Origin of the sequence: Mesorhizobium delmotii, from assembly GCF_900149755.1 — a bacterium.
Lineage (GTDB): Bacteria > Pseudomonadota > Alphaproteobacteria > Rhizobiales > Rhizobiaceae > Mesorhizobium > Mesorhizobium delmotii.
In genome coordinates, this window is sequence record NZ_FUIG01000048.1 from 1 (window position 1) to 44,303 (window position 44,303).

Annotated in this window: 40 protein-coding genes and 5 pseudogenes; 27 read left to right on the forward strand and 18 right to left on the reverse strand. The window is 63.0% G+C overall.

The window, feature by feature from the left end:
* Nucleotides 1–481, forward strand: a 481-nt coding sequence (gene pmtA / locus BQ8482_RS29360) for a phospholipid N-methyltransferase PmtA (protein WP_123150798.1), incomplete at its 5' end; no start/stop codon positions are given.
* Nucleotides 482–1,216: 735 nt separating this feature from the next.
* Here the strand turns inward: pmtA and BQ8482_RS29370 are convergent.
* Complete coding sequence (locus tag BQ8482_RS29370) at nucleotides 1,217–1,633, reverse strand: hypothetical protein (protein WP_123150800.1); 417 nt, start codon at nucleotides 1,631–1,633, stop codon at nucleotides 1,217–1,219.
* Nucleotides 1,634–1,736: 103 nt separating this feature from the next.
* On the opposite strand from BQ8482_RS29370, the gene BQ8482_RS29375 reads away from it, so the two are divergent.
* Entirely contained in the window at nucleotides 1,737–2,027 is a 291-nt protein-coding gene (locus tag BQ8482_RS29375) for a hypothetical protein (RefSeq protein ID WP_123150801.1), read from the forward strand.
* 430 nt (nucleotides 2,028–2,457) lie between these two features.
* Here the strand turns inward: BQ8482_RS29375 and groL are convergent, their stop codons facing one another.
* Both groL and groES read right to left on the reverse strand, forming a co-directional pair.
* Nucleotides 2,458–4,110 (reverse strand): chaperonin GroEL, encoded by a 1,653-nt coding sequence (groL, locus tag BQ8482_RS29380; protein ID WP_123150802.1) that lies wholly within the window; start codon nucleotides 4,108–4,110, stop codon nucleotides 2,458–2,460.
* Between the two features lie 66 nt (nucleotides 4,111–4,176).
* Nucleotides 4,177–4,473: a co-chaperone GroES gene (gene groES / locus BQ8482_RS29385; protein WP_123150803.1), complete on the reverse strand. Its 297-nt coding sequence runs from the start codon at nucleotides 4,471–4,473 to the stop codon at nucleotides 4,177–4,179.
* Between the two features lie 458 nt (nucleotides 4,474–4,931).
* On the opposite strand from groES, the gene BQ8482_RS29390 reads away from it, so the two are divergent.
* The 3 genes from BQ8482_RS29390 to BQ8482_RS29400 all read left to right on the forward strand — a co-directional run bounded on the left by BQ8482_RS29390 (nucleotide 4,932) and on the right by BQ8482_RS29400 (nucleotide 7,265).
* The gene (locus BQ8482_RS29390; protein ID WP_123150804.1) at nucleotides 4,932–6,017 is read left to right on the forward strand and encodes an HPP family protein; all 1,086 of its coding nucleotides are present in this window, start codon (nucleotides 4,932–4,934) and stop codon (nucleotides 6,015–6,017) included.
* 142 nt (nucleotides 6,018–6,159) lie between these two features.
* Nucleotides 6,160–6,357, forward strand: a complete 198-nt coding sequence (locus BQ8482_RS40740) for a hypothetical protein (protein WP_165848757.1) — start codon at nucleotides 6,160–6,162, stop codon at nucleotides 6,355–6,357.
* Between the two features lie 212 nt (nucleotides 6,358–6,569).
* On the forward strand, nucleotides 6,570–7,265 hold the full coding sequence (locus BQ8482_RS29400; protein WP_123150805.1) for a class I SAM-dependent methyltransferase: 696 nt from the start codon (nucleotides 6,570–6,572) through the stop codon (nucleotides 7,263–7,265).
* Between the two features lie 246 nt (nucleotides 7,266–7,511).
* Here the strand turns inward: BQ8482_RS29400 and ald are convergent, their stop codons facing one another.
* The 3 genes from ald to BQ8482_RS29420 form a co-directional block, all read right to left on the reverse strand.
* Nucleotides 7,512–8,627, reverse strand: a complete 1,116-nt coding sequence (gene ald / locus BQ8482_RS29405) for an alanine dehydrogenase (RefSeq protein ID WP_123150806.1) — start codon at nucleotides 8,625–8,627, stop codon at nucleotides 7,512–7,514.
* Nucleotides 8,628–9,099: 472 nt separating this feature from the next.
* Entirely contained in the window at nucleotides 9,100–10,992 is a 1,893-nt protein-coding gene (locus BQ8482_RS29415) for an ABC transporter ATP-binding protein (RefSeq protein WP_123150808.1), read from the reverse strand.
* Nucleotides 10,992–12,878, reverse strand: a complete 1,887-nt coding sequence (locus BQ8482_RS29420) for an ABC transporter ATP-binding protein (protein WP_425294147.1) — start codon at nucleotides 12,876–12,878, stop codon at nucleotides 10,992–10,994. The genes BQ8482_RS29415 and BQ8482_RS29420 overlap by 1 nt, the downstream gene beginning before the upstream one ends.
* Before the next feature lie 32 nt (nucleotides 12,879–12,910).
* Between BQ8482_RS29420 and BQ8482_RS29425 the strand changes: the two genes are divergently transcribed.
* Entirely contained in the window at nucleotides 12,911–13,183 is a 273-nt protein-coding gene (locus BQ8482_RS29425) for a hypothetical protein (protein WP_133254860.1), read from the forward strand.
* Nucleotides 13,184–13,227: 44 nt separating this feature from the next.
* Here BQ8482_RS29425 and BQ8482_RS29430 read toward each other — a convergent pair whose 3' ends face one another.
* The 3 genes from BQ8482_RS29430 to BQ8482_RS39670 all read right to left on the reverse strand — a co-directional run bounded on the left by BQ8482_RS29430 (nucleotide 13,228) and on the right by BQ8482_RS39670 (nucleotide 15,314).
* Nucleotides 13,228–13,488 carry a DUF982 domain-containing protein gene (locus tag BQ8482_RS29430; protein WP_165848758.1) on the reverse strand — a complete coding sequence of 87 codons (261 nt, stop codon included), beginning with the start codon at nucleotides 13,486–13,488 and terminating at the stop codon, nucleotides 13,228–13,230.
* 245 nt (nucleotides 13,489–13,733) lie between these two features.
* Nucleotides 13,734–14,915 carry an extracellular catalytic domain type 1 short-chain-length polyhydroxyalkanoate depolymerase gene (locus tag BQ8482_RS29435; protein WP_123150837.1) on the reverse strand — a complete coding sequence of 394 codons (1,182 nt, stop codon included), beginning with the start codon at nucleotides 14,913–14,915 and terminating at the stop codon, nucleotides 13,734–13,736.
* 183 nt (nucleotides 14,916–15,098) lie between these two features.
* Nucleotides 15,099–15,314, reverse strand: a complete 216-nt coding sequence (locus BQ8482_RS39670; protein WP_123150812.1) for a hypothetical protein — start codon at nucleotides 15,312–15,314, stop codon at nucleotides 15,099–15,101.
* 81 nt (nucleotides 15,315–15,395) lie between these two features.
* On the opposite strand from BQ8482_RS39670, the gene queC reads away from it, so the two are divergent.
* The 5 genes from queC to BQ8482_RS29460 all read left to right on the forward strand — a co-directional run bounded on the left by queC (nucleotide 15,396) and on the right by BQ8482_RS29460 (nucleotide 18,150).
* Nucleotides 15,396–16,094 carry a 7-cyano-7-deazaguanine synthase QueC gene (gene queC, locus BQ8482_RS29445; protein ID WP_123150813.1) on the forward strand — a complete coding sequence of 233 codons (699 nt, stop codon included), beginning with the start codon at nucleotides 15,396–15,398 and terminating at the stop codon, nucleotides 16,092–16,094.
* Nucleotides 16,094–16,450: a 6-carboxytetrahydropterin synthase QueD gene (gene queD / locus BQ8482_RS29450; protein ID WP_123150814.1), complete on the forward strand. Its 357-nt coding sequence runs from the start codon at nucleotides 16,094–16,096 to the stop codon at nucleotides 16,448–16,450. The genes queC and queD overlap by 1 nt, the downstream gene beginning before the upstream one ends.
* On the forward strand, nucleotides 16,447–17,181 hold the full coding sequence (gene queE / locus BQ8482_RS29455; protein ID WP_123150815.1) for a 7-carboxy-7-deazaguanine synthase QueE: 735 nt from the start codon (nucleotides 16,447–16,449) through the stop codon (nucleotides 17,179–17,181). Before queD ends, queE begins: the two co-directional genes overlap by 4 nt.
* 41 nt (nucleotides 17,182–17,222) lie before the next feature.
* A complete protein-coding gene (locus tag BQ8482_RS38405; protein WP_165848759.1) occupies nucleotides 17,223–17,381 on the forward strand; it encodes a hypothetical protein in 159 nt (52 codons plus the stop codon).
* A 289-nt stretch (nucleotides 17,382–17,670) separates the two neighbouring features.
* The gene (locus tag BQ8482_RS29460; protein WP_123150838.1) at nucleotides 17,671–18,150 is read left to right on the forward strand and encodes a ProQ/FINO family protein; all 480 of its coding nucleotides are present in this window, start codon (nucleotides 17,671–17,673) and stop codon (nucleotides 18,148–18,150) included.
* 248 nt (nucleotides 18,151–18,398) lie between these two features.
* Here the strand turns inward: BQ8482_RS29460 and BQ8482_RS38410 are convergent, their stop codons facing one another.
* Nucleotides 18,399–21,098 (reverse strand): endonuclease, encoded by a 2,700-nt coding sequence (locus BQ8482_RS38410; RefSeq protein ID WP_165848760.1) that lies wholly within the window; start codon nucleotides 21,096–21,098, stop codon nucleotides 18,399–18,401.
* A 237-nt stretch (nucleotides 21,099–21,335) separates the two neighbouring features.
* Between BQ8482_RS38410 and BQ8482_RS29480 the strand changes: the two genes are divergently transcribed.
* Genes BQ8482_RS29480 through BQ8482_RS29495 form a run of 4 tightly spaced genes read left to right on the forward strand, consistent with a single transcriptional unit; the run spans nucleotide 21,336 to nucleotide 24,497 of the window.
* On the forward strand, nucleotides 21,336–22,211 hold the full coding sequence (locus BQ8482_RS29480; protein ID WP_123150817.1) for a PhnD/SsuA/transferrin family substrate-binding protein: 876 nt from the start codon (nucleotides 21,336–21,338) through the stop codon (nucleotides 22,209–22,211).
* Nucleotides 22,208–22,999 (forward strand): phosphonate ABC transporter ATP-binding protein, encoded by a 792-nt coding sequence (locus BQ8482_RS29485; RefSeq protein ID WP_123150818.1) that lies wholly within the window; start codon nucleotides 22,208–22,210, stop codon nucleotides 22,997–22,999. The genes BQ8482_RS29480 and BQ8482_RS29485 overlap by 4 nt, the downstream gene beginning before the upstream one ends.
* Nucleotides 22,983–23,801, forward strand: coding sequence for a phosphonate ABC transporter, permease protein PhnE (gene phnE, locus BQ8482_RS29490; RefSeq protein WP_244603029.1), 819 nt, complete (start codon nucleotides 22,983–22,985; stop codon nucleotides 23,799–23,801). Before BQ8482_RS29485 ends, phnE begins: the two co-directional genes overlap by 17 nt.
* A 33-nt stretch (nucleotides 23,802–23,834) precedes the next feature.
* On the forward strand, nucleotides 23,835–24,497 hold the full coding sequence (locus BQ8482_RS29495) for a class I SAM-dependent methyltransferase (protein ID WP_123150820.1): 663 nt from the start codon (nucleotides 23,835–23,837) through the stop codon (nucleotides 24,495–24,497).
* 58 nt (nucleotides 24,498–24,555) lie between these two features.
* On the opposite strand, the pseudogene BQ8482_RS29500 reads toward BQ8482_RS29495, so the two are convergent.
* Nucleotides 24,556–24,771, reverse strand: a pseudogene (locus BQ8482_RS29500) (3-oxoacyl-[acyl-carrier-protein] synthase III C-terminal domain-containing protein); the annotation flags it as partial.
* A gap of 309 nt (nucleotides 24,772–25,080) precedes the next feature.
* On the opposite strand from BQ8482_RS29500, the gene BQ8482_RS29505 reads away from it, so the two are divergent.
* Nucleotides 25,081–25,404, forward strand: a complete 324-nt coding sequence (locus tag BQ8482_RS29505) for a Dabb family protein (protein WP_123150839.1) — start codon at nucleotides 25,081–25,083, stop codon at nucleotides 25,402–25,404.
* Between the two features lie 853 nt (nucleotides 25,405–26,257).
* On the opposite strand, the gene BQ8482_RS29515 is transcribed toward BQ8482_RS29505, so the two are convergent.
* The 3 genes and pseudogenes from BQ8482_RS29515 to BQ8482_RS29525 all read right to left on the reverse strand — a co-directional run bounded on the left by BQ8482_RS29515 (nucleotide 26,258) and on the right by BQ8482_RS29525 (nucleotide 27,356).
* Nucleotides 26,258–26,467, reverse strand: a complete 210-nt coding sequence (locus BQ8482_RS29515) for a cold-shock protein (protein WP_123150822.1) — start codon at nucleotides 26,465–26,467, stop codon at nucleotides 26,258–26,260.
* 4 nt (nucleotides 26,468–26,471) lie between these two features.
* Nucleotides 26,472–26,678, reverse strand: a pseudogene (locus tag BQ8482_RS39675) (hypothetical protein); the annotation flags it as partial.
* A 222-nt stretch (nucleotides 26,679–26,900) separates the two neighbouring features.
* Nucleotides 26,901–27,356: a hypothetical protein gene (locus BQ8482_RS29525; RefSeq protein WP_244603030.1), complete on the reverse strand. Its 456-nt coding sequence runs from the start codon at nucleotides 27,354–27,356 to the stop codon at nucleotides 26,901–26,903.
* 295 nt (nucleotides 27,357–27,651) lie between these two features.
* Here BQ8482_RS29525 and BQ8482_RS29530 point away from each other — a divergent pair.
* From BQ8482_RS29530 to BQ8482_RS29545, 4 genes and pseudogenes are all read left to right on the forward strand, one after another.
* Nucleotides 27,652–28,760, forward strand: a pseudogene (locus BQ8482_RS29530) (DUF3991 and toprim domain-containing protein); the annotation flags it as partial.
* Nucleotides 28,761–28,900: 140 nt separating this feature from the next.
* Entirely contained in the window at nucleotides 28,901–29,503 is a 603-nt protein-coding gene (locus BQ8482_RS29535; RefSeq protein WP_123150825.1) for a DUF1419 domain-containing protein, read from the forward strand.
* A gap of 10 nt (nucleotides 29,504–29,513) precedes the next feature.
* Nucleotides 29,514–29,912 carry a DUF3085 domain-containing protein gene (locus tag BQ8482_RS29540; protein ID WP_123150826.1) on the forward strand — a complete coding sequence of 133 codons (399 nt, stop codon included), beginning with the start codon at nucleotides 29,514–29,516 and terminating at the stop codon, nucleotides 29,910–29,912.
* Between the two features lie 83 nt (nucleotides 29,913–29,995).
* Nucleotides 29,996–35,095, forward strand: coding sequence for an N-6 DNA methylase (locus BQ8482_RS29545; RefSeq protein ID WP_123150827.1), 5,100 nt, complete (start codon nucleotides 29,996–29,998; stop codon nucleotides 35,093–35,095).
* A gap of 5 nt (nucleotides 35,096–35,100) precedes the next feature.
* Here the strand turns inward: BQ8482_RS29545 and BQ8482_RS29550 are convergent, their stop codons facing one another.
* Nucleotides 35,101–35,598: an RES family NAD+ phosphorylase gene (locus BQ8482_RS29550; protein ID WP_123150828.1), complete on the reverse strand. Its 498-nt coding sequence runs from the start codon at nucleotides 35,596–35,598 to the stop codon at nucleotides 35,101–35,103.
* Between the two features lie 8 nt (nucleotides 35,599–35,606).
* Nucleotides 35,607–35,957 carry an MbcA/ParS/Xre antitoxin family protein gene (locus BQ8482_RS29555; RefSeq protein ID WP_123150829.1) on the reverse strand — a complete coding sequence of 117 codons (351 nt, stop codon included), beginning with the start codon at nucleotides 35,955–35,957 and terminating at the stop codon, nucleotides 35,607–35,609.
* 325 nt (nucleotides 35,958–36,282) lie between these two features.
* Here BQ8482_RS29555 and BQ8482_RS29560 point away from each other — a divergent pair, with 325 nt between their 5' ends.
* From BQ8482_RS29560 to BQ8482_RS29580, 5 genes and pseudogenes are all read left to right on the forward strand, one after another.
* On the forward strand, nucleotides 36,283–37,968 hold the full coding sequence (locus BQ8482_RS29560) for a ParB/RepB/Spo0J family partition protein (RefSeq protein WP_123150830.1): 1,686 nt from the start codon (nucleotides 36,283–36,285) through the stop codon (nucleotides 37,966–37,968).
* 91 nt (nucleotides 37,969–38,059) lie between these two features.
* Nucleotides 38,060–38,530 carry a ribonuclease H family protein gene (locus tag BQ8482_RS29565; RefSeq protein WP_123150831.1) on the forward strand — a complete coding sequence of 157 codons (471 nt, stop codon included), beginning with the start codon at nucleotides 38,060–38,062 and terminating at the stop codon, nucleotides 38,528–38,530.
* A pseudogene (locus BQ8482_RS29570) lies at nucleotides 38,530–39,417 on the forward strand (DUF7007 domain-containing protein). Before BQ8482_RS29565 ends, BQ8482_RS29570 begins: the two are co-directional and overlap by 1 nt.
* Nucleotides 39,414–39,746 carry a hypothetical protein gene (locus tag BQ8482_RS29575; protein WP_123150832.1) on the forward strand — a complete coding sequence of 111 codons (333 nt, stop codon included), beginning with the start codon at nucleotides 39,414–39,416 and terminating at the stop codon, nucleotides 39,744–39,746. The pseudogene BQ8482_RS29570 and the gene BQ8482_RS29575 overlap by 4 nt, the downstream one beginning before the upstream one ends.
* A 470-nt stretch (nucleotides 39,747–40,216) precedes the next feature.
* Nucleotides 40,217–40,804 carry a hypothetical protein gene (locus BQ8482_RS29580; RefSeq protein WP_123150833.1) on the forward strand — a complete coding sequence of 196 codons (588 nt, stop codon included), beginning with the start codon at nucleotides 40,217–40,219 and terminating at the stop codon, nucleotides 40,802–40,804.
* A 122-nt stretch (nucleotides 40,805–40,926) separates the two neighbouring features.
* Here BQ8482_RS29580 and BQ8482_RS29585 read toward each other — a convergent pair.
* Nucleotides 40,927–41,442: pseudogene (locus BQ8482_RS29585) on the reverse strand (Tn3 family transposase); the annotation flags it as partial.
* Nucleotides 41,443–41,500: 58 nt separating this feature from the next.
* Here BQ8482_RS29585 and BQ8482_RS29590 point away from each other — a divergent pair.
* The gene (locus BQ8482_RS29590) at nucleotides 41,501–42,100 is read left to right on the forward strand and encodes a recombinase family protein (protein ID WP_425294148.1); all 600 of its coding nucleotides are present in this window, start codon (nucleotides 41,501–41,503) and stop codon (nucleotides 42,098–42,100) included.
* Nucleotides 42,101–42,138: 38 nt separating this feature from the next.
* Complete coding sequence (locus BQ8482_RS29595; protein WP_123150835.1) at nucleotides 42,139–42,834, forward strand: class I SAM-dependent methyltransferase; 696 nt, start codon at nucleotides 42,139–42,141, stop codon at nucleotides 42,832–42,834.
* Between the two features lie 133 nt (nucleotides 42,835–42,967).
* Here the strand turns inward: BQ8482_RS29595 and BQ8482_RS29600 are convergent, their stop codons facing one another.
* A complete protein-coding gene (locus BQ8482_RS29600) occupies nucleotides 42,968–43,846 on the reverse strand; it encodes an inositol monophosphatase family protein (RefSeq protein WP_165848762.1) in 879 nt (292 codons plus the stop codon).
* Between the last annotated feature and the right edge of the window lie 457 nt (nucleotides 43,847–44,303).

Sequence of the window (44,303 nt, forward strand, 5' to 3'; positions counted from 1 at the left end):
CCATGCGGCGCGCCGCATGGCTAGTGTGGTCAACCCGCTTTCTGGATTGCCGGTTTTGGAGCTTGGTGCCGGGACTGGTGTCATCACCAGGGCCATCCTGGAAAGAGGCATCCAACCGCATCGGGTGACTTCGGTCGAATATTCCAAGGATTTTTATGATGGCCTGGTGCGACGCTTTCCGGGAGTGGATTTCCGCTTGGGCAATGCGTTTGCCCTGGAACAAACCCTGGGGGAGCGCCGGGAAAAATTCGATTGTGTCATAAGCGCAGTGCCGATGTTGAGCTTTCCGATGCAACAGCGCCTCACACTGCTCGAGGATTTGCTTGCACGAATCCCTGCCGGGCGACCTGTGATCCAAATCACCTACGGTCTTCTGTCACCGGTGCTCAAAATGCCCGACCGTTACATCGTCTCTCACTATGATTTCGTCGTTCGCAATGTTCCCCCCGCACAACTCTGGACCTATCAACGAGCAGTGTGACCACAGGCGACGCGGGCAACAGGTGGGCTTTCGGAATGCTTGTACAGGACTACAAAGCCGCCTGAACTTGGTGCTGGGGCCAGCCATTCGCGCCCTAGCCGGACCGCCTTCCATTCCGCATGTGAGGATCGATTTGATCGCAGCAGCGAGATGATGTTCGGCTAAAAGCATTGAGAGCGGCGAAGCTTCCGCTAACGCCTATATTTCTCCGGTATTTCGGAGATGCATTCCTCGAGACGCGCCAGGCGGAACTTCGCATTGCGAAGTTCATGTCCGGCTTCGAAACGTCGATGGCGTCCTTGAGGTGTGGCAGCTATGAGGTCGCGCTCCAGTTCCGCAACGCGCGCACGCGCCTGCCGAGCCTCGTCCTGACGCAACGCCTTGATCCATCCACGCCCGCGCATCGGTCTTCCTGCAGCACCCCAAAAGCCATGCGGGTTTATCCACCGAGACCCTAATTTCCGGCAAGCCGAAACGCTCGAAATTTAACTTCGGCTATTTAGCGAAGACAAAGAGGGCTCTTTGGAAAAAAGGCGCCGCTTGGAAGGTGTGCAACTACTCAATTCACCGGCTACGAAAACGTTCTAAGCAGATGGCATGCTCGCCAGCGGCAGCCTCTCCGCAGTCAAACCCGGCTTCGTGCCCGTCCTCAAACGGGAGAGCGGCTGATCAAATGCGCTGCCGGCCTGTCATGAACAGTTCGACAAGGGCAGCTTCAATCCTGGCGCAGTTGACCTACGGCGCAGCTCGGTTATGGCGGAGCACCCATGGCAGGCGCCGCTTCCATCGTTCACCTAGCCGCAGAGAAACATCTTTCTGCCAGCGCTTCTTCTTGCGAGTCCGTCTGCCTTCAGTCGGTGCGTTCGATGCCTCCGGAATCGGCGCATCTTCAACCCTCGGCGGCTTAGGAAGCGATACGTCGGGCATGACCATGTCCTTGACATCGGGTACTGCTTCACCAATGGCGGCCATGGGCTGAGAACGGCTATCTTCACAAGGAAAAATCGGCGCGCCAGCGTTAACTTCAATCTTGGCTTCCGCGACATCGTTCGTGATGGCGGCCAGGTCGATGCCGGCCCAGATTGACTGTGGCCGGTTCACGAGCCCACGCTTCTGTTTGATCTCGACGACAAAGGGTCGTTGCTGCTTCATAGTGCTCTCGGCGGACTTGGGGAGGTGCGAATGTCGTCTAGGCCGATCGCACGCGTCCGTCCACCCGCCCCCACGTCTTCTCCAACGGTTTTCGAAGACGTTGATGTCTTCGAAGCCACGACGCCAGCGGCTCACCGCCGACGTCCCGGCCCGCGCTCTCGATCTCCTGTCCTGCTTTCAGTGCGATCGCCACGACGATCATATGGCCCGCACAGCCGCCTTTGTTGTGCCCATCGCGCAGCCGCAGAAGATTCACAATGCAATGAAGATGGTGGCCGCCCCTGTTCATACCCCACGTTCCCTGAGTATATCAGGCGTGTCCAACGCGTTTTCTGAATCGATCACAGGTGACCGATTCATGCTGTTGATGGACCTGGATTTCACCTCCCGTTAGAAGTGCCGATCGAGGCTACGCTTCGGGCTGGTGCTTCGATCGTATTGTTCGCATGCGGTGGGCCCGTGGTGCCGGGTCGGCCCATCGCAATGTCTGACCTTTTCACTACTCTTTGCTTCGCGGCCGCTGAACGCCCAACGGCAGGTGCCAAGAATGGAGTTCGGCGATGGCTCCGAGAGAAGTCAGCACAGGAATTTGCCCTCAGCCTCTTGCACAGAGTTCATGCGCTGCACCCGGAGGGTGTCCTTGACTGGAGAATTCCTTGTGGACGTTCTGGACACCGCCGTCGGCAACCATGCGGCGAAGACAGCTTTGAAATTGCGCACCGATGGGCGGGCGTTCGCGCCGATCGATTTTGAACCAAGGTCGTGCCAAAGGAAAGGGCGGCGTTGCCGCCGCCCTTTCCGTATCTGAAGACTGATAGGTTGGATTAGAAACCCATGCCGCCCATGCCGCCCATGCCGCCGCCGGGCATGCCGCCCGGCATGCCGCCAGCGGACTCCTTCTTCGGAGCCTCCGCGATCATGGCTTCGGTGGTGACCAGCAGGCCGGCGACCGATGCCGCGTCCTGGAGAGCCGTGCGCACGACCTTCATCGGATCGACGATACCCATGGCGATCATGTCGCCATATTCGCCGGTCTGGGCGTTGAAGCCGTAGGTCGCGTCCTTGTTGTCGAGGATCTTGCCGGCGACGATCGAGGCTTCGGCGCCCGCGTTCGCTGCGATCTGACGGGCCGGAGCCTGCAGGGCGCGACGGACGATAGCGATGCCAGCGGTCTGGTCGGAGTTGACGCCTTCGGCCTTGATGGCCAGCGAAGCGCGCAGCAGCGCGACGCCGCCGCCGGCCACGATGCCTTCTTCAACGGCTGCACGCGTGGCGTTCAGCGCGTCGTCAACGCGGTCCTTCTTCTCCTTGACTTCGACTTCGGTCGCACCGCCGACGCGGATGACGGCAACGCCGCCGGCCAGCTTGGCGAGACGCTCCTGCAGCTTCTCCTTGTCGTAGTCCGAGGTGGTCTCCTCGATCTGCTGCTTGATCTGGGCGACGCGGCCCTGGATCTCAGCCTTCTTGCCAGCGCCGTCGACGATGGTGGTGTTCTCCTTGGAGATCGACACCTTCTTGGCGCGGCCGAGCATGTTGATGCCGACATTCTCGAGCTTGATGCCGAGGTCTTCGGAGATGACCTGACCGCCGGTCAGGATCGCGATGTCCTCAAGCATTGCCTTGCGGCGATCGCCGAAACCCGGAGCCTTGACGGCAGCGATCTTCAGGCCGCCACGCAGCTTGTTGACGACCAGCGTGGCCAGAGCCTCGCCCTCGACGTCTTCCGAGATGATGACCAGCGGCTTCGAGGTCTGCACGACAGCCTCGAGGATCGGCAGCATGGCCTGCAGGTTCGAGAGCTTCTTCTCGTGCAGGAGGATGTAGACATCCTCGAGCTCGGCCACCATCTTGTCCGGGTTGGTGACGAAGTAGGGCGAGAGATAGCCGCGATCGAACTGCATGCCTTCGACGACCTCGAGCTCGGTCTCGGCGGTCTTGGCTTCCTCGACCGTGATGACGCCTTCATTGCCGACCTTCTGCATGGCTTCCGCGATCATCGAGCCGACCGAAGCATCGCCATTGCCGGCGATGGTGCCGACCTGGGCAACTTCTTCCGAGGTCTTGATCTTCTTGGCGTTCTTGACGAGGTGGGCGACGACTTCGGTGACGGCCAGGTCGATGCCGCGCTTCAGGTCCATCGGGTTCATGCCGGCGGCAACGGCCTTGTGGCCTTCCTGCACGATCGACTGCGCCAGAACGGTCGCGGTGGTGGTGCCGTCGCCGGCGATGTCGTTGGTCTTCGAAGCGACTTCGCGGACCATCTGCGCGCCCATGTTCTCGAACTTGTCCTCGAGCTCGATTTCCTTGGCGACGGTGACGCCGTCCTTGGTGATGCGCGGGGCGCCGAACGACTTGTCAATGACGACGTTGCGGCCCTTGGGGCCAAGCGTCACCTTCACCGCATCGGCGAGGATGTTGACGCCGCGCAGCATGCGCTCGCGGGCGTCACGGGAGAATTTTACGTCTTTAGCAGCCATTATTTTGCTCCAGGGCATTTCGCCCGAAATTCAGATTGGATGGTGCGGATGAAAGGCGGCTGCGTGTCAGCCGATGATGCCCATAATGTCGGCTTCCTTCATGATCAGAAGGTCTTCGCCATTGAGCTTCACTTCGGTGCCGGACCACTTGCCGAACAGGATGCGGTCGCCAGCCTTGACGTCGAGCGGAACAAGCTTGCCCGCCTCGTCGCGCGCGCCGGAGCCGATGGCGATGATCTCGCCTTCCTGCGGCTTTTCCTTTGCGGTGTCGGGAATAATGATCCCGCCGGCGGTCTTTGCTTCGGACTCGACGCGGCGAACGACCACGCGGTCATGCAGCGGCCGGAAATTCGACTTTGCCATTTTTGGATGTCCCTGGTGCGGATGTTGAACGGTTCTCCGTTGCCGGAGTGCGGTTAGCACTCGCCAGTGGCGAGTGCTAGCGTGGCGGTGCAATAGGCCGTAGGCTCGTACAAGTCAAGGCGGACCAGGGGGCCGGCGAAGAGCAAAAGAGTTTTGGAATCGGCGCGGAAGCACCGACCCCTTTACGTGAGGAGGAAGCCCTGTTGCATCTCTCCTGCCAGTCGCTCGTCCTCCGGAAGGTCGAGAAGTCGATACTATCCATTCCAGTAGAAGTATCTCCGTGCCCAGGCTCTGACGCGATTTGAAAAAGCACCAGCCGTTGGCGGCGACCGCACAAACCGGTGCGCGCAATAATATTCCCACTGGCCGCGAATATTCGGATTGGTTTGACTTTCAAATCCATGGCTTCGGCGGCATTTCGAACAGCGCAGAATTCCACCTCGCCCCAGGGCTTACAAATGGCCTTTCGCCTCTTTGTTCCGATCCTTGCCGGTGCGACGCTACGCGAGCGGCTGCTCGCCTGCATCGGCGCCACCATTGGCATTGCGCTCACCGGCGTGATCAGCGGGCTCGCCATGGGCGGCGGCCCGCATGTGGCGCTGCTGGTGGCCCCGATGGGCGCCTCCGCCGTGCTGCTCTTTGCTGTGCCGTCGAGCCCGCTTGCGCAACCCTGGTCGATTATCGGCGGGAATTCGATCTCTGCATTGGTCGGCGTGACAGTGGCGCATTTCGTGCACGATCCGGTGATCGCGTCGGGCCTCGCTGTGGCGCTGGCGATCGCCACCATGTCGTTCACGCGCTGCTTGCACCCGCCGGGCGGTGCTGCGGCGCTGACTGCCGTGCTCGGCGGACCGGCCGTGGTCAGCGCCGGCTTCCTGTTCCCGTTCGTGCCGGTGGCGCTGAATTCGGCCGTACTGGTGGCGCTCGGCTTTATTTTCCACCTTCTGTCGCGGCGCAACTATCCGCAGGTCCACCTGGCCGCCGCAAACAATCACCGCACCGCGGACAGGCCGCCGGTAGAGCGTGTCGGCTTCCGGCCCGAGGACGTCGATGCGGCGCTCGCCGCTTTGGATGAAACCTTCGACATTGGCCGCGACGACCTCGAAAGGCTGCTGCACCAGGTCGAGTTGCAGGCGATGGTGCGCTCGCACCGAACGCTGCTTTGCCGGGACATCATGTCCTGCGACGTGATCTCGCTGCCGGAAACTGCCACCGCCGCCGAGGCGCGAAAGCAGCTTCTCGACCACAACATCCGCGCCTTGCCGGTGGTCGATGCGGACGGCCGGCTGGCCGGTGCCGTGGGGTTGCGCGAGCTGACGCAGACGACCGAAACGGTGAAGGGCGTGATCTCGAAGGCGGGCACCGCCTCGCCCGAGACGCCGGCGATGAGCCTGCTTCCCGTGCTCACCGACGGCCGCAGCCATGCGGTTGTCATCGTCGATGCCGAGCGGCGCATCCTCGGCCTGATCACCCAGACCGACCTGCTGGCGGCGGCGGCGCGCGTGCAGGTGGCAGACAAGTCGCCGCTCAAAGCATTGGCATAGCGGCCCTCCGAACATCGCAGGTTCGGGAACTTTTGCCGACAGGCGCATCCAATCCAGGGGCGAACCCTGTTTGAGTAGAGATCGGGTCGCGATGAGAAAGCCCGCAATTCCCACCGTCGCGCTTACAACGGCCGATGATGCCATGGCCGTTGAAATGGCGCTGGTGCGCGGCGCTTTTGAGGGTTTGCGCAAGATCGTCATCCCGGAAGAAGAAGAACCGGCAGCGAACGTGCCGGGCCGGTTTGCAAGCGGCGGAAGAGCGGGGCCGGAGTGGTGGTCGCCAAGCGGTTGTAATCGGAGAAGCTCGCAAAGGCCCGCCAGCATCTGGCGGCCGGTCTGAATGTCCGCGAAGCTGCCGATCGCGTGAAGATTGGCAAGACCGCACTCTACGAAGCGCTCAAAGCCGAGAAAATCAGCCGCCTCTACTGTCAAACCAGCATAATTCCGCGTCCGCTCTCAAAAGTCGGCCAGAATGGGCGTTTGCGGGAGCGGGAATTCTATAAAGCCAACCTAAGTTGGTAGGAAGCAGTTATGTACATAAGGAAAGCATGAATGGTTGAGAATAATTACGATGCATTTGCAACCGCCTATCAAGCAGACAATGAGGACAACGCTTGGAATGCCTATTACGAGCGGCCAGCAATTCTGTCGATGGTTGGCGATGTCAACGGACACCGGGTGCTCGATGCGGGATGCGGTGGTGGAGCGCATGCCGCAGCTCTCCTTGATCGAGGGGCAATACTGACGGGTATCGATTCGAGTGCGGGCTTATTGGAGATCGCGCAACGTCGCCTTGGAGGGCGCGCGCGATTGTTGTTAGCTGACCTCAACGAGGTGTTGCCCTTTGAAGATGGCGCTTTCGATCTGATCCTAGCTTCGCTTGTCATGCATTATTTGCCCGACTGGTCTCTGCCTCTCGTAGAGTTCAACCGTCTGCTGTCCGACGGCGGCCGTCTGGTGTTCTCCACACACCACCCTTTCATGGATCACCAGTCAGCCGGTCGCGACAATTACTTCGAAACTTATAGTTTCAACGAGACGTGGAAGCGCGACCGAAGGGATATCGAAATGCGCTTCTGGCATCGGCCACTCCACGCCACGTTTGACGCTCTCAAGTCGACCGGTTTTCAGATCGATGTGCTGAGCGAACCGCAACCCGATCCGCGCGCCCAGTCTCTCTTCCCAGATGCATACAATAGCCTGAGAACCAAGCCACGATTCATCTTTTTCTCAGCCGTGAAATTATGAACCCCGTACGATTGGTCGAGATACAGTGATTCCCGCAGCAGATTTCATCTTGTCCCGCAAACGGCGCACTCAAGGTGGAAAATCAGCCTTTTACGCCGTCAAGCGCAGTGTTCCATATCCGTTCTCAAATGTCGGACAGATTCACCACTTTCGTGTCGGGACCCCCTCTTGCCAATCATCGCCAAGAAAAAAACCCGCCGGACGGACCGGCGGGCGAGGCAGGAGGAAACTTCGGGCCTGGAAATATCAGGCGGCTAGGGCAGCCTTCGGCTCGGCCATTTCGTAGCCGAGCGCTTCGGCCACGGCGCGGTTGGTGATCCTGCCCTTGTGGACGTTGAGGCCGTTGCGCAGATGGTGGTCGTCGAGGATCGCCTTGATGCCCTTGTTGGCGAGCTGCAGGCCGTAGTGAAGCGTCGCATTGTTGAGCGCATGCGCCGAGGTGACCGGCACGGCGCCCGGCATGTTGGCGACGCAGTAGTGGATGATGCCGTCGACCTCATAGGTCGGGTCGGCGTGGGTGGTGGCGTGCGAGGTCTCGAAGCAGCCACCCTGGTCGATGGCGACGTCGACCAGCACCGCGCCCTTCTCCATGCCCGACAGCATTTCGCGCGTCACCAGCTTGGGAGCGGCCGCACCCGGAATCAGCACCGCGCCGACGATGATGTCGGCCAAGAAGCATTCGTCCTCGAGCGCTTCCACCGTCGAATAGCGGGTGTGGACGCGGCCGTTGAAGATGTCGTCGAGCTGACGCAGGCGTGGGATCGAGCGGTCGAGGATGGTCACGTCGGCGCCGAGGCCGACGGCCATTTTGGCCGCATTGAGGCCGACCACGCCGCCGCCGATAACCGCGACCTTGCCGGGCAGCACGCCGGGCACGCCGCCGAGCAGCACGCCGCGGCCGCCATTGGCCCTCTGCAGCGCGGTCGCGCCGGCCTGGATCGACCGGCGGCCTGCGACTTCCGACATCGGGGCGAGCAGCGGCAGTCCGCCGCGGTCGTCGGTCACGGTCTCGTAGGCGATTGCCGTGACGCCCGAGGCGAGCAGACCCTTGGTCTGCTCCGGATCCGGCGCGAGGTGGAGATAGGTGTAGAGGATCTGGCCTTCGCGCAGCTGCACCCATTCGCTGGGCTGCGGCTCCTTGACCTTGACGATCATGTCCGACTTCGCGAACACGTCGGCCGCGGTCCCGGCGATCGTTGCACCAGCGGCACGATATGCGTTGTCGTCGGCGCCGATGCCCGCGCCCGCGCCCGTCTCGACCAGAACTTCGTGGCCATGCGCGGAATATTCGCGCACCGCGCCCGGCGTCAGGCCGACGCGGTACTCGTGGTTCTTGATTTCCCGAGGGCAGCCGACGCGCATTTTGTTTCTCCTGATCCGGCCCTGTGGGCTCGTTCCCTGAATTGGTGGAGTGAACCACACATCGTTGCGGACGTGTTTGCGAATTCGCCTGCGCGAAAGGGCAAGTTTCGACATTTGTTGCGCGGAATAGCTGCATTTTCGCAGGATACACGAACAATGCCGCTCGACAGGATCGATATCGCCATTCTCGAGGCATTGCAGAAGGATGGGCGGATGCGCGCACCCAGATGGAGTCTGGCTTGAATCGCCATTGCTATGAAAGACGGCTTGGCGAAATATTCCTACTCGGCGTCGCCGCTCATGCTGGCGAAGTGCAGGACGGCGATTTACGGCTTCGGCGGCGGTGGGGTTTCTCTCACCACTACCTCGCCTCCCAAAGCCAACGCCAGACAGTCAGAATCTCTGTGCACGGTCGTTACTTCCACTTAGCAGCAGGCGGCAGTTGCTATCTGTCCGGCTCCGCGAGTCCTGCTCACGTCGCTTTGCCGACGGCTGCGTCCATTCCCATCTCTTCCTCGGAAGTGTCGTCGAACGAAGCGTAGTTCATGTTGTAGAGGCGGGCGTAGAGGCCCTTTCTTTCCATCAATTGCTCGTGGTTGCCGCTTTCGACGATCTCGCCGTTCTGCAGGACGATAATGCGGTCGGCGCCGCGGATGGTGGCCAGCCGATGGGCGATGACCAGCCCGGTGCGGCCTTCGAGCAGCTTCACCAGCGCCTTCTGGATCAGCATCTCGGTGTAGGAATCGATACTGGCCGTGGCTTCGTCAAGCACCAGGATCTTGGCGTCCGCCACCAGCGCGCGCGCGAAGCTGATCAACTGGCGCTGGCCGAGCGAGAGGTTGCCGCCGCGCTGCTCGAGTTCGGTGTCGTAGCCATCAGGCAAGTTCTCGATGAAGTCGTGCGCGCCGACGGCCAGTGCGGCGCGGACCACGTCCTCGCGGCTGGCCCCGGTTTTATGATAGCGGATGTTCTCCAGCACCGTTCCTGAGAACAGGAACGGCTCCTGCAGCACCATCGCCACCTGCTCGCCGAGCGAATCCTGCGTCAGGTCGCGGACATCATGCCCGCCCACCAGGACCTGACCCGACCAGACATCGTAGAAGCGATGCACCAGCGCCATGGAGCTGGATTTGCCCGATCCGGTCGGGCCGACCAGTGCTACGGTCTCGCCCGGATTGACGTGGAAGGAGACGTTCTTCAGCACCGGCAGGTTCTGCCGGTATCCGAAGGTGACGTTCCTGAACTCGACCGAGCCGTCCATGTCGCGCGACAGTCTAACCGCTCCGTCCTTGTCGCTGACGTCCACCGGCACGTCGAGCACTTCGGAGATGCGCTGGCCTGAGGCCATGGCGCGTTGCATGACGCTGTACTGCATGGTGAGCGAGCGGATCGGGTCGAAGAAGCGCTGGATGTAGAACAGGAACGCCACCATGACGCCGATGTCGAGGCTGTGCGACAGCACCATCGAGCCGCCCACGACGATGACTGTCGCCATGGCGAACCCGGTCAGCGTGTCGACGATCGGCACCATCACCTGCGCATACCTGGCCGACCTCAGATGGGCATTGAGATTGGCCAGCACCTTCTCGTCATAAAGATCGAAATTGACATGCTGGCGTTCCAGGCTCTGTACCGTGCGCACGCCATGGATGCCTTCAGCCAGCGCACCGTTGGCGATCGAGTTGGTTTCATGCGCCGCCATGAAGGCGACCTTGGCGCGCGGCAGCCAGAACAGGCGCACGATGAACAGCACCGGCATGGTCGACAGCGTCAGCAGCCCGAGCCGGAAATCGAGCCAGAGCAGGACACTGACGATGCCGAACAACAGCAAGATGTCGCCCACCGACATCACCGATGTTTCAAGGAATTCCTGCATCGAATTCACGTCGCCCTGCAGGCGCGACATCAGCCGGCCGACCTCGGTCTTGTCCATGAAGCTCAGCGAGACCCGCTGCAGGTGGCTGAACATGGCGCGGCGCAGGTCGGAGAGCACGTTTTCGGCCACCTTGCCGACGACGCTCTCCTGCACATAGCTGGCGCCGTAGTTGATAAGGATGATCGTCGCGAAGGCGCCCGTCGCCCAGATCATCACCCACCGGTCGAGCCTGCCCGCCGCCATGCCGTGGTCGATGGCATAGCGGATGACCAGCGGGATCGCCAGCTGCGTCAGCGTGAACACCAGGACCGCGGCGACCGAGATGAAAATCCGGCCCCGATAGGGTTTCACGAAGCTCCAGATGCGCCGCAGGATGCGCGGATCATAGGCCTTGCCGAAGACTTCTTCCTCGTCGCGGTGCGAGCCGACGACCGCCTTTGTCGGCCGCCCGCTGGTGTCTTCCTTCTCGTTGCCGCTATGTGTCGACATCACGCGGCTCCCGTTACGACGGGTCGGTCATCGTCCGGCCGCAGCTGCAGGTCGTAAAGGGCGCGGTAGCGTCCGCCGAGCGCCAGCAGTTCCTCATGCGTGCCGCGCTCGACGATCCGGCCGCCCTCCACGAACAGGATCTGGTCGGCATGCATCAGTGAACTCAGCCGGTGCGAGATGATGAGCGTCACGCGGTCCTTGGCGAAGCGTTTCATCGCTGCCCGGATCCGCTGCTCGGTGCCGGCGTCGATGGCAGCAGTGGAATCGTCGAAGACCAGCACCGATGGCCGCAGCATCAGGCTGCGGGCGATGGTCAGGCGCTGGCGCTGGCCGCCGGAAAGCGACGCGCCGCGTTCGCCAACGACTGTGGTGTAGCCCGCCGGGAGCCCGATGATGTAGTTGTGCAATTGGGCATACTCGGCGGCTTGCCCGATGCGGGTCTCGCGCGCCCATGGATTGCCGTAGGCGATGTTGTTCTCGATCGAGGTGGTGAACAGGAATGCGTCCTGCTGCACCACGCCGACCGCCTTGCGCAGCGATTGCAGCGTGACCTTGCTGATGTCCTGGCCATCGATGGTGATGGCACCTGACGTCACATCGTAGAAGCGCGGGATCAGGTGCGCGATGGTCGACTTGCCGCTGCCGGGCGGACCGACAATGCCGATGGTTTGGCCGGATCTTGCCTCGAAGGAGATCCCGGATAGCGTCGGGCGGCCAGCGCCCGCGTAGCGGAAGCCGACATCGTCGAAGCGCAGCACACCGTCGGTGACGACAAGATCCCTGGCGTCGGGCGCGTCCTCGATATCGAGTTCGGTGTCCAGCAGTTCGAACAGACGCGTGCCGCAGGTCGAAGCGCGGGCGAATGAATTGACCATCAGGCCGAGCTGGCGCACTGGCATCTGCAAGATGGTCATGAATGTGAGGAATTGGGCCAGCGTGCCGACGCTGATCTGGCCCGCAATCACCTTCTGGCCGCCGAACCAGAGCACCAAGCCCATGGCGGCGAGGAACGAGAAGTTCATGGCGCTCGTGTTGCTGACGCGGATGCCGACGCGCTGGTTGGCGAGGTCCAGCGCATCCTGCTTGGCGCGGTCGAACTTTTCCAGCTCATGCCGCTGCGCCGCAAAAGCACGCACGACACGGATGCCACCGAGGTTCTCATCCATCACCCGGCTCAGCACCGACAGCCGCTCTTGCAACGTCAGCCAGGTGCTGCGCAGCGCCAGCTGCGTGACCGAGGACCGCCAGGCGACGAACGGCACAAAGCTCAGGCTGAGCAGCCCGAGCACGAGATCGGTGCTGATCAGCAGATAAGCGCCGACGCCGATCAGCACGCCGAGCAGCACGACGCGCAGGATGCCAGTGGAGAAGAACATGCGCACGCCGTCGAGATCGAGCAGGCCGAGCGTGATGAGATCGCCGGTATGGACCCGGTCATGGAAGGAGAAGCTCAGGCGCTGGATCTTCTCATAGAAAGCCAGCCGCAGTTCATAGCCGGTCCGGTGGCCGACGGCCTCGCCATAGTAGTTCTGCGCCATAGTGAAGAGGCCGCGCAGGATGCTGACGACGAGCAGCGTGAGCGCCGTGGTCCACAGCGCGTGCTCTGCCGCAGGACCAGCACCAGCAGTCAAGACGCCCTGCGCCTGGTCGATGGCGCGTCCCAGCAAGCGTGGAATGAAAAGCTGCAGCGTCGCGGCAATGAAGGTCGAAACGATGGTGATGGCGACTTGCCAGGGATGGCGCAGCGTCATTCGCACGATACGCAGCAGGGTGCTGAGGCCTTTGCCCCAGGAGGCTTCCGCCACATGGACAAACGATTTGCCGCGCTTCGCCGCGCCGCTGGTTGCATCCGTACGCAAGGGAAATACCCAAACCAATCCGGACATTAGCCCGGACGAATGAAGCCGCGATGTTACGCGTGTCCGAGTTGACCGTTCAAGGGGCCAATGGCGGCATCGCACTATGCCTGAAAGGCGTGCAGCCATTGGTCGTCGCGATCGTCCGCGAAAGGCACCCCGGCGCGGCGAGCGCCTCACATCTCGGCCACGAAATTCGTCCGCAGATAGCGTCGAGACCTTCGATGCCGCTCTCCGAGCCATGGGAGCTCGGGCCGACATGCGGCAACGCCTATTTCGAGTTCGGATATTTCAAGCTCAGCCACTACTCTTACGCGGACTCCAAGACGGTTTAGCTCTCGCTATTGACGTGCGATTTGCCTCGCTTCCCTAAGACGTGTCAGCCGGGAAAAACGCCCACGACCAGTATTCCGGCCTCGCGGGCGGCCTCGACGAAAGCCTGTCGCGCAAATTCGGGCGGCTGCTCGCCCTTCAGGACCGCGATGCAGGCTTCGCGGGCCTGCTTGTGGCGCGGCCCCCAGTCCGTCGGCCAGCTGCGCAGAAGACACTCGGCCGCCGCTCGGGTGGAAGGGATATTGATCCTTTTGTCGCGCCCGCCCAATTCCACACGGACATAGCTCTTCCAACGCTTCGCATCCAAATCGCCCGCCAAGAGCTTCCCTCAGTTCACCAACGGTCTTGAAAGAAATCGTCCGGATGGTCCGACCAAGCCCGGCCTGCCGAATCCGTGGCGAGAATGCCGATCATTCTCGAAAAGGCAACAAAATGTCTTGCTGGCACCTGCCGAACCGGGGCCAAATCCATGCCAGGCCTACAGGGATAGGCTCGACAACGACATTTTTGCTGACCGTGCGGTCCTGAAAATGGTGTTGTTTCGGCGATTCGCTAGTGCATCAAGCCTGCCGATCGCAGGGCCTCCTCTATGACTTTTCGTAGCCCTGCGGCGGAGTCGGGCTTCTGAGAAGGTGGGGTGTTTGCACGTTTCTCAGAGTGAGGGACATTGGGAACCCCAACCTTGGGCGTCGAGAAAGCGCGCGCGAAACTGGCCGCGAGCGACTCGTTGTTGGCTCTTGCCGGCTTGACCTTCGCATCTCGCTCTACACACGGCTTCGCTACTCCCCAGAAGCGCGCGATATGCCGGGTAGAGGAGATACCGACGTTCAGCATGAACGGTCCCACAGCGCCCAGCGCGGCGTCGCCGGCCGTGTCAAGTGGCGTACCGTGGCCCATTCCGGCGATGCGATATTCCTCGATCAGTTCCTGCCCTTTGGCATTGCACCAGACGTGCCGTCGATGCCCATCCACCGTTTCTGATCGGGTAGGACGTGCATCGAGCCCGTGAATGGCCCGCCACTGGGCAATGATGGCATCAGCGTTGCAAGAAGCTACGGTTTGATCGGTGGAGCCGTGCCAGACCGATATAGAAGGCCAAGGACCCTTGTGCGGCGAGGCATCGCGCAGGGCCTTCTGTAATTGCCGCTCAGAGGGCGCGCCATGACCGCGCATGCGGTCGAAGGCCTCAGGGATTGTCTTTGCGCTCCCGTAGGGCAGGCCGGCGATGATCGCGCCGCCTGCAAAAACCTCCGGGTAGCAAGCCAGCATCACCGATGTCATGGCGCCTCCGGCGGAGAGGCCGGTGATTAAGATACGTCCACGGTCGAGGCCATATTCGACGACAACCGCCTCAATCATCTGGCGGATGGAAAGGGCCTCTCCGCCGTTCCGCTTTGTATCGCTGGGCACGAACCAGTTGAAGCACAGGTTGGGATTGTTGGCGCGTTGCTGCTCGGGAAATAGCAGGGCAAAACCTTCCTGATCGGCAAGTTGCGACCAGCCGGAGCCATCGTCGTAGCCAGCCCCGGTCTGCGTGCAGCCATGCAGCACCACGACGAGAGGCGCCGCTTCAGGCAGATCATCCGGAACATAGATTCTCGCCCGCAAGGCGCCCGGATTGGAGCCGAAATCGCCCAGATCCGATAACCGATCGTGGCCTTGGCCATTGCTCTGAAAACCCGGACCGGCGCGCAATGCCGCAAGGCGGGTGATCGTGTCGGAGATTTTTCGCAAATCGGTATTCCTTGTTTCGGCCGCCAAAATGGCGGCAGCGCTGCGCACAACGCACATGCAGCGATATCGTTGCTGCACTGCACAATAACAAGTTTTCATTCGAACGGTTGCGTAGCGCCTCCAGGTCACCTCCCGCTTCCGCCAGACGGGGGCTGCCGAACCCCGCGGGTGAGGGCCTCCTCTTCACCCGCCGCGAGGCCATCTGATAGCAGTCCAGCACTTCCTCGACAGACCCCCCTCTTCTTCGGCCAACAGCACATAGGCCTCCGCGCACAACGGCCAGATTTTGAGCGTTTTCTTGGCCAGCGTATTACGCTTGCTGCGACTGGTCGCTTCCCAAGCCTGATACATGATGCGTTGCGCAGCGTCCGTCGGGTCGCTCCCACGCCGCCCATTCACAAAACTGACTCCTTGGGCTAAAGGGAGCGTAGAGAAATCTCCGGTCGCAGCCTACCCGGTCAAAACAAGGACTCAAAACGCATGAAAACTCTTGTCATCTGCTCCGGCGGATTGGACTCCGTTTCGCTTGCTCACAAGGTGGCGACGGAACACGATCTTGCCGGCCTCCTATCCTTCGATTACGGCCAGCGGCACAGGAAGGAACTGGACTTTGCTGCCCTGTGTGCGAAGCGACTGAACGTCCCGCACAAGATCATCGACATCCGCGAAATTGGCCGCAGCCTTTCCGGTTCAGCGCTGACCGACGATCTGGACGTGCCGGACGGGCATTATGCCGAAGACACGATGAAGATCACCGTGGTGCCAAACCGGAACGCCATCATGCTGGCGATTGCCTTCGGCGTCGCCGCTGCGCAGAAGGCCGACGCGGTGGCGACGGCCGTACATGGAGGGGATCACTTCATCTATCCCGATTGTCGTCCGGCCTTCATCGACGCGTTCCAGGCGATGCAGGATCTTGCGCTGGACGGCTATGCCGAGATTCGCCTTTACGCTCCTTACGTGAATCTGTCGAAAGCCGAGATTGTGGCGGACGGAGCAAGGCTCAACACGCCATTTGCCCAGACCTGGTCCTGCTACAAGGGTGGCGAGCGTCACTGCGGGCGGTGCGGCACTTGCGTCGAGCGGCGCGAGGCGTTCCACGTGGCAGGGTACCCGGATCCCACCGATTACGAGGATCCCGCCTTCTGGCTCGACGCCCTTCAGGCCAGGAGGGCGTGATGTACCGCATCACCAAGGAATTTCACTTCTCGGCCTCGCATCAGCTCACCTCACTGCCGCGCGAGCATCAGTGCGCCCGTCTACACGGGCACAACTACATCGTCCAAGTAGAGCTTTCGGCGAGGGAATTGAGCCAACATGGCTTCGTGCGAGACTATCACGACCTGGCGGCACTCAAGCACTATATAGACGAGACGTTGGACCACCGGCATCTCAACGATGTTCTGGGAAATGACCATGTCACGGCGGAATGTCTGGCCAAGCACTTCTACGACTGGTGCAAGGCGCAGCTACCCGAAACCTCGGCCGTGCGCGTGAGCGAAACGCCGAAAACCTGGGCGGAATACCGGCCATGACCGCGCCCCATACGGCAATTCGCGTGAGCGAGATCTTCGGGCCGACGATCCAGGGCGAAGGCATGCTGATCGGCCTGCCGACGGTATTCGTTAGGACAGGCGGCTGCGATTATCGCTGTTCCTGGTGCGACAGCTTGTATGCCGTGGACAGCCGCTTTCGCCATGAATGGGAAATGATGTCCACTGATGCGCTCTGGCAAAAGGTCGTTGCGCTTTCCGGCGGCCGGCCGGTAATGGTATCGCTCTCAGGCGGCAATCCGGCGATTCAGCCGCTCGGCGCGCTGCTCGATCGAGGGCATCGCGACGGCTACCGTTTTGCGCTGGAAACCCAAGGTTCCGTTGCCAGGAACTGGTTTGCCGAGCTTGACGTACTGGTTCTCAGCCCAAAACCGCCGTCAAGCGAAATGGCAACGGATTGGGCTGCGTTCGACGCTTGCGTCGAGGCGGCGCGAGGAAGGCCGCAAATCGCGCTCAAGCTCGTCGTTTTCGACGACACGGACTATGCCTATGCCAGAGATGCCGCCGCGCGCTATCCGCGACTGCCGGTGTATCTGCAGCCCGGCAATCACACGCCGCCGCGCCCCGGTGACGAAAACGCGCCTATCGATATGAACGGCGTAATGAAACGCATGGAATGGCTGGTCGAAGAGGTGACCCGCGACAGGTGGTTTGATGCCCGCGTGCTGCCGCAGCTTCATGTTCTGCTCTGGGGCAACAAAAGGGGCGTCTAGTCCCTATGATTGCAGGGGCTGAGATTAGCCCGTCATCCGATATGCAACGGTACGAGGGCCGGCTGCGGCGGAACCGTTTTGCCAACCATTCGCATGGTTTCCTGTCCCAGGACGGCGGGGCCGAGATCGCGAAACGGTCGCGTGAGCAGCTTTCGCGCTACGAGAAGCTCACCTGGTACGACGGAACGGCCGACGGGTGAGGGGTGCCGCGACGCTTTCGGCGTCCTACTCGCCGACGGGCGCTCGGCGGAGGGCCGTGGAATCTTTTTCGTTGCCAGCGTTTCAGATACGCTGCCAACGGTTGAGGGGCTGGCGGAGAGATGGGGCAAAAGCGTTTTCCGCTGACACCAGGCGCTTCGTCTGCCCGAATGGGGAGGCGTGAGCGCCCGCTGCTTTGCCCTCAATACCCATTTTTCCATAGTAATTGCATATGTGGGTGCTACGAAGGTCCGAATTGGGAAACTAAAACAAATCGGGCGAGGCTTGATCATGTCGACCGCTAGCCGAGGGAAATCGCCCGCACAGCTTTTCCGCCATCTATCAGCAAAGTGGCCTGCGGCCTTCAATCCGAAAGCGCCCAGGCCGCTCAAGATCGGCATCCATCATGACATTCGCGTGCTTGACGGCGAACTGTCTGATGATGAATTGAGGAGAGCCCTGCTCGCCTATACCAGGATGGCCAAATACTTGGCGAGACTGGATGCCGGCGCCGCGCGGGTCGATCTCGATGGCAAGCCCGCCGGCGAGGTCTCGGATGAGGACGCGGCGACCGCCAAGGCTTTGCTGAGCGCTCGCAAGGACAAGCAAGAGACCAAGCAAACGCCGGAGCCAAGGGCAGAGCCTGAAGCGCCACCCAAACCGAAACCGAAGCAAACGACCGTGTTCAAGGCGAAGAATACGGCCGACAGCCCGACCGGAATAGTCGTTGAGACGAAGCGTCGCCGGTCATTCCGAAGGCCGATGGCTTGATCGCCGCTGAGCGATGTTCACGGGAGCAGACATGGAAGGTGCCGGTGATCCGCTCGCGCAGCGCGCGCCGAATTCGGCTGGACCGGCGCCAAGGCGCTGGTGCGGGACGGCCTGTTCTGGAGGTGATCGCCAGCCGTTCTGTTTCCCTCGGCAATGTCGATAGCGGTTTTGGAGCTCAATCTTTGTCCGGCACTGGAATGTCCCAGCCACTTCCCAAGCGCGTGTGCTCCCCGACATGATCCATTTCGTCAGCCTTCGAACTGCAGGCGCAGGGCCCACTCGGGGAAATCAATCAGCGGATTTCGATTGCCTTGAAGGACGTAGATCGCCGCATTGCGATGTTTTTCCCACTCGTCGGGAGCATGTTGTGCATGCCAGGCCAAAAGTGTTTTCAGCCGCTGGCCGGCATAGCGCCTGCCGACATAGCCGGCATGTCGGAGCATGAAATAGAGCGTCGCCCGCGCAACTGCGCCCTTCCCACCTTTGGGCTCGAAGGCGTCGTCTTCGACCCGCCCGCAATCCTGCATCGTTCTTTCGAACTCGTGCTGGACCAGCGGGTAGTTCGAGCGGAAGCTGTTGCAGCGCGGCTCGCACGAGAAGAGATGGTGAAGGTCGCCGCGCATCGGCTCCTTCTTGCCGAACCAGCTTTGCGGCACGACATGCTCGCAATTGTACTGGAACTGCGCTTCCAGAATTGCTTCCATCTCCACTTCGGCGTCGGCTTGGATGAAGTATTCGGGTGTGGCTTCAAAGCCGGAATAGATGCTCTGCACCATCGCGTTCGGACGGACGTCGACCCACGGATAGACGTGCTTTGAAGGCTCGTAGTTTAAGGGCGTGGTGTGGGTTTGCTTCAGAGTCCCGGCCACTGTTTGGGTGAAGCCCGCCGTACCCGCCGAAATCCCGGTCCAATACGCCTCGCGGACCACCGCATCGGCGGCCGCGTCATAGTAGGTGCTCCTGTCGGCAAGCCGTGCCCGAGCTTCCGCCAGTGTCCGAGCCCCGGCCGCCGGCTCGTTGCGCCGGCGCAGACCGCGCGACAGGCGCCGCGCCTCGTCTTCGGTCAATGGCTGGCCGACGGACGGCGCGGCATCCGCTGGCGCTGTGGCGGCCAGACGCAAGAGGATCGGGCGGTGATCGGAGACTTCCAGGAATCGGTCGATGGTTCGGTCGAGCGCGACGATCATGAAATCCCGGCCGTCCGGCACGAGATTGGGCGAGATGAAGACATGGTCGATCAGAGACTTGAAGGGCGCCTTGACGTAGGTGATCTGCTTGTCCGAAGCATCTTGTGCGGTAAGCGCGGTCAGGCCGACGGAGGTCAGCGCGTCGAGGTCTCCGGACGCCAAGGTCGCATTGGCGTCGCCGCCGATGATCCAGTCGTTGTCGAAGCCGGGGTCCTGGGCGAGCTCGGCGACAGCTTCGGCGAGCAGGCGCGCCGCCATCTGCCGGCGCAGGCTGCCCTCGTCCTTGGCCTTCAGATGGATGGGGACGAGGTTGAACGTGGAATCCATGCCGTGGATCTTCGCCGTCACCTCGTACAGCGCCGGATAGCGGTCGAACACCTTGCCGTGGACGGCCTCGAGGCCGAGATCATCGAATTGACGGCTGTCAACCTGGAACCAGCGCTCGACCTTTTCAGGCCAGGTTTTCGCCGCCACCCCGACCGAGCTCTTGTTCCACATTACCGTCGTGATCTGTCGCTCCGAAGCGGCGTCCTGGCTGGCGAGCACCCCCCAGGACTTGGTCTGATAGCTGGTTTCCAAATGCCGGGCCAAAGCCTCGGTTGCTTCGAGGCTCGATTCCACGAACACCCAGACGTCGAGGTTCATTTCGACAATGATACGCGCGACGGAATCAAGCTTGTCCTGCCAGCGCTTGTTGAACCATTCGATGTTCCAGAATCCGATATCGAGATCCTGATCGTCGCCGTTGTAGGCATCGACGACCCGCTCCATACCGCTGTCGTTCTGGACAACCGCGCGACCGAGGGTGCCGAAGAACCCGGCCAGTTCATCCGTGCCCGCGAAAAGTTCGAGAAGCCGCGCCGCATCTGCGTTGCCGGTTTGTGCCTCGAGTTCCAGAGCAGCGGCGATCGCCGAGAACTTGATGCCTTCGTTCGACTTGTCTTTCGCCGCATGGTGAAGCGCCACGAGCTCCCAACCGTCATTCATCACCGGCGCGCCCGAACTGCCCGCCTCGGTGTCGGACTCGTAGTGGATGACCTGGGTGTTTTGGAACACCACCGTGTTGTTGCGGATCGCGACTTCCTTGAGGCGTCCATTTGGGTGCTGGATGACATTCAGCTTGTCTTCGTCAGCCACCACAAAGGCCTGCCGCAGAAGCGGAATGCTGCCGAAGGTCGAGCCGGGTTGGCCTTCGACGGCGACAAACGTGACATCGAGACCGCCCTTGCCGCCGGTGGCGACGACCGGGCTAGTCCAGAAAAGGAGATCGGGACGCAGGCGGAAAGTTGAGACCTGTCGCACACTCCCGTCGGTAAGAGCCGCGAAATCGAAGAGCGCGCGACTGCGGGCGGCGACCTCCTTGCTGTTGAGGACGTGATGGTTGGTGCACAGTATACCCGGCGCGACCAGAAAACCGGACCCGCTCCAGGTGCCGGAGCGCCCTTTGTAGTCGACACCAGAAGCGTCGGTCTTGCAGACGGCGCGCGAGCGAGCTGCACCTTCCTCCAGCCACCAGGCCGGGCGTAGATCGTTGGAGCCGACAACCTGTTCCAGGGTGACGGACAGCTGCTCGAACATGGTGCTGGCGTCGGCCGGCAGACCTTCGAACTTCGGGCTGCGAAGGCGTCGGGTCTTCTGGACATCACCGGGCAGGATGGCCAGATCCTTGATGCCCCAGTTCGCAGCGCTCTTGGGCACGGGGCCGGCGTCGGGCCGTTCCACCGCCATTTGCTGCTCGAACGAAAGATTTGCTTCTTGCACTGAATCCGCCATCTGGTCCCCCGAATCAGAAGTGATGCGCAACCTATAGTCGTCGGAAACGACGGAAATGTTACCGTTGTGCAGATGGTCGGCTAAACCGCTACATCAGCTTGGACTATCCCAGGTGCGCCCCGGCGTTCTTGAACGATTTCGCAAAGATGTCACGAGCCTGCAATCGCAGCGTCATTTCCCGGTCGTATGCCATCGGAAAGCAACCGAAGACGACAGGGGACGACCATGCGGATTTCGACGATCCTGACGGCGGCGACACTGGCCCTCGCGACAACCAGCTTGGCGCAGGCAGAGAATTTCAAGCTGGCGATCACCGACGTCGAGGGACTGGAGCGGCTTCAAACGGAATGGGGTCCGTTCAAGTCCGCGCTGGAACAGGCGTCCGGCCACACATTCGAGTTCTTCCCGGTCAGCAACCGCACGGCCGCGGCCGAAGCGCTCCGAGCCAAGCGGGTTGATTTCGTCATCACCGGGCCGGCCGAGTACGTCGTCATCAACAAGATGACGGACGCCAAGTCGCTGATCGGCCTCAGCCGTCCGGACTATTTCTGCGCGATCGTGGTCAAGGCGGATTCGCTTTTCGTGAAGCCGGCGGATCTCGCGGGCAAGAAAGTTGCGCTGGACGATATCGGATCGACGTCGGGGCATCTGTGCCCGTCGCAGCTGCTCGCGGATTATGGCATCGACCCCCAGAGCGGCGTCGACGTCACCCACACGTCGCGCGCGGTGGCCCATGAGGCGCTGAAGCGCGGCGATGTCGAGGCCATCGGCGTCAACTATACGAGCTGGACGCGCGGGGTCCGCGACAAGGACGAGTCGACGCCGCCCGGCGCATTCCGCGTCATCGCCCGCTCCGGCGACCTGCCAAACGATCTCCTGATGGTCGGCGCGCATGTCGATCCGGCCGTCGGCGAATCCATCCGCACCAAGATGATCGAAAGCAAGGCGGCCATCATCGAGGGCATCGTCTCCGTCGGCGGCGAAAACGAAAAGTTCACAGGCATGGACATCGTCGAGGTCGACGACGAGGCCTATGCGCCGGTGCGCGCCATGTACACCACCATCGGCTATCCGCAGTTCTCGGAGTTCGTCGGCGAATGAACGTCGCCCCGGCCCGCCTTGGCGAATATGAGCCGGTCAAACTCCAAACGGCCGATCTGTCCGTCGACCGGCTTCTCGCACGCTATGGCGGGCATCCCCCGGTGTTTTCCGACGTGAGTTTCACCGTAGGGCGCGGAGAGGCCGTGGCGCTCATCGGGGCGAACGGGGCCGGCAAGTCCACGCTGCTGAAGTGCCTGCTGGGGTTTGTCGCGCCCGCAGGCGGTTCGGTTTCGATCTTCGGGAGCGATCTGGGCGAATTGAGAGCCGGCGACTTGCGGCGTCTGCGGTCTGGTATCGGATTTGTCGCGCAAAAGCACAATCTCGTCCCCAGGCTGACGGCGCTGTCCAATGTCGTGCATGGTCTGCTTGCAGCGAGACCAGGCCCGCGAAGCTGGGTCCAGGCGCTTGCACCGATCGATTCGCGCAGGCGGGCGCTTGCGGCGCTCGACCGGGTGGGGCTCGCGGACCTTGCCATGCGCCGCGTGGACAGCCTTTCCGGCGGCCAGTCGCAGCGGGTGGCGATAGCGCGTGCGCTGGTGGCCGAACCGCGCCTCGTCCTGGCGGACGAGCCCGCCGCCAGCCTCGACCCCGCGGCCGGCGAAGAAATGATGGAGGTCTTTGCCCGGGTCGTGCGCGAGACCGGCGCGACGCTCGTCTTCACCACCCACAATCTGGATCATGCGCTCGCACATGGGCGACGCGTCGTGGGACTGCGTGAAGGAAGACTGGCGCTGGACGCACCCTCGCATGGGTTGGCGATCGGAGACCTTCGTGGCCTCTACGACTGACATTCCCCGCCAGCCCGGCATGCCCGTTCGTTTCGAGCGGCCGTCCGCGCTGGCATTTCTTCTCTACGCGGTCGGCCTGGGCGTACTTATCTGGTCCCTCGATGGGACCGGCTGGTCGCTTGCCGAACTGGCGACGGGCCTGCCGGCGCTCGGCGATTTCTTTTCGCGTGCGTGGCCCCCAAGCCTGGAGCGGCTGCCGTCCCTCTCGTCCGCTCTTATCGAGACGTTCCAGATGGCGGTCGCCGGCACGGTCGTCGGCGCTGTGATCTCGATACCGCTCGCGGTGCTTTCGGCGAGGGGTCTGCTCGGCAGCCGCTGGCTCAATTTCGCGGCGCGCAGCGTCGTTGCAATATTTCGCACGGTGCCCGATCTGGTCTGGGCGCTGATTTTCGTCATCGCGGTCGGGCTCGGGCCGTTTGCGGGTACTCTTGCGATAGCCGTCGACACGGCCGGCTTCTGCGGCCGCTTTTTTGCCGAGGCGATGGAGGATGTCGACAAGGGACCGGCCGAAGCTCTGCAGGCCCAGGGCGTCCGACGCATCGACACCATTTTCTGCGCCGTAATGCCGGCGGCGACGCCTGCCTTCATCACGACCACGCTGTTCGCCCTCGAAAAGGCGGTGCGCTCCTCGGTGGTGCTCGGCTTGGTCGGGGCCGGCGGCATCGGACTGGAACTGAAGGTCTCCATGGACATGTTCGACTACCCGACCGCCGCGACCATCATCCTGATGATCTTCGGCCTCGTCGTTATCGTCGAACAGGTTGGCGCCCATACCCGCACCCGGGTGATGGACGGGCATTGAAACCAGCAGGCCTAAAAAAGGAATATATCCATTATGAAAACCGACACTGCCCACCTCGCCTGGAACGATCGCTGGGCCACGCCGCACGGCCGCGCAGACTGGCTTACGCCGGAACCGGACGTGGCGTCCTTCGCGGCAAGGCTGGCTGCCAGAGGCGCTCTCAAGGTGCTCGATCTCGGTTGCGGCGTCGGCCGGCACGCACTCGCCTATGCCCGCCTCGGTCTGGGCGTGACGGCGGTGGACATGGCCGAGCAAGGCCTGTCGGAACTGCGCCGCGCAAGCCGGGAAGAAGATCTCGCCATCGCCACGCGGGTCACGGCGATGACGGAACTGCCGTTCGAGACGGGCTCGTTCGACCATGTCCTGTCGTTCAATGTGATCTATCACGGCGATCCGCTGATAGTGCGCGCGGCCGTCGCCGAAATCGCACGTGTGCTCAAGCCGGGCGGCAGCTATCAGGGCACCATGCTTTCGAAGCGCAATGTCAAATACGGAAGAGGCGAGGAAGTTGCGCCCAACACCTTCGTCGAGGCGACTGTCGATCCGGACGACTCCGACAAGATTCACCCGCACTTTTACTGCAATGCGGCAGAACTGGTCGAACTGTTCGCGGAGTTCGAGCTTCTGAGCCTGATAGACCAGGAACACGCCAAGCCCGGCAGCTGGCACTGGCACATGCTGGCCGAGCGCCGATAGCTTGGATGCCGGCCGCGTCGGCCGCCGCCAGGATCTCGTCGCCGGCCTGAATGGACCTGGCGGCGTGCGCGACCGACAGCGACAGAGGGATGGTGGCGGCCGACGAGTTGCCATAGTCGGCAATGGTATTGACGATGCGCTGATCCTCGATGCCGAGCGCCTTGCCGACGGCATTGAATATGCGGGCATTTGCCTGGTGCGGCACGAAGCGGTCTACAACTGACGCCGAAACGCTGGCCGCCGCCAGCGCTTCCTTAGAGCAGCGGTTCATCATCTCCACGGCCTTGATTCCTCGGCCGAGGCGGAAGGTGCGGAGTGTCTTCTGAAATCGCGCTTTGTAACGGGACGGTTGGGACCCGATGCCGAGCGAGACGTCGCAATGTTGGGGCTGATCTGGCAGCTGCGCGACAGGCTCGCCATTACGGGTGGTGTCTTGGGGGTCCTCTCAGCGAAGGACATGGCCCCAGGCGATGACGCTACACCTCTGCGCCCCTCAGCTTACGTTGGCGAAATTGAGATTGCGGATTTGTGGCCGCCTGATACTGGTCCGCCTCTCTTATTGGTACCAGCCGCAAACGAAATCATGATCCGACACATCGTCTTCTTCACTGCCGCCAGCAGCAGCAATCTCGAGCCGATCCTCGACGGGCTTGCACTACTGACGAACATCCCGCATGCACGCCGGCTCGAAGTCGCGCAAAATCGCAAGAGCGATCCCTCCAGTAAGGAAGTCGACATCGTCGTTTATGGCGAATTCGGCACCGATGCCGAGCTCGCTGCCTATAAGGCGCATCCGCTATATCAGGAGGCGATCAAGCGGGTGCGGCCGCTGCGCGAAGTGCGGTTTGCGGCCGACTATGAGATCGCGACGGCAAGGACGTCGGCGGTCGGGAGCGTGGGCCAGTAAGCACGATGCGGGCTGTCCGCTTTGGCCAGCCCCGCCGCGATAGACCGCGTCGCCGTTCGCGCGACATCGAGCCCGCGTAACGCCTCGAGCAGCGGTTGGCGGTGGCCGCCATGCTCATCGCGGAGAGCCTCGAAGATCGTGTTCGTCGTCGTCGCAAGCGGTTCGAGCACATGGTGCACCCGGAGGCTCTCATCTGCTGCGCGCTTCGCCCTGCGGACAGCAGACAAGGAAGCCTCCGCGGCCACGAAAATCTCTCGACGGCGGCTCGATACCGGGGCCGGTGCGCCATTTTTGGGACGTGATCCGTGCAGGTGCCTGGCCTGGATCATGCCATCTGTCGCCTGACCGCATCGTTGCGATCGTCCTCTTTCAGTCGGCCGCGCCTCCCGACCCGCCGCATCGATGATGACGATCCCCTCTGAAGAATATTCTTTTAAAAGCGTAACAGTCTGCGCCGTCCTTACCGTGCTTCAGCCTTTGCCATGTGGGGGAAGGATGTCGTCAACGTCGATCGTGTACTGCAAACGTCACAGCGATACGACAGAACGCAGAGTCTGGATAACGGCGTTCCGTCGAGCAACGGGCATCGAAGATGCCGGGTGTCAATCATCCCTGCGCTCGATCCATTCCTCTGTGATTATTCGCAAAGGCGCACGACTTGCAGTGTGCGGCTGCGCGTACCGGTCAGGTTGTCGGTAACGCTTGGAGATCGCTACGACGCTACCGGCCTTGGCTTGGCTGCGAGAAGGGATCGCAGCCTGGGGTTGGCGCCGGCCTGGACACTCAGGCCACCTACCGGCGCGGAGGGGTGATTTGCAAAGGCCGGCTCAAAAATGGGCGGCCTTTGAGCAACTTAGATCGCCTTGAGATTGCCAGCAGACGTTTTTCCAGTGCGCCGGTCCTGCTCGACCTCATAGCTGACCTTTTGGCCATCGGCGAGGCTCCTCAACCCGGCACGTTCAACGGCAGATATATGAACGAAAACGTCCGTACCGCCGGAGTCGGGTTGGATGAACCCAAAGCCTTTTGTTGCATTAAACCACTTCACCGTACCTGTAGCCACGCGCCTATTCCTTATCTTGGCAAGGCGGGCAATCCTCACCCGCGCGGAGGCAATCTAGCCATCGCCCTGAACACGTCAATAACGGTTGTCTTCCGTAACCTTTCGCCTGTGCCTTCCCCATCTCGGCCGAGGCGTGGCCGAGCTGCTTCTGGAGTAAACGCTCTTCGGCCGACCAGGCGAGGCATGACCGTAGCGAATGGCCGGCGACCTGCTCTCCCGTTCGCCCTCGGCCCGGATACAAGGTAGCCTCTAGCGAAAATTGTTACCTTGATGTGCGCGCGACTTCGAGGAGTGCACCCGCGATCTCGTCATTGCTCCACCCGGCCGCCGCGGCGCTCTCAACCAATTCCTGGACAGCCGGTTCCAGCGCGCGTTGGCAATGAAGCCCGCGATCCGGATGATCAGCCGCGCAGCCTGGTTGCGCGATCGTGATCTACGATCGCTTCATCGCTGGCCAGGGGCTCTTGCCCGTCTCCTTCAGGCACACGAGGCGTGCGAGCTCACGAATGGTTGGAGCCCGCTTGGGATTACGCTGAATGCGGTCAACAAGCCGTTCCAGTGAACCCGCGCGCTGCAGTTCCTTGAAAAAGTGGTGTGGCGCGACGCTCCCGAGCCGGTGCGTCTCGGCCAGACTCCACACGTACCGATAGGCCGCCATGAAATCGGATCGTGGCGGGGCCTCGGACGGTTCGGCCTTGGTCAAGATACCCCCGCCCACGAGCCGGTCGGCCTTTTCGATGATCTGGCGCGTCCTGGTTTTCGAAAGACGATGTTCCTGTGCCAGCTCGGCAATGGTCTTGCCATTCAGAAAGCCGTCCACCAGGGCGACATTTCGGTCGACATTCGGACTGAATCCCCAGCAGGCCCGCAGCCGGTCCACTATCGTCATCGCACCATTTCCCTCGACGATCCCGTTTGCACGGGTTTCGATTCAACATAACCGCGATCGTGTTTTTTGCTGACAGCAAGATCGCCGGGCGAAAGGCCCTGATTTGCCCGGGCAAGTCTTGCCCAAAACAGCCTTTACCGCAACACCCCGGCCTCGAACCTGGCGGTCCACCCCGTCAGAAATGCCGGGTTGCGCCGGCTGCGATCCAGCCGCCTGCTGATTGGCGCGCCGATGTGCCGCGAAGGTGCCGCTTGCGAGCGAACGGCGGCAAGGGAGGCTGCGCCGCGGCTGGGCAATCCCATTGACCCCTGCGGAATTCCTCAGTTGCCAGCCGCGCCCTTGCCCCCTTCGCTCTTCGCGGCGGTGGGGTTTGATCCCGCGGGATTCGCGGAAAGGAAACCGAACAGGAAAGGCCGGAACCTGATGGGCGCCGGGAGTGGAATGGAAAAGAGCGACGTCGAGGAACTCAGGAGCGGCGTGTCGTGTGCCGCGGTGCTGGAGCGGGCGGGCTTCGCGGTCGATCCGAAGGAGAGCACGAAACGCGCCGTCAAGTTCCGGCGCGGTGACGAAATCATCATCGTCATCCACGATGGCAAGGGCTGGTTCGATCCGCTGTCTGACGCCAAGGGAGACGTATTCCGCCTGGTCGAGCACCTCGAGGGCGTCCCTTTTGTGGCAGCGCTCGACCATGTGGCGGATCTGATCGGGTTCGTCCCTAGCGAGCCCATCTGGACGAAAGTGCCCAGCAGGAATCGACCGGACCTTTCCATTCCTGAGCGCTGGCAAAGCCGGCGCAAACCGTGGCGCGGTTCCATGACCTGGCGTTATCTGCGCGACGAGCGTCGTCTCCCCGAGACCGTCATCGGCGCGGCAATCCGCCAGGACCGACTCCGCGAGGGCCCGCGCGGCAGCATGTGGGCCGCGCACACGGACGAGACCGGCGCGGTCACCGGCTGGGAGGAACGTGGGCCAAACTGGCGGGGATTTGCCACCGGAGGCGGAAAGGTGCTGTTTCGCTTCGGCCGTGACGATGCCGTGCGCTTCTGCGTCACGGAAGCCGCGATCGACGCCGTGAGCCTCGCCGCGATCGAGCAGCTGCAGCCCGACAGCCTCTATCTGAGCACGGGCGGCGGCTGGGCGCCGGCGACCGTGGCGGCCATCCGGAGGCTTGCGGCGCAAAGCGGCGCGCTTCTCGTCGCCGCCACCGACAACAATGACCAGGGCGACATCTATGCCGGCCGGCTCGAGCAGATAGCCGTGGAGGCGGGGTGCGGTTTCGAGCGGCTGCGCCCTGCGGCCGATGACTGGAACGAGGATCTGCGCGCGGCGAGAGAACCAGAAGAAGTGAGAAGGGGGGAGAGAAAAGCCCGGCTGCCGCATGCCCGCCAGCCGCGTCAAGGGTGAAGCTGCGCCCGGCTTCGCCGGCCCTTGACCCGTCCGGACGGAGAGGCGGCCGCGGGGGAGGGGTCAGAAGGGCTGAAGACGATGGCGAGTCCCGAGAGGATGAGCCGCGCTCCAGCCCGACGAGGCTGAAGGAGCCCGCCATGAACCTCTCCACCCCGATCCGCAAGGTGTATCAAAGCGTCGCCGACCGGCGTCAGATGTTCCGCCTGTTCGACCGTCATGCCCAGCGCCCCGATCGCTGGCGGAACGACGACAGCGCGCTGTTCGCCGGCGAATGGTTCGAGATCGCCCGGCCCGAACACGATTACATGCTCGACATCCTGCCGCCGCTCTGGATGCGCGCGGGCATGTTCGCCATGCGCGAGTTCCTCACCGACAGCGTGACCAGTATCTTCTTCGCGCTGACCATTGATGGGCGTATCCGGTATTTCCACGGCTATTGCGACCTGTTTGAGCGGGGCTCGCCCGAGCGCATGCGCGACACCATCGTCGAACGCGAGTCCTGGCCGGTCCGCGCCATGACGCATCAGGAACGCCTCGAGCATATCTGGTCGAGCACCCATGACGACTATCGCGGCTATGCCGGCGAGCGCTGGCAGCCCGAGCATCGCGGCAAGCGGACCGTGCTCGTCTACGGCCTGGGCCGGACCGAGCTCAAGCTGCTCGACGACCTGACCGACGAGGAGATCGCGGCCAAGCTGCCGGTGCACCTGAGGCACCTGCCCGTCAGGGCAGCGGCGTGAGGTGCGGGCGATGTTCACATTTCCCATCCTTGCCGTCCGCAAGGTCATCGACCGCGGCATCGCCGATGCAGCCGCCAATGGCGGCTTCCGCAATCCCTATTACGGCACGCGCCCCGGCGAGGGCGAGAAGCCCGGCGTTTGGCTGGTCGGTGACGAGGGGGTCTACATATTCTCCAACGGCAAGCTCGCCGAGGGTGACCGCGCGCTCGTCGTCTATTCTGAGCAATGCCACCCGGTCGGCAATCCCGACTGGTGGCACTACAAGCGCCGCCACTTCGGCGGCGATGACGGCATCGAGTTCATCGAAGCCGGGCGGCTGATCCCGCTCTTCGACCGCAATTTCCGCGCCACCCACCTCAATGTTGAGCTCACCGAGACCGAGATCGCGCTCTCGCTGATCACCCGCTGACCTTTCCCAAAAAAACCGCGCCGCTCTTCGCTCGGCTGCTCGGCCGGGCGTTCGTGCGCGCCCTCACTTCAGGAGAAATCCCAATGTCCAATGACGACCCCTTCACCATCGATCTGTTCGGGAACACCGCGCTGTCGTCCGGTCTCGGCCTCGGCGTGACGGCCTTTGCGACCGGATTCGACGCCGATCCGGACCACGGCGACGATCCGCCGCCGTCCACGCCCGCGCCGGCCATGCCGGTCGCGGCCACCGCACGTCCGCCGGCACGAGACCGGCGAGAATGGGGGCTGAACTTTTATCTCATTGGTGACCGTGGACTTTCGCGTTGCTGGAAGGAGCGCGCCCGCGACAGCATCGCGGCGATCCGGCTGGCGGCCGAGATCGAGGCCGCGGAACGGCCCGCCACGCCTGAGGAACAGCAAAGGCTGATCCGCTTCACCGGATTCGGCGCCTCGGAGCTCGCGAATGGCGTGTTCCGCCGTCCCGGCGAGGACAGTTTTAGGAGCGGCTGGCAGGAGATCGGCGCGGAACTGGAGGATGCGGTCGGCGAGGCCGACTACGCCTCGCTGGCGCGTTGCACGCAGTATGCGCATTTCACGCCGGAGTTCATCATCAGGGCGATCTGGGCGGGCTTGCGGCGCCTTGGCTGGCGCGGCGGCCGCGTTCTCGAGCCCGGCATTGGAACGGGACTGTTTCCAGCGCTGATGCCGGAAGAGCTGCGCAGCGTCTCTCACGTCACAGGCGTCGAACTCGATCCCGTCACCGCGCGCATCGCCCGGTTGTTGCAGCCGCGTGCGTGCATCGTCACTGGCGATTTCGCCCGCACGGAACTGCCGGCTGAGTTCGACCTTGCCATCGGCAATCCGCCCTTCTCCGATCGCACCGTGCGGTCAGACCGTGCGTATCGGGGTCTCGGGCTGCGTCTGCACGACTACTTCATTGTGAAGGCGCTTCAGTTGCTGAAGTCCGGTGGTCTCGCCGCCTTCGTGACCAGTCATGGGACGATGGACAAGGCCGACAGCACCGCGCGCGAGCAGATCGCGATCATGGCCGATCTCGTCGCGGCGTTCCGCCTGCCGGAAGGAAGCTTCCGCGCCGATGCCGGTACGGACGTCGTTGTCGACGTTCTCTTTTTCCGGAAGAGAATGCCCGATGAAGCCGAGGGCGACGTCTCCTGGCTCGATCTCGAGGAAATCAGGCCGGCGGCGGAAGACGAGGGAGCCATCCGCGTCAATCGCTGGTTCGCGCGCCACCCCGCCTTCGTGCTCGGCACGCATGCGCTGAGGCGCGGCATCTACGGTCCCGACGAGACCTACACCTGCCTGCCGAATGACGGAGAGGACCTCGATGCCGCGCTGACCGCAGCAATCAATCTCCTCCCCGAGGGCCTATATGACGGCGAGCCGGAGGCTATCGACCTCGACGGCGACGCCGCACCGATCGCCAGCGATCGCCCCGATGCCCGGCATGTCCGCGAGGGCAGCTACTTCGTCGACAACCGCCATGGCCTCATGCAGGTCGTCGACGGCGAACCAGTCGCGGTGCAGCTCCGCAAGAGCCGCAGCGGCGAGGGCATCCCGGAAAAACATGTCCGCATCATCAGCAAGCTGATCCCGATCCGCGATGCCGTGCGCGAGGTGCTGAAGGCCCAGGAGCTCGACCGCCCGTGGAAGGATGCACAGGTCAGACTGCGCATTGCCTGGTCGAATTTTGTCCGCGCCTTCGGCCCGATCAACACCACCGTCGTCTCGACCACGGAGGATCAGGAAACCGGCGAGGTGCGTGAGACGCATCGCCGGCCGCACCTCCAGCCCTTCCTCGACGATCCCGATTGCTGGCTGGTCGCCTCGATCGAGGACTACGACCTCGAATCCGATACGGCGAAGCCGGGTTCGATCTTCACCGAGCGCGTGATTGCGCCGCCGGCGCCGCCGGTCATCACGAGTGCGGCCGATGCGCTCGCCGTCGTGCTCAACGACCGTGGCCATGTCGATCCCGATCATATCGCCGAGCTTCTGCATCGCGATGTCGACGATGTCATCGCCGAACTCGGCAGCGCCACCTTCCGCGATCCGGCCGATGGCGCCTGGCAGACGGCGGACGCGTATCTGTCGGGCGCGGTCCGCGAAAGACTGAAGGTTGCCGAGGCGGCCACGACGCTCGACCCCGCCTATGAGCGCAACGTCACCGCGCTGCGGGAGGTACAGCCGACCGATCTTCGGCCATCCGACATCACCGCGCGGCTCGGGGCGCCGTGGATTCCGGCCGCCGACATTGTGGCCTTCGTGAAGGAGACGATGGCGGCGGAGATTCGCATTCACCACATGCCGGAACTGGCCTCCTGGACGGTCGACGCGCGCCAGCTCGGCTGGATGGCGGCCGGCACTTCCGAATGGGGCACCGAGCGCCGGCATGCCGGAGAACTGTTGGCCGATGCGCTCAACAGCCGGGTGCCGCAGATATTCGACACGGTCAAGGAGGAGAAAAGCGAGCGCCGCGTTCTCAACGTCGTAGACACCGAGGCGGCGAAGGAAAAGCTGCAAAAAATCAAGACCGCTTTTCAAAACTGGATTTGGACCGATCCCGACCGCACCGACCGGCTGGCGCGGGTCTATAACGACCGCTTCAACAACATCGTGCCTCGAGCCTTCGACGGCTCGCACCTGAAGCTGCCGGGCGCCTCTGGCGCCTTTTCTCTTTATGGGCACCAGAAGCGTGGCATCTGGCGCATCATCTCGGCGGGCGCGACCTATCTCGCCCACGCCGTCGGCGCCGGCAAGACCATGACCATAGCAGCTGCCATCATGGAGCAGCGCCGGCTCGGACTGATCGCCAAGGCGATGCTGGTCGTTCCCGGTCATTGCCTGGCGCAGGCGGCGCGTGAATTCCTGGCGCTCTACCCCAATGCCCGAATCCTCGTCGCCGACGAGACCAATTTTGCTTTGGCCAAGCGGCACCGGTTTCTCAGCCGGGCTGCAACGGCCGCCTGGGACGCGATCATCATCACGCATTCGGCCTTCCGCTTCATCGGCGTGCCGTCCGCCTTCGAGAGCCAAATGATCCAGGACGAGCTGGAGCTCTATGAGAGCCTGCTGACCAAGGTCGAAAGCGACGACCGCGTCTCGCGCAAGCGCCTCGAACGGCTGAAGGAGGGCCTGAAGGAGCGCCTTGAGGCGCTTTCCACCCGCAAGGACGATCTCCTGACCATCTCGGAGATCGGCGTCGACCAGATCGTCGTCGACGAGGCGCAGGAGTTCCGGAAACTCAGCTTCGCCACCAACATGTCGACACTGAAGGGCGTCGATCCGAACGGATCGCAGCGCGCCTGGGATCTCTATGTAAAATCCCGCTTCATCGAGACCAAGAATCCCGGCCGGTCGCTCGTGCTCGCCTCCGGCACGCCGATCACCAACACACTCGGCGAGATGTTCTCGGTGCAGCGCTATCTCGGATACGGCGCGCTCCTCGAACGCGGCCTGCACGAGTTCGACGCCTGGGCCTCGACCTTCGGCGATGTCTCGACCGAGCTCGAGCTTCAACCAAACGGCAAATACAAGCCGGTCACACGCTTCGCCACCTTCGTCAACGTGCCGGAACTGATCGTCATGTTCCGGACCTTCGCCGACGTGGTGATGCCTCAGGACCTGCGCCGCTACGTGAAAGTGCCGGCGATCTCGACCGGCAAGCGCCAGATCCTGACGGCGAGGCCGACGCCGGCCTTCAAGCGCTACCAGGTCCTGCTCGACGGGCGCATCAAGGCGATCGAGATGCGCGACCGGCCGCCGGAGCCGGGCGACGACATCCTGCTCTCCGTCATCACCGACGGGCGTCACGCGGCGATCGACCTGCGCCTGGTCGATCCGGACAACGACAACGAGCCCGACAACAAGCTCAATCTCCTTGTCTCGAACGCCTTCCGCATCTGGAAGGAAACGGAGGCGAACACCTATGTCAGGCCGGACGGCAAGCCGTTCGAGCTGCCGGGAGCCGCGCAGATGATCTTCTCCGATCTCGGCACGATCAGCGTCGAGAAAACCAGAGGTTTTTCGGCCTATCGCTGGATTCGTGACGAGCTGGTCCGCATGGGGGTTCCGCCCTCGGAGATCGCCTTCGTGCAGGATTTTAGAAAATCGGAAGCCAAGCAGCGCCTGTTCGGCGACGTGCGCGCGGGAAAAATCCGTTTCCTGATCGGCTCCTCCGACACGATGGGGACCGGCGTCAACGCGCAGCTGCGGCTGAAGGCCCTGCATCACCTCGACGTGCCGTGGCTCCCCTCGCAGATCGAGCAGCGCGAGGGCCGGATCGTCCGTCAGGGCAACCAGCACGACGAGGTCGACATCTTCGCCTACGCGACCGAAGGCTCGCTCGACGCCACCATGTGGCAGAACAATGAGCGCAAGGCCCGCTTCATCGCCGCCGCACTTTCCGGCGATACCTCGATCCGCCGGCTCGACGATCTTGGCGAGGGGCAGGCGAACCAGTTCGCCATGGCGAAAGCCATCGCCTCCGGCGATCGGCGGCTGATGCAGAAGGCGGGCCTCGAAGCCGACATTGCGCGGCTCGAGCGACTGCGCGCCGCCCATATTGACGACCAGCATGCCGTCCGCCGGCAGATCCGCGACGCCGAGCGGGACATCGAATATTCGACCCGGCGCATCGGCGAGATCGGGAGGGACATCGAACGGCTCGTTCCGACCAATGGCGATGCCTTCGTCATGACGGTCATGGACAAGGCGCATGACGAGCGCAAACTTGCGGGCCGGGCGCTGATGAAAAAGATCCTGACCCTCGTCCAGCTTCAGCAGGAAGGCGAGACCGTGATCGCCTCGATCGGCAGCTTCGATCTCGAGTATTCCGGTGAGCGCTACGGGCGGGACGGCTATCGCTACGCCACCAGGCTGATGCGCACCGGCGCCGATCATGAGATCGAACTGCCTGTGACGGTCACGCCCCTCGGAGCAGTTTCTCGCCTCGAACACGCGCTGTCCGGATTCGAGGAAGAGCAGGAGCGCTATCGCCAGCGCCTTGCCGACGCCCGGCGACGCCTTGCCTCCTACCAGTCGCGCGACGGCGGCGAATTCGCCTTCGCCGGAGAGCTCGAGGCAAAGCGCCGGCAGCTCGCGGAGATCGAGGCGGATCTCGCGAGTGACAGCGGGAACCCGGGCGACCGGATCGCCGCCTAGGCGTTCTATCGCGACAGGCGGTGCTCGTCGTCGATCAGGATAAGACGGGCCGGGGGAATGTCGGCCCATCTCCACAGCACGAGATTCATATCCTCGGCCGTCGAACCGGCGGCAAAGCTTCGAACGAGCAGGCCGCTGTAGCCGGCGCCGATCAGACGCCGGGCAAAAGCCTGCGTCTTCGCTTCGCCGCTCGCCTTCATCTGATCGCGCCATGTCGTGTCGGCGAGGCTTGCTGCGTCCAATCCTTCGGCCGCGAGCGCGGCCGCGTCGCGGCAATCGAAAATGTTGTCGACCTCCGCCTCGTAGAAGACGAGCGTGGTTGGCTGGAGGTTGCCCACCTGGTTGGCTTCGCGCAGCGCCGTCATGACGGACAGCGATGTGTAGAGTGCTGGCACGCCCTTGGGATTGAACCGGCCGCCATAGAGCTCGGCGCCACGCCCCGACAGTGGCTCGCGGGCATAAAGGGGGTTCAATGCCCGATAGAGCTTGCCGTCATAACGCATGCGTTCGGTCAGGCGTGCACGCCGGCATCGACCGCATCGATATAGTCGAGGACGTCGTCGGCCCGGCCGCTGCGCACGAGCTGCATCGCCGTCTGGCCGGAAAACCCTGGCAGCGGCTCCGAGCGATACCAGGCATAGGCCATCAGCGCCGAACCGAAGCGCGGCTCGACCTTGTTGATGACCTCGATCATCTCGCGCAGGCCCCGCTGGGTCTTGTCCGAGCGGACCCGATCCTTGCGCTGGATCGCGTCCTTGCCCAGTCCGGCCGTGCGAGCGATTTCCTCGCTCGTCGTCCGGAAGGCTTCCGCAATCCGGCGCGGGGCGAAAATCCCGTTATCCGTATATTGGGCGAGGCCCATGGCGCAGACTCCCTTGTCTCACTGCCGGTGATCTTGACGCAATATAGCGTCAGAATAAGCGTAGTTCAATAAGAAGGGACGAAAAGAGGAAGAAGGCCCGCTCGCAGATCGGGCGGGCCGCCGACGCTGGCGCTCAACCGCGCCGCTCGCGATCCCGGCCCGTCGTCCTGCGCAGGGCTGAAAGCCCCGCTGGTCCGGCCGGGCAGGGATGCTCGGCCGCAGTTGCACCGGCCCGTCCGCTCCGCGGGCCGGGGAATGTCTTCGGGAAGAAGACGAGAAAGGGCCGCCCGGCCGGGCCGGTCCCCAACCCCGAAAGGAGCATACCATGCATCTCATCAAGGTCGATCCGCGCGCGCTGAAGGAAAACCCGGACCGCATGCGCCAGACAAAATCCACGCCGCAGGCCGACGCGCTGCTCTTGGCCACCATCAAGGCCGTCGGCATCGTGCAGCCGCCCGTTATCATGCCTGAGGCCAGCGGCGGCAACAGCTACATCATCAATGCCGGCCACCGTCGCGTGAAGCAGGCGATTGCCGCGGGCCTCGAAGAGATCGAGGTCCTCGTCGACGAGGCGACGAACGACAATGGCGCCATGCGATCGATGATCGAGAACGTCGCTTTCGAGCCGCTCAACCCGGTCGATCAGTGGCGCGCCATCGAGCGCCTCGTCGCGCTCGGCTGGACCGAGGAGGCGATCGGCGTCGCGCTTGCTCTCCCCGTCCGCCAGATCAGAAAGCTGCGCCTGCTCGCCAATGTGCTGCCAGCGATGCTCGACCAGATGGCCAAGGGCGACATGCCGGACGAGCGTCAGCTGCGCACCATCGCAGCCGCTTCGCTCGACGAGCAGAAGGAGGTCTGGAAGAAGCACAAACCGTCGAAAGCCGATCCGCAGGTGTCGTGGTGGAGCGTGGCGCAGGGCCTCACAAAGACCCGGATGTATGCGCGCGATGCGAGCTTCGGCGACGACCTGGCGCAGGCCTATGGCATCGCCTGGGTCGAGGACCTGTTCGCGCCGGCCGACGAGGACAGCCGCTACACCACCAACGTCGAGGCGTTCCTCGGCGCCCAGCAGGAGTGGATGGCAAACAACCTGCCGAAGAAGGGCGTCATCGTCGAGGCCGGCCAGTGGGGCGAGCCGAAACTGCCGCCCAAGGCCGAACGCGTCTACGGCAAGCCTGCGAAGTCGGATTGCACGGCCATGTATCTCGACCGCGAAGGCAAGGTGCAGTCCGTGCATTATCGCATGCCGGAGGCGAAAAAGCCCAAGAAGGGCGAACAGCCTGCTGCCGAGGGTGACGATACTCCGATCGTCGTGAACACCCGTCCCGATGTCACCCGCAAGGGCATCGAGATGATCGGCGACCTGCGCACCGACGCGCTCCACGAGGCGCTTGCCCGCGCCCCGATCGAGGACGACACTCTGATGGCGCTGCTCGTGCTCGCCTTCGCCGGCCAGAACGTGACGGTCGCCTCCGGCACGCGCGACATCTCGTATTATGGGGCCGCAAGCCTCGGCGAGCACGCCGCGCGATTGTTCAATGTGGAGGGCGCGTTCGAGTTCGACATGGACACGCTGCGCGTCGCGGTGCGGTCGCTGCTGATTGACGTGCTCTCCTGCCGCGAGAACAAGTCGAACAGCGGCATTGTCGCCCGCGTGACCGGCGATGCCATCGGCGCGGACAACTTCCTGTCGAACATGGGAACCGACGAGTTCCTGTCCTGCCTGTCGCGGTCCGCGCTCGAAGGCTCGTGCAAGGACACGCCGGTCCTGCCGCGCCAGAAGGTGAAGGACACCCGCGCCGCACTCGTCGAGCACTTCAGGGAAGGGCGCTTCGTCCATCCCGCGGCGCTGTTCGCGCCGGATGAGGTCAAGCTCTCGTCCTGGCTGACCGGCAACGCCGCCACTGCGGAAGACAATCCCGACGATCAGGTCGAGGAGCCGGAGGCCGGTGACGATGTCGGCGGCGCTGAGCTCAGCGGCGAGGAGCCTTTCCGCGAGGCCGCCGAATAGCGAGCCCGCATTTTCATTCCGATCGCCATCCCGCCGCCGGCTCACGCCGGCGGCGGTCCTGTTTTAACAACCAGCACATGGAGGACATTGAATGTCCGCGCATCGCATCTTTCAGGCACCCATCGGTTCGCTCATCGCCTGGTCCGACGACATGCCTCGGCCGCCGGAACGGCACCACAGGAAGCTGTCTCAATGGCAGACCAGCAACAGCAGGGGTCGCCTGATCCGCAAGCAAGGGGAACGGGCCGTCGGCAGCATCAGCTTGCCGGCGAGCTTCACGCTGCATGAGGCCGACTACGGTTCCGGCGGTGTCATCGCCATCCGCGTTCATCGCACATTCTCAGCTGATTCCCGGCTGCGCTTCACAATGCTCGAGCGCCCGGCTATCGGCGCGGTCCGCGTATTCGACAGGCCCGGCGAGGACGCCGAGCTTGTCTATCTCGCCAACGATTGCGCCGATGCCGAGGAGTGGCTGACGCGGCACGGCTATCCGAATCCCGTGCTGGATGAGGTCACGGCGGACGAGATCGCGGCCGATCATGTCGAGGGGAGGGCTGCGTGATGGCTCATGCTCCTGCATATTCGCACGCCAACTTCATCTCCGGGTTTCCGGAGGTGGAGTTCGGCCGCGGCGCCGACGGTCTCTTGGTCGCCCGCGCCGGCGACACGGCGTTCGCCATGGCGCCCGATCGGGATGGCCGGCACTATCTCGCGACCGGCTGGCGCATCCGCCGTCCGATCGCCGAGTGGACGCGCTCGGATTTCTACGGGCATTGCGGCGAGCTCGCCGACGAGGCGGCGTTCCGGGCGAAGGTCGAGGAGAACGCCGGGCACAGCCAAGAAAAGCGCGCGCTCGCACGACGGGAGATCAGGTCCACGGCGAACACGCCCTAGGGGCCCTCGCAGGGCGCCACCGTCTTCGCCGAAGGCGTGATCTGTCATTCGACGGCGGGACATGGCGGATTCCACCTCTCGCCCGAGCGCAACGGCAAGGTCCACGCCGGGATTCGCGCGGCCGATGGATTCTATGAGGAAGACGAGTGTTGGGCGATCGTCGCCTTCACCTTCCCGCGTCTCTTTACCAGCTTCGAGCGCCGTTGTGCGGAACGGACGATGAAGGACGGCTTTCCGGATGCGTTGGAAGCGATCACAGGCAATGTGCTCCAGCCCGGCGAATCCTGGAAGAAGGACGAGCGCACGTTTCTTGCCGAGCATGCCGACCGCTGGATCGTCGTGTCGGCGATCACCTGCGATCACGAGAAGGAGTTCGTCGAGGTCATCGCCACCCGGGGCGCCAAGCGCGGCCCGGGGACCGAGGAGCGGCGCTTTCTCGTTCCCTCGGCCGAATACGAGGTCGGCCGCTTCGGATTCGTCATCGATCCGGACCGCCACGATGCCTACGACGGCCCGTCGAGCTTCGCCGGCTGGCAGGGGAGGCGGGCATCATGACGTTGTCGCCCGAGCGCCGCACCGAGCTCTTGCGCATGGAGGAAGCGCGCAGGCAGACACAGCGCCAGCTCGACATGATCGACCGGCAGATCATCCGGCGCATGACGGCGCTGATCCCGCAATTGCAGCCACGGCAGTCGGGCTATCGTCGGGGGAGGGCGCCGGACGCGAGCGCCTTCCTCGAGCGGTATCGGTCACATCTTGCCGCCCTGACCGCGGAGCGCCAGCCGGAGATCGATGCCCTCTCCCGAAAGCTCGCGCGACAGGATCTTGCGATCGCCAGATTCCTCGAGCGGCATGGCGGTTGTCTCAATGGACGCGCAGCGTGACGATCCGCCTGTCTGCCGCGAGGGCAGGCAGGCGCGTCGTCCGGGGCGGTCAGCCGAATTGGCGGGCACAGGCCGGTTCGTCCGGTGGTGACACAAGCGGCACAAACACAAGCAGGCTGCTTGCAAGGCGGTTGGTCACGGCAACCTGCCCTTCCGTCCCCGTGTCGATGGTCAGGCCCTTGCCCGGTCTCCCTTCGTTCGGTGTGCGGTCCTAAACCGGCGGCCGTGCGCTTCAAGGCCGCGTTCCGCGCCGCGGGGCGGCCGGTAGAGCCGCTCTCGGCACGGCGGGCCCGCGTCCCGCGCGAGGGCTGGTCAGCCCTGCTTGGATGCAAACCCACCCTGCTCGACCTGGCCCTCCCGGACCCTGAAGCGCCCGTCTTTCCGCCGGTTTTGTCTGGACCGCGCCCGAAGGGAGGTCCGAGCAAGGAGCCGGTCCCGGCCTTCGGCGGAACGACAGGAAAGGAAATCCCATGACCAAGACCGCTCGCACTTCCCGCCAGTCCGCTCGCGTTGTCCCGCTGCGCAAGGGCACCACGCTGGAAATGGTCAGGCTCTGCTGCCCCGACGCCGCCCAGGTCAGCCTCATCTCCGAAAGCTTTGGCCTGCCCGTCCTCGACAGCGACGGTATCCGCGATCTTCACGAGAAGCTCATCGTCGAGACGGCCGACGCCCTGGGCGAAGGCCTGGGCGAGAGGGCGATGCAGATCCACCTGCAGCGCATCGTCGGCGCCTATGTCGGCTCCGCCCACGGCGCCGGCCAGTTCTACAGCCGCGCGGTGACGGAGGCCCGCGATGCGACCGCCAAGGCCGCCAACGACGCCCGCGACGAGGACCTCGACGGTCCGGTCGGCTTCGACAGCGCCGCCCAGCGCAAGCGCGAGTTCGCCGCCGACATGGCGCTCCAGTCCCATGCGCTGCGCATGGCGGCCGAGGGCGCGGTCGCCGCCTACGCGCAGGTCGTCGGCGAGCGCTGGAAGCCATTCGAGCGCCCGGTCGAGAACCCGGGCCAGAGTGTCGACCGCAAGGCGGCCGAAATGCAGCTGGCGGCCCTCGGGTAGGCCGCTCACGGGCGAGGCTTCGGCCTCGCCCTTCTTCGGAAGGCCGTTCAGCCTTGACGCGCCAACATGGCGTCACGATACGAAAGTGGTGAATCTGTCCGACATGTGAGAACATAGGGTGATCAAGCGGCCAGCATGGACGTCTCGCGCCGGAGCGGCCTGAGGTCGAGGCTGTCAGTCGGGGTCCAGATGTATCGCCGGTGAGGCTGATATGCTGCCATCCGAGCGGCGTGATGTGCTTGATCACGTCGGCTGGCGTCGCAATGCCTTCGCGATTTGAGCTCGGCGAAAGTCGGCTCGAGATAGAGCGTATCCCAGTAGACGATGGCGTTGATAAGCAGGTTCAGCCCGGACGCCCTGTAGAACTGGCTCTCGAAGGTTCTGTCCCGCAGCTCTCCGTGACGATTGAAGAACAGCGCCCGGGCCAGAGTTTTCTGGGCCTCGCTCTTGCCCGCGGTTGCGTTCCTGCGCATTTCGGGGTTCTGCCACCATTGCGGCAGGAAGATGGACCGATTGATGCGCCCGATGTCGCGCAAGGCGAGCGCCAGTCCGTTTTGGCGCGGAAATGCGGAGAGTTTCGCCAGCAAGGTCGAGGGCCGCACCTGGCCGGAACGGATCGTGGTAACGAGACGCAGGATGCACCTTATGACCGCTATTGGCTATGCGAGGGTCTCGACGGGGGACCAGGATACAGCGTTGCAGCTCGACGCCTTGCGCAAAGCGGGTTGCGAAATGCTGTTCGAGGATAACGCATCGGGTGTGAAGACCGATCGTCCGGGATTAGCCGAAGCCATACGTTATGTTCGGGATGGCGATACGCTCACCATCTGGAAGCTCGGCCGCCTCGGTCGATCGATGAAGCATCTCATCGACATCATCACCGAATTGGAGGCCAAAGGTGTCGGCTTCCGGTCCATCACCGAAAACATCGACACCGCGACATCCGGCGGTCGCCTAGTGTTCCACCTGTTCGGGGCACTGGCTCAGTTCGAGCGTGATCTCATCCGGGAAATAACCCGGGCCGGTCTGCAAGCGGCGGAAGAGCGGCCGGCGTGGTGGTCGCCAAGCGGTCGTGACATCGGAGAAGCTCGCAAAGGCCGCCGGCATCTGGCGGCCGGGTCTGAATGTCCGCGAGGCTGCCGCTCGCGTGAAGATCGGCAAGACCGCACGCTACGAAGCGCTCAAAGCCGAGAAATCAGCCGCCTCTACTGTCAAACCAGCATAATTCCGCGTCCGCTCTCAAAAGTCGGCCAGAATGCGCGTATGCGGGAGCGGAATTCTATAAAGCCAACCTAAGTTGGTAGGAAGCAGTTATGTACATAAGGAAAGTATGAATGATCGAGAATAATTACGATGCATTTGCAACCGCTTATCAAGCAGACAATGAGGACAACGCTTGGAATGCCTACTACGAGCGGCCAGCAATTCTGTCGATGGTTGGCGATGTTAACGGATATCGGGTGCTCGATGCGGGATGCGGTGGTGGAGCGCATGCCGCAGCTCTCCTTGATCGAGGGGCAATACTGACGGGTATCGATTCCAGTGCGGGCTTATTGGAGATCGCGCAACGTCGCCTTGGAGGGCACGCGCGATTGTTGTTAGCTGACCTCAACGAGGTGTTGCCCTTTGAAGATGGCGCTTTCGATCTGATCCTAGCTTCGCTTGTCATGCATTATTTGCCCGACTGGTCTCTGCCTTTCTCAGAGTTCAACCGTCTGCTGTCCGACGGCGGTCGTCTGGTGTTCTCCACACATCACCCCTTCATGGATCACCAGTCAGCCGGTCGCGACAACTACTTCGAAACTTATAGTTTCAATGAGACGTGGAAGCGCGACGGAAGGGATATCGAAATGCGCTTCTGGCATCGGCCACTCCACGCCATGTTTGACGCTCTCAAGTCGACCGGTTTTCAGATCGACATGCTGAGCGAACCGCAACCCGATCCGCGCGCCCAGTCTCTCTTCCCAGACGCATACAATAGCCTGAGAACCAAGCCACGATTCATCTTTTTCTCAGCCGTCAAATTATGAACCCGGTACGATTGGTCGAGATACAGTGATTCCCCGCAGCAGATGTCATCTTGTCCCGCAAACGGCGCACTCAAGGTGGAAAAATCAGCTTTTTACGCCGTCAACCGCAGTGTTCCATATCCGTTCTCAAATGTCAGACAGATTCACCACTTTCGTGTGGGGACCCCAACATGCTTAAAACGGTAGAGTGAAGCTCGGGCGAGGCGCTTGCGGCAATTGCTCCGCTCGATGTGAGCGACAGAGGTTGTCCCTCCCAGTCCGTGATTACGCCGCCCGCTTCGGTAACGACCGGACACAAGGCGCATATGTCAAACGGATCGAGATCGTCCCCGTTGAGGCAAATGTCGATCAGTCCTCGCGAAAGCGCGCCGTAAGCCGGCGCGCCGCCATCGAACACCCTGAGCCGCCCCGACGCTCGCAGCCGCTCATAACCAGGGGCCGTATCGCCGGCAAAACTGTCGGGATTTGCCAGGCTGATTTTCGAGGGTTCGATCTCTCGCTGTCCACTGCTTCGGACGACACGGCCATCGAAAATCGTACCTTGGCCGTGGGCGGCCACATACCGCACGCGAGGCAACGGCAAGTCTATGATCCCCAGAACCGGAAAGCCTTCCCTGCAGACGCTGATGAGGGACGCGAAGTTGAGCAACCCTGTCGCGAACTGACGTGTGCCGTCTATCGGATCCAGAACCCAGGTGTAGGCACTCGCCCCGGCGTCGGAGCCAAATTCCTCACCGAGTATCCCGTGGGAGGGAAAATCCCGTCGTATCCGCTCCCGCCACATTTCTTCAATGGACAGATCGGCCTCGGTCAGCGAGGAGCCGTCCGCTTTGTAAGCCACGTCCAGATCGCCACGCCAGGAATTACTGGCACGGCAAGACGAGGCGTCGGCCAGCGCCAGCGCCACGTTCATGATCCTGTCGAGTTCGGGCATTTTTTTCCGGACTTTCAAAAGCTCCCCATGCCCCGTTTCCTTGACAGCGGGATGACAAATCCGGGTCGGCGCCTGCAACCTTCAAGGATCCGCTACGCGAGCGCGAGGCCGGGTCCCCACGCCCATATCGACTGACAGACAATACGCAGGCAGCGCCGGGAGCCGCGTCTCCACGCTGGCAATTCTCGCTGCTCCAACTGCGCAATGCGGGCTCCCCGCGGCGAGGCGGTCCAATCCCGCTCTTCTCGTGATGGCTTTCCTGGTCCGGCTCCGGATCTTCCACGATCAACCCGCGGGGGGTCCGCTACGCGAGCGTGCGGCCGCTTGGCTGAAGCCTGCGCGGTGATCGCGCCCGGAGCCGGACGCTGACGGAGCCATCGAGCGGGAATTGGCCCGCGCAGAAGATGGAGCCCTCATATGTCGCACAATCTGGAACTCGCGCAAAAGCACGCCTGGAACCTCGCCCGCACTCTGATGACCACCGTCATCCTCTTCCGCTCCGACAACCAGTACGGCGTTTATCTAAACAGTCAAT

Coding starts and splice junctions, on each gene's coding strand:
- BQ8482_RS29370 (WP_123150800.1), bottom strand. CDS start 1,633: ATGAAGCAGCAACGACCCTTTGTCGTCGAGATCAAACAGAAGCGTGGG.
- BQ8482_RS29375 (WP_123150801.1), top strand. CDS start 1,737: ATGTCTTCGAAGCCACGACGCCAGCGGCTCACCGCCGACGTCCCGGCC.
- groL (WP_123150802.1), bottom strand. CDS start 4,110: ATGGCTGCTAAAGACGTAAAATTCTCCCGTGACGCCCGCGAGCGCATG.
- groES (WP_123150803.1), bottom strand. CDS start 4,473: ATGGCAAAGTCGAATTTCCGGCCGCTGCATGACCGCGTGGTCGTTCGC.
- BQ8482_RS29390 (WP_123150804.1), top strand. CDS start 4,932: ATGGCCTTTCGCCTCTTTGTTCCGATCCTTGCCGGTGCGACGCTACGC.
- BQ8482_RS40740 (WP_165848757.1), top strand. CDS start 6,160: ATGGCCGTTGAAATGGCGCTGGTGCGCGGCGCTTTTGAGGGTTTGCGC.
- BQ8482_RS29400 (WP_123150805.1), top strand. CDS start 6,570: ATGGTTGAGAATAATTACGATGCATTTGCAACCGCCTATCAAGCAGAC.
- ald (WP_123150806.1), bottom strand. CDS start 8,627: ATGCGCGTCGGCTGCCCTCGGGAAATCAAGAACCACGAGTACCGCGTC.
- BQ8482_RS29415 (WP_123150808.1), bottom strand. CDS start 10,992: ATGTCGACACATAGCGGCAACGAGAAGGAAGACACCAGCGGGCGGCCG.
- BQ8482_RS29420 (WP_425294147.1), bottom strand. CDS start 12,878: ATGTCCGGATTGGTTTGGGTATTTCCCTTGCGTACGGATGCAACCAGC.
- queC (WP_123150813.1), top strand. CDS start 15,396: ATGAAAACTCTTGTCATCTGCTCCGGCGGATTGGACTCCGTTTCGCTT.
- queD (WP_123150814.1), top strand. CDS start 16,094: ATGTACCGCATCACCAAGGAATTTCACTTCTCGGCCTCGCATCAGCTC.
- queE (WP_123150815.1), top strand. CDS start 16,447: ATGACCGCGCCCCATACGGCAATTCGCGTGAGCGAGATCTTCGGGCCG.
- BQ8482_RS38405 (WP_165848759.1), top strand. CDS start 17,223: ATGCAACGGTACGAGGGCCGGCTGCGGCGGAACCGTTTTGCCAACCAT.
- BQ8482_RS29460 (WP_123150838.1), top strand. CDS start 17,671: ATGTCGACCGCTAGCCGAGGGAAATCGCCCGCACAGCTTTTCCGCCAT.
- BQ8482_RS29480 (WP_123150817.1), top strand. CDS start 21,336: ATGCGGATTTCGACGATCCTGACGGCGGCGACACTGGCCCTCGCGACA.
- BQ8482_RS29485 (WP_123150818.1), top strand. CDS start 22,208: ATGAACGTCGCCCCGGCCCGCCTTGGCGAATATGAGCCGGTCAAACTC.
- BQ8482_RS29495 (WP_123150820.1), top strand. CDS start 23,835: ATGAAAACCGACACTGCCCACCTCGCCTGGAACGATCGCTGGGCCACG.
- BQ8482_RS29505 (WP_123150839.1), top strand. CDS start 25,081: ATGATCCGACACATCGTCTTCTTCACTGCCGCCAGCAGCAGCAATCTC.
- BQ8482_RS29525 (WP_244603030.1), bottom strand. CDS start 27,356: ATGACGATAGTGGACCGGCTGCGGGCCTGCTGGGGATTCAGTCCGAAT.
- BQ8482_RS29535 (WP_123150825.1), top strand. CDS start 28,901: ATGAACCTCTCCACCCCGATCCGCAAGGTGTATCAAAGCGTCGCCGAC.
- BQ8482_RS29540 (WP_123150826.1), top strand. CDS start 29,514: ATGTTCACATTTCCCATCCTTGCCGTCCGCAAGGTCATCGACCGCGGC.
- BQ8482_RS29545 (WP_123150827.1), top strand. CDS start 29,996: ATGTCCAATGACGACCCCTTCACCATCGATCTGTTCGGGAACACCGCG.
- BQ8482_RS29550 (WP_123150828.1), bottom strand. CDS start 35,598: ATGCGTTATGACGGCAAGCTCTATCGGGCATTGAACCCCCTTTATGCC.
- BQ8482_RS29555 (WP_123150829.1), bottom strand. CDS start 35,957: ATGGGCCTCGCCCAATATACGGATAACGGGATTTTCGCCCCGCGCCGG.
- BQ8482_RS29560 (WP_123150830.1), top strand. CDS start 36,283: ATGCATCTCATCAAGGTCGATCCGCGCGCGCTGAAGGAAAACCCGGAC.
- BQ8482_RS29565 (WP_123150831.1), top strand. CDS start 38,060: ATGTCCGCGCATCGCATCTTTCAGGCACCCATCGGTTCGCTCATCGCC.
- BQ8482_RS29575 (WP_123150832.1), top strand. CDS start 39,414: ATGACGTTGTCGCCCGAGCGCCGCACCGAGCTCTTGCGCATGGAGGAA.
- BQ8482_RS29580 (WP_123150833.1), top strand. CDS start 40,217: ATGACCAAGACCGCTCGCACTTCCCGCCAGTCCGCTCGCGTTGTCCCG.
- BQ8482_RS29595 (WP_123150835.1), top strand. CDS start 42,139: ATGATCGAGAATAATTACGATGCATTTGCAACCGCTTATCAAGCAGAC.